Source organism: Thauera sp. ZXT1-4 (genome assembly GCF_052598215.2).
This window is the reverse complement of sequence record NZ_JBQWSN020000001.1, coordinates 169,080-224,935: the sequence shown is the minus strand read 5'-3', so window position 1 is coordinate 224,935 and position 55,856 is coordinate 169,080. Positions and strand designations below refer to the sequence as shown.

Annotated in this window: 54 protein-coding genes and 3 tRNA genes (1 of these 57 only partly in view); 12 read left to right on the top strand and 45 right to left on the bottom strand. The window is 65.1% G+C overall.

The annotated features are described in order from the left end of the window. Window positions 1-99 precede the first annotated feature (99 nt). From ACUH78_RS01130 to rlmD, 4 genes are all read right to left on the bottom strand, one after another. Window positions 100-558: a DUF192 domain-containing protein gene (locus ACUH78_RS01130; RefSeq protein WP_418362979.1), complete on the bottom strand. Its 459-nt coding sequence runs from the start codon at window positions 556-558 to the stop codon at window positions 100-102. Continuing rightward, the gene (locus ACUH78_RS01125; RefSeq protein WP_445332492.1) at window positions 555-1,235 is read right to left on the bottom strand and encodes a pseudouridine synthase; all 681 of its coding nucleotides are present in this window, start codon (window positions 1,233-1,235) and stop codon (window positions 555-557) included. The genes ACUH78_RS01130 and ACUH78_RS01125 overlap by 4 nt, the downstream gene beginning before the upstream one ends. A 55-nt stretch (window positions 1,236-1,290) precedes the next feature. Beyond that, a tRNA-Ser gene (locus tag ACUH78_RS01120) sits at window positions 1,291-1,380 on the bottom strand. Between the two features lie 65 nt (window positions 1,381-1,445). After that, a complete protein-coding gene (rlmD, locus tag ACUH78_RS01115; protein ID WP_445332493.1) occupies window positions 1,446-2,747 on the bottom strand; it encodes a 23S rRNA (uracil(1939)-C(5))-methyltransferase RlmD in 1,302 nt (433 codons plus the stop codon). A 273-nt stretch (window positions 2,748-3,020) separates the two neighbouring features. Here rlmD and ACUH78_RS01110 point away from each other — a divergent pair, with 273 nt between their 5' ends. Continuing rightward, complete coding sequence (locus ACUH78_RS01110; protein ID WP_418362994.1) at window positions 3,021-3,461, top strand: hypothetical protein; 441 nt, start codon at window positions 3,021-3,023, stop codon at window positions 3,459-3,461. A 61-nt stretch (window positions 3,462-3,522) separates the two neighbouring features. Here the strand turns inward: ACUH78_RS01110 and bamC are convergent, their stop codons facing one another. The 3 genes from bamC to ACUH78_RS01095 form a co-directional block, all read right to left on the bottom strand. After that, on the bottom strand, window positions 3,523-4,665 hold the full coding sequence (bamC, locus tag ACUH78_RS01105; protein ID WP_435750333.1) for an NlpB/DapX family lipoprotein: 1,143 nt from the start codon (window positions 4,663-4,665) through the stop codon (window positions 3,523-3,525). 26 nt (window positions 4,666-4,691) lie between these two features. Next, complete coding sequence (dapA, locus tag ACUH78_RS01100; protein ID WP_418362996.1) at window positions 4,692-5,570, bottom strand: 4-hydroxy-tetrahydrodipicolinate synthase; 879 nt, start codon at window positions 5,568-5,570, stop codon at window positions 4,692-4,694. Between the two features lie 127 nt (window positions 5,571-5,697). Then, window positions 5,698-6,624 (bottom strand): histone deacetylase family protein, encoded by a 927-nt coding sequence (locus ACUH78_RS01095; RefSeq protein WP_418362997.1) that lies wholly within the window; start codon window positions 6,622-6,624, stop codon window positions 5,698-5,700. A gap of 155 nt (window positions 6,625-6,779) precedes the next feature. On the opposite strand from ACUH78_RS01095, the gene ACUH78_RS01090 reads away from it, so the two are divergent. The 5 genes from ACUH78_RS01090 to ACUH78_RS01070 are packed head-to-tail and all read left to right on the top strand — an operon-like array spanning window position 6,780 to window position 12,572. Then, a complete protein-coding gene (locus ACUH78_RS01090) occupies window positions 6,780-7,697 on the top strand; it encodes an AAA family ATPase (RefSeq protein ID WP_445332494.1) in 918 nt (305 codons plus the stop codon). Then, entirely contained in the window at window positions 7,697-8,680 is a 984-nt protein-coding gene (locus ACUH78_RS01085) for a DUF58 domain-containing protein (protein WP_418362999.1), read from the top strand. Before ACUH78_RS01090 ends, ACUH78_RS01085 begins: the two co-directional genes overlap by 1 nt. Beyond that, a complete protein-coding gene (locus ACUH78_RS01080) occupies window positions 8,677-10,674 on the top strand; it encodes a transglutaminase TgpA family protein (RefSeq protein ID WP_445332495.1) in 1,998 nt (665 codons plus the stop codon). Before ACUH78_RS01085 ends, ACUH78_RS01080 begins: the two co-directional genes overlap by 4 nt. Continuing rightward, entirely contained in the window at window positions 10,671-11,777 is a 1,107-nt protein-coding gene (mltB, locus tag ACUH78_RS01075; RefSeq protein ID WP_445332496.1) for a lytic murein transglycosylase B, read from the top strand. The genes ACUH78_RS01080 and mltB overlap by 4 nt, the downstream gene beginning before the upstream one ends. A gap of 15 nt (window positions 11,778-11,792) precedes the next feature. After that, window positions 11,793-12,572, top strand: coding sequence for a DUF2189 domain-containing protein (locus ACUH78_RS01070; protein ID WP_445332497.1), 780 nt, complete (start codon window positions 11,793-11,795; stop codon window positions 12,570-12,572). Window positions 12,573-12,619: 47 nt separating this feature from the next. Here the strand turns inward: ACUH78_RS01070 and rpoS are convergent, their stop codons facing one another. The 30 genes from rpoS to gyrA form a co-directional block, all read right to left on the bottom strand. Further along, entirely contained in the window at window positions 12,620-13,555 is a 936-nt protein-coding gene (gene rpoS / locus ACUH78_RS01065) for an RNA polymerase sigma factor RpoS (RefSeq protein WP_418363003.1), read from the bottom strand. Window positions 13,556-13,567: 12 nt separating this feature from the next. Further along, window positions 13,568-14,410: a peptidoglycan DD-metalloendopeptidase family protein gene (locus ACUH78_RS01060; protein WP_418363004.1), complete on the bottom strand. Its 843-nt coding sequence runs from the start codon at window positions 14,408-14,410 to the stop codon at window positions 13,568-13,570. Window positions 14,411-14,426: 16 nt separating this feature from the next. Beyond that, on the bottom strand, window positions 14,427-15,077 hold the full coding sequence (locus ACUH78_RS01055; RefSeq protein WP_418363005.1) for a protein-L-isoaspartate(D-aspartate) O-methyltransferase: 651 nt from the start codon (window positions 15,075-15,077) through the stop codon (window positions 14,427-14,429). Continuing rightward, window positions 15,077-15,820, bottom strand: coding sequence for a 5'/3'-nucleotidase SurE (surE, locus tag ACUH78_RS01050; RefSeq protein ID WP_418363006.1), 744 nt, complete (start codon window positions 15,818-15,820; stop codon window positions 15,077-15,079). Before surE ends, ACUH78_RS01055 begins: the two co-directional genes overlap by 1 nt. 118 nt (window positions 15,821-15,938) lie before the next feature. After that, window positions 15,939-16,015: transfer RNA gene (locus tag ACUH78_RS01045), tRNA-Pro, on the bottom strand. 60 nt (window positions 16,016-16,075) lie between these two features. Continuing rightward, the gene (locus ACUH78_RS01040) at window positions 16,076-16,456 is read right to left on the bottom strand and encodes a MerR family transcriptional regulator (protein WP_418363007.1); all 381 of its coding nucleotides are present in this window, start codon (window positions 16,454-16,456) and stop codon (window positions 16,076-16,078) included. Then, window positions 16,437-16,742: an integration host factor subunit alpha gene (locus ACUH78_RS01035; RefSeq protein ID WP_418363008.1), complete on the bottom strand. Its 306-nt coding sequence runs from the start codon at window positions 16,740-16,742 to the stop codon at window positions 16,437-16,439. Before ACUH78_RS01035 ends, ACUH78_RS01040 begins: the two co-directional genes overlap by 20 nt. Before the next feature lies 1 nt (window position 16,743). Further along, on the bottom strand, window positions 16,744-19,134 hold the full coding sequence (gene pheT, locus ACUH78_RS01030) for a phenylalanine--tRNA ligase subunit beta (protein WP_418363009.1): 2,391 nt from the start codon (window positions 19,132-19,134) through the stop codon (window positions 16,744-16,746). A gap of 50 nt (window positions 19,135-19,184) precedes the next feature. Continuing rightward, window positions 19,185-20,216 carry a phenylalanine--tRNA ligase subunit alpha gene (pheS, locus tag ACUH78_RS01025; RefSeq protein ID WP_418363010.1) on the bottom strand — a complete coding sequence of 344 codons (1,032 nt, stop codon included), beginning with the start codon at window positions 20,214-20,216 and terminating at the stop codon, window positions 19,185-19,187. A gap of 134 nt (window positions 20,217-20,350) precedes the next feature. After that, window positions 20,351-20,710 carry a 50S ribosomal protein L20 gene (gene rplT, locus ACUH78_RS01020; protein WP_320364630.1) on the bottom strand — a complete coding sequence of 120 codons (360 nt, stop codon included), beginning with the start codon at window positions 20,708-20,710 and terminating at the stop codon, window positions 20,351-20,353. A gap of 12 nt (window positions 20,711-20,722) precedes the next feature. Beyond that, entirely contained in the window at window positions 20,723-20,920 is a 198-nt protein-coding gene (rpmI, locus tag ACUH78_RS01015; protein ID WP_004299086.1) for a 50S ribosomal protein L35, read from the bottom strand. Window positions 20,921-21,060: 140 nt separating this feature from the next. Next, a complete protein-coding gene (infC, locus tag ACUH78_RS01010) occupies window positions 21,061-21,582 on the bottom strand; it encodes a translation initiation factor IF-3 (RefSeq protein ID WP_418363350.1) in 522 nt (173 codons plus the stop codon). A 28-nt stretch (window positions 21,583-21,610) separates the two neighbouring features. Further along, window positions 21,611-23,530 (bottom strand): threonine--tRNA ligase, encoded by a 1,920-nt coding sequence (gene thrS / locus ACUH78_RS01005; protein ID WP_418363011.1) that lies wholly within the window; start codon window positions 23,528-23,530, stop codon window positions 21,611-21,613. A 182-nt stretch (window positions 23,531-23,712) separates the two neighbouring features. Next, window positions 23,713-23,789 (bottom strand) — tRNA-Val (locus ACUH78_RS01000). Between the two features lie 67 nt (window positions 23,790-23,856). Continuing rightward, on the bottom strand, window positions 23,857-24,099 hold the full coding sequence (locus ACUH78_RS00995; RefSeq protein WP_418363012.1) for a GlsB/YeaQ/YmgE family stress response membrane protein: 243 nt from the start codon (window positions 24,097-24,099) through the stop codon (window positions 23,857-23,859). Window positions 24,100-24,124: 25 nt separating this feature from the next. Further along, complete coding sequence (locus tag ACUH78_RS00990) at window positions 24,125-24,931, bottom strand: 3'-5' exonuclease (RefSeq protein ID WP_435750347.1); 807 nt, start codon at window positions 24,929-24,931, stop codon at window positions 24,125-24,127. After that, window positions 24,931-25,359, bottom strand: a complete 429-nt coding sequence (locus ACUH78_RS00985; protein ID WP_418363014.1) for a YdbL family probable chaperone protein — start codon at window positions 25,357-25,359, stop codon at window positions 24,931-24,933. Before ACUH78_RS00985 ends, ACUH78_RS00990 begins: the two co-directional genes overlap by 1 nt. Continuing rightward, window positions 25,356-25,550 carry a hypothetical protein gene (locus ACUH78_RS00980; RefSeq protein ID WP_445332498.1) on the bottom strand — a complete coding sequence of 65 codons (195 nt, stop codon included), beginning with the start codon at window positions 25,548-25,550 and terminating at the stop codon, window positions 25,356-25,358. The genes ACUH78_RS00985 and ACUH78_RS00980 overlap by 4 nt, the downstream gene beginning before the upstream one ends. Window positions 25,551-25,573: 23 nt before the next feature. Continuing rightward, window positions 25,574-27,589 (bottom strand): hypothetical protein, encoded by a 2,016-nt coding sequence (locus tag ACUH78_RS00975; RefSeq protein ID WP_445332499.1) that lies wholly within the window; start codon window positions 27,587-27,589, stop codon window positions 25,574-25,576. 25 nt (window positions 27,590-27,614) lie between these two features. Beyond that, complete coding sequence (gene cysM / locus ACUH78_RS00970; protein WP_418363017.1) at window positions 27,615-28,505, bottom strand: cysteine synthase CysM; 891 nt, start codon at window positions 28,503-28,505, stop codon at window positions 27,615-27,617. 67 nt (window positions 28,506-28,572) lie between these two features. After that, window positions 28,573-29,748 carry a lipopolysaccharide assembly protein LapB gene (gene lapB / locus ACUH78_RS00965; RefSeq protein ID WP_435750353.1) on the bottom strand — a complete coding sequence of 392 codons (1,176 nt, stop codon included), beginning with the start codon at window positions 29,746-29,748 and terminating at the stop codon, window positions 28,573-28,575. A gap of 7 nt (window positions 29,749-29,755) precedes the next feature. Then, the gene (locus ACUH78_RS00960) at window positions 29,756-30,064 is read right to left on the bottom strand and encodes a LapA family protein (protein WP_418363019.1); all 309 of its coding nucleotides are present in this window, start codon (window positions 30,062-30,064) and stop codon (window positions 29,756-29,758) included. Between the two features lie 87 nt (window positions 30,065-30,151). Then, window positions 30,152-30,439, bottom strand: coding sequence for an integration host factor subunit beta (locus tag ACUH78_RS00955; protein WP_418363020.1), 288 nt, complete (start codon window positions 30,437-30,439; stop codon window positions 30,152-30,154). Between the two features lie 11 nt (window positions 30,440-30,450). Next, the gene (gene rpsA / locus ACUH78_RS00950; protein WP_418363021.1) at window positions 30,451-32,154 is read right to left on the bottom strand and encodes a 30S ribosomal protein S1; all 1,704 of its coding nucleotides are present in this window, start codon (window positions 32,152-32,154) and stop codon (window positions 30,451-30,453) included. Window positions 32,155-32,257: 103 nt separating this feature from the next. Further along, a complete protein-coding gene (locus tag ACUH78_RS00945; RefSeq protein ID WP_445332500.1) occupies window positions 32,258-34,207 on the bottom strand; it encodes a bifunctional 3-phosphoshikimate 1-carboxyvinyltransferase/cytidylate kinase in 1,950 nt (649 codons plus the stop codon). A 52-nt stretch (window positions 34,208-34,259) separates the two neighbouring features. Beyond that, window positions 34,260-35,147 (bottom strand): prephenate dehydrogenase, encoded by an 888-nt coding sequence (locus ACUH78_RS00940; protein WP_445332501.1) that lies wholly within the window; start codon window positions 35,145-35,147, stop codon window positions 34,260-34,262. Between the two features lie 11 nt (window positions 35,148-35,158). Continuing rightward, a complete protein-coding gene (gene hisC / locus ACUH78_RS00935; RefSeq protein WP_418363024.1) occupies window positions 35,159-36,256 on the bottom strand; it encodes a histidinol-phosphate transaminase in 1,098 nt (365 codons plus the stop codon). A 99-nt stretch (window positions 36,257-36,355) separates the two neighbouring features. Further along, the gene (gene pheA / locus ACUH78_RS00930) at window positions 36,356-37,423 is read right to left on the bottom strand and encodes a prephenate dehydratase (RefSeq protein ID WP_435750356.1); all 1,068 of its coding nucleotides are present in this window, start codon (window positions 37,421-37,423) and stop codon (window positions 36,356-36,358) included. A gap of 79 nt (window positions 37,424-37,502) precedes the next feature. Then, window positions 37,503-38,600, bottom strand: coding sequence for a 3-phosphoserine/phosphohydroxythreonine transaminase (gene serC, locus ACUH78_RS00925; protein WP_418363026.1), 1,098 nt, complete (start codon window positions 38,598-38,600; stop codon window positions 37,503-37,505). Next, window positions 38,600-41,260: a DNA gyrase subunit A gene (gene gyrA, locus ACUH78_RS00920; protein ID WP_418363027.1), complete on the bottom strand. Its 2,661-nt coding sequence runs from the start codon at window positions 41,258-41,260 to the stop codon at window positions 38,600-38,602. The genes serC and gyrA overlap by 1 nt, the downstream gene beginning before the upstream one ends. Before the next feature lie 214 nt (window positions 41,261-41,474). Between gyrA and grpE the strand changes: the two genes are divergently transcribed. From grpE to dnaJ, 3 genes are all read left to right on the top strand, one after another. After that, window positions 41,475-42,074, top strand: a complete 600-nt coding sequence (gene grpE, locus ACUH78_RS00915) for a nucleotide exchange factor GrpE (RefSeq protein WP_418363028.1) — start codon at window positions 41,475-41,477, stop codon at window positions 42,072-42,074. A gap of 125 nt (window positions 42,075-42,199) precedes the next feature. Then, window positions 42,200-44,128, top strand: coding sequence for a molecular chaperone DnaK (gene dnaK / locus ACUH78_RS00910; RefSeq protein WP_418363029.1), 1,929 nt, complete (start codon window positions 42,200-42,202; stop codon window positions 44,126-44,128). A 96-nt stretch (window positions 44,129-44,224) separates the two neighbouring features. Then, window positions 44,225-45,352: a molecular chaperone DnaJ gene (gene dnaJ / locus ACUH78_RS00905; RefSeq protein ID WP_418363030.1), complete on the top strand. Its 1,128-nt coding sequence runs from the start codon at window positions 44,225-44,227 to the stop codon at window positions 45,350-45,352. A gap of 128 nt (window positions 45,353-45,480) precedes the next feature. Here dnaJ and ACUH78_RS00900 read toward each other — a convergent pair whose 3' ends face one another. Together ACUH78_RS00900 and cysS are read right to left on the bottom strand one after the other, a co-directional pair. After that, window positions 45,481-45,906, bottom strand: coding sequence for a ribonucleotide reductase subunit alpha (locus tag ACUH78_RS00900; RefSeq protein WP_418363031.1), 426 nt, complete (start codon window positions 45,904-45,906; stop codon window positions 45,481-45,483). Window positions 45,907-45,976: 70 nt separating this feature from the next. Further along, the gene (gene cysS, locus ACUH78_RS00895; protein ID WP_445332502.1) at window positions 45,977-47,362 is read right to left on the bottom strand and encodes a cysteine--tRNA ligase; all 1,386 of its coding nucleotides are present in this window, start codon (window positions 47,360-47,362) and stop codon (window positions 45,977-45,979) included. Window positions 47,363-47,597: 235 nt separating this feature from the next. Between cysS and ACUH78_RS00890 the strand changes: the two genes are divergently transcribed. From ACUH78_RS00890 to ACUH78_RS00880, 3 genes are all read left to right on the top strand, one after another. Next, entirely contained in the window at window positions 47,598-48,185 is a 588-nt protein-coding gene (locus ACUH78_RS00890; protein ID WP_418363033.1) for a peptidylprolyl isomerase, read from the top strand. A gap of 72 nt (window positions 48,186-48,257) precedes the next feature. Beyond that, window positions 48,258-48,752 (top strand): peptidylprolyl isomerase, encoded by a 495-nt coding sequence (locus ACUH78_RS00885; RefSeq protein WP_418363034.1) that lies wholly within the window; start codon window positions 48,258-48,260, stop codon window positions 48,750-48,752. A 62-nt stretch (window positions 48,753-48,814) separates the two neighbouring features. After that, entirely contained in the window at window positions 48,815-49,579 is a 765-nt protein-coding gene (locus ACUH78_RS00880) for a UDP-2,3-diacylglucosamine diphosphatase (protein WP_445332503.1), read from the top strand. Here ACUH78_RS00880 and ACUH78_RS00875 read toward each other — a convergent pair. From ACUH78_RS00875 to folC, 6 genes are all read right to left on the bottom strand, one after another. Beyond that, the gene (locus tag ACUH78_RS00875; RefSeq protein WP_445332504.1) at window positions 49,534-51,120 is read right to left on the bottom strand and encodes a sulfatase-like hydrolase/transferase; all 1,587 of its coding nucleotides are present in this window, start codon (window positions 51,118-51,120) and stop codon (window positions 49,534-49,536) included. The genes ACUH78_RS00880 and ACUH78_RS00875 overlap by 46 nt on opposite strands. A 137-nt stretch (window positions 51,121-51,257) precedes the next feature. Next, the gene (locus tag ACUH78_RS00870; RefSeq protein WP_445332505.1) at window positions 51,258-52,442 is read right to left on the bottom strand and encodes an O-succinylhomoserine sulfhydrylase; all 1,185 of its coding nucleotides are present in this window, start codon (window positions 52,440-52,442) and stop codon (window positions 51,258-51,260) included. A 29-nt stretch (window positions 52,443-52,471) separates the two neighbouring features. Beyond that, window positions 52,472-54,010: an amidophosphoribosyltransferase gene (gene purF / locus ACUH78_RS00865; protein WP_418363038.1), complete on the bottom strand. Its 1,539-nt coding sequence runs from the start codon at window positions 54,008-54,010 to the stop codon at window positions 52,472-52,474. Window positions 54,011-54,021: 11 nt separating this feature from the next. Beyond that, window positions 54,022-54,513 (bottom strand): CvpA family protein, encoded by a 492-nt coding sequence (locus ACUH78_RS00860; protein WP_418363039.1) that lies wholly within the window; start codon window positions 54,511-54,513, stop codon window positions 54,022-54,024. A gap of 10 nt (window positions 54,514-54,523) precedes the next feature. Then, the gene (locus ACUH78_RS00855) at window positions 54,524-55,186 is read right to left on the bottom strand and encodes an SPOR domain-containing protein (RefSeq protein ID WP_418363040.1); all 663 of its coding nucleotides are present in this window, start codon (window positions 55,184-55,186) and stop codon (window positions 54,524-54,526) included. Window positions 55,187-55,194: 8 nt separating this feature from the next. Beyond that, window positions 55,195-55,856 carry the 3' portion of a bifunctional tetrahydrofolate synthase/dihydrofolate synthase gene (gene folC / locus ACUH78_RS00850; protein ID WP_445332506.1) on the bottom strand. 661 nt of this gene lie beyond the right edge of the window, so 662 of the gene's 1,323 nt are visible here — the last part of the coding sequence; its start codon lies beyond the right edge, outside the window — the gene reads right to left on this strand; it ends in the stop codon at window positions 55,195-55,197.

Genomic DNA, 55,856 nt, shown 5'->3' with positions numbered 1-55,856 from the left:
GGACGCGAAGCGACGTGTGCGGATTATCGGCCCGGACGCGCAAGCGCCGTGGCGGGATAAACGCGGATAAAGCGGCGCAATTCGCGCCTTGTGGCCGGGTTACTGCGGCGCCGGCAGCTTGTCGATACCGCGCAGGCGGTCGCCGGGCCGCACTCCACGCTCGGCGAACCAGCCCAGATTCATCTCCAGCGCAAACCGGGCCGGCCCCGCCGCACAGTGATTGTCGGTGGTCTGCGGCTGCATGTCCTCGATGTTGAGCACGCGGCCCTCGGCGTCGAGAAAGGCGACCGAGAGCGGAATCAGGGTGTTCTTCATCCACATGCAGTGCGCCCGCTCCTCGGGGAACACGAAGACCATACCGCGATGCAGCGGCATGGCGACCCGGTTCATGAGCCCGGTGATGCGTGCTTCGGCGGTATGCGCCACCTCCGCCTCGATGCGCGCCATGCCCGCGCCAAGCTCTGCAATCGGCAGCGTACCCTGTGCGTGTGCGGAAACGGAGAGAAGAAGGCCGGCGGCGACACCGCAAAGCCTTACCTGTGCGTTCGGAGAGATCATGATCGGTCGTTCCGTGTGGTTTTCCTGCTGGCGCGCATCTTACCCGCCCCCCTGCCCGGCTGACGAGCACCACCCGCGCCCAACAGGACTGTGAAGCCACTTCCACCCCATCGCGGAGACGAAGATTCCGGCAGCGCAGCTTGGACCTCACGCCACTGCCCGGGCAGCAACCCGTCCAGGCGCCAAGGTCCGATCGCGATGCGGATCAGGCGCAAGGTCGGATGACCGACACGCGCCGTCATCCTGCGCACCTGCCTGTTCTTTCCCTCGCGCAGCACGATCTCGAGCCAGGCCGTCGGCACCGTCTTGCGAAAGCGTACCGCAGGGATTCGCTGCCACAGCCACTGCGGCTCGGGCACACGTCGCGCCTCGCAGGGCCGCGTGTGAAAGTCGCCGAGGTCAACTCCCGCGCGCAAGCCGGACAAGGCAGCGTCGTCGGGCTCGCCTTCCACCTGAATAAGGTAGGTCTTCGGCAGTTTATGACGCGGGTCGGTGATGCGATGCTGGAGCGCACCATCGTCGGTGAGCAGCAACAGCCCTTCACTGTCAGTGTCCAGGCGCCCCGCAGCATAGACGCCGGGCACATCGACCCAGTCTGCGAGCGTCGGACGGCCACCACCATCGGTGAACTGGCACAGCACTCCGAAAGGCTTGTTGAGCAAGATGAGGCGCGACACGGAGACTGGCCCCTCTCGAGGAGAATGCCGCCGAGCGGCGGGTCGGGCGCGAGGATGGCGGAGGCGGTGAGATTCGAACTCACGAGGGGCGCAAACCCCTGACGGTTTTCAAGACCGTTGCATTCAACCGCTCTGCCACGCCTCCGCAAGGGCGCGCATTATAGCACCAGCAACCGCGATGCCCACGCCCGGAGCGGCTCGGGCCTGCATTCAGATCCGCTCGAACAGAGCCACCGACTCGACGTGCGAAGTCTGCGGAAACATGTTCGCGATCCCCGCTGCACGCAGGGCATAGCCCTTTTCGTGCACCAGTACGGCGGCATCGCGCGCGAGAGTTGCCGGATTGCAGGAAACGTAAACGATGCGTGCCGGCACCTGAACGCCGATCGCCTTCACTACGGCAATTGCACCCTCACGGGGTGGATCGATCAGCAGCTTATCCAGCGCCCCCAAGGCCGCGAGACTGTCCTCGGTCGCCTCGAAGAGGTTGGCCGCATGAAACTCGGCCAGGGATTCCAGTCCATTGCAGCGTGCGTTCTCGAGTGCGCGCGCAACCAGGGCATCACTACCCTCCACCCCCACGACATACGCCCCGCGCCGTGCGATCGGCAGGCTGAAGTTGCCCAGGCCGCAGAACAGGTCCCCGATGCGCTCCCCCGGCCGGGGATCAAGCAGTTGCATCGAACGCCGGATCAGGAGCCGGTTCACATGCACATTCACCTGGGTGAAATCCGTCGGCCGGAAGTCCATGCGAACGTTGAACTCCGGCAGCGTGTAAGCAAGCGCCGGCGCTTCCAGGGGATGTAGCGGCGTAGCCGTTTCCGGCCCCCCCGGCTGAAACCAGGCCTGGATATCCTCCGCATCGGCAAAGGCTGAGATGCGCTTCTCATCCGCGCGCGAGAGCGGCTGCAGGTTACGGAACACGAACACGGCAACGTCGCCATCGCCGATCGCAATCTCTACTTGCGGCAGCCGGTCGGCGATCGAGAGGCCGGCAAGCATGTCGCGCAGCCGGGGCAGCATCGCCGAAACACGCGCAGGCAGCACCGGACACTCGCGCATATCCACGATGTAGCTCGAACGACGCTCGTGGAAGCCGATGCGCAGCCCGCCCTTGCTGGGGACGACACGAACGCCCAGGCGCGCGCGATAACGATAGCCCCAGGCGGGTCCGTGGATGGCAGGCAGGATCACGCCCGGGCGCAGCTTGCCGAGGTGCCACAGCGCGTCTTCGAGAATGCGCTGCTTGACCGCAGCCTGGGCATCCTCATCCAGATGCTGCATCGAACATCCGCCGCAGACTCCGTAGTGCGGACACCGGGGGGCGACACGCTGGGCGCTGGCCTTGAGCACCCGGACCGTATCGCCCTGCTCGTAGTTCGGCCGCGCACGACGCACCGTGTACTCGACGCGCTCGCCCGGCAGCGCGCCCTCGATGAACACCGCCTTGCCATCGACCCGCGCGATGCCACGGCCTTCGTGATCCAGGGATTGTGTCGTGGCGATGGGCATGATCTTGCTGGGACTTGGAGGGAGGAGCGCGATTCTAACGCGCGCGCTGCCGCCCCTGAAGAGATCGCTGCAAACCCTGCTAAAGCCCGGTGCAACGCTTTCTTACCATTCATCCATGCGCTGGATGCCCGAGGCAGGCCTGGCAGGGCGGGGGGCGCCCAGCGCGCGTGTTAACATGCTTTTCGCAAGCTCCGCTGTCGCGTCGCGTGTCCATTGCCGCGCGGCGCGCTCGGAATGCCGAGCAAACCCCGAAACAGAAGAAAGGACATCCTCATGAAACACCCCCTCCTCGTCGCCGCACTCGTCGCCATTGCCGTTTCGGCGTGCAGCAAGCAGGAAGAGAAGCCCGCCGCGCAAGCGCCGAGCGCACAGGAACAGGCCAAGGAGTCTGCAGCGCAAGCCGTCGAAGCCGCCAAGGATGCAGCCGCTGCCGGCACACAGGCGGTGAAGGAAGAGGCCGCCGCGGCTGCCGAAGCCAGCCGCGAAGCCGCCAGTGACGCCGCGGCCAAGGCAGATGCCGCGGTCGAGGCCGCCAAGGAGAACGGCGCTGCCGTGGTGGATGCGGTCAAGGAAGAGACCGCAGCAGCCGTCGAAGCCGTGAAGGAAGGCGCGGAAGCGCTCAAGGACGAAGCCGCCGACGCCGCGGCAGCCGCCAAGGCTGCAGCCGAGGCCGCCGTTGGCGCCGCCAAGGAGTCTGCGGAAAAGCAGCAGTAGCGTTTCGGCCCGAACAAAAAAGCCGGCGAATGCCGGCTTTTTTGTGTCTGGATCCTGCCGATCAGCGCAACTGCTCGTGCAACAAGCGGAGCATGCGCCGCGCCGTTTCGGAGTCGTCTTCACCCCCCTCGCGCGTGAGCACCTTGACGCGCGCGGTATCGCCCTGCCCTTGAACCTGCAGGCGGTATTCACTGCCCCCGACTGCAGGCTTGTCGTCGCTGCGCCAGAACGCGAGGCGAGACAGGAAACCCTTCTCCGGATTGCGGTTGTCAGCTTCGGGGTCGACATAGCGGACGAAATACAGACCCTCGGTGCGATCACGGTCCTCGACCGTGAAGCCGATCCGATCCAGCGCCAATCCGACACGACGCCAGGCACGATCGAAGGGCTCTTCAATCAAAAGCGCCGCACGACCATCCGGAGCAGTCACGATCTGCGCGCGTTCGGCCGTCTGCGGAGCAGAAAGCTCCGCGACCGCACGCGCCTCTTCTGCGCCGAGGCGGACCATCAACCGGCGCAGCATCTCGGCTTCAAGCTCGGGATCGGCCGGACGGGGTTGCCAAATCGTGCTGTCCTTGGCCTCGGTCGGGTAGATCTCCATCATGCCGCGGTGGCTGATGTACACCTCGACCGTTCCGGGCTCCTTGCCCTGCTCGAGGCGGGTGCGGAACTTGTCGCGCTCGGGCGTGGAGAACAGGCCGTCAAGCACCTTGCCGAGCGTTGAGCGGACGAAATCCTGCGGGATCTTCGCGCGGTCCTCCGCCCAGTCCGTCTCCATGACTCCGATCTCGGGACTGTCGACGTTGAGGATGAAGCCAAGCTCCAGCCAGAAGTCCTTGATCTGCGGCCACAGATCGTCTGGGGTGCCGCTCACAACGAGCCAGCGCTGGCTGCCTGCGCGCTCGATGCGCATCGTTTCGGAGGCGACCAGGACATCACCACCGCCGCTGCTCACCGCAGGCTGACCAGCGCGATCGGCTGCATAGGCCGAATAGGTGGCAACGCCGCGCGGCGCCACGTCGGGGACGGCAAAGCGGTCATCCCGGCGCGGCGCGGTGAGGTCGGGCGGGATCTCGAGCGGACGCTCAAGCTTCCGGGCGCTCTTGTAATCGATACGCTTGGACTCGAGCAGTGAGCCGGAACAACCACCGAGCGCCAGGGACAACGCGATCAGTGACAGGGAGGTGCGCGTGGAACGGTTCATGGAATACCTGGGCGAAGAGTTTCGGGTCAGACCTGGATGCCAGCCTTGCGCATGGCCTTGAGCACGCGCTCGTGGTACGCGTCGGAGAGCTGGGTGAGCGGCAACCGGATGCCGTCGCCGATCAGGCCCATGCGGGCCACGGCCCACTTGACCGGGATCGGGTTGGCCTCGCAGAAAAGGTCCCGATGCAGACCGGTCAGCGTGGCGTTGGTTTCACGCAGGGTACGCATGTCCCCGGCAGCCGCTGCGGCGCACAGCGCATGCATTGCGCGCGGGGCGACGTTGGCCGTCACCGAGATCACGCCATGCCCGCCGAGCATCAGGAAGGCCGCCGAGCTCATGTCGTCGCCACTGTACAGTCCGAAGCCCGCGGGAACACGCTCGACCAGATCGCATGCGCGGTCCAGGCTGCCCGTAGCATCCTTCAAGCCAACGATGTTGGGGATCTCCGCCAGGCGCAGCACGGTGTCGTTGCCAAGATCGGCAACGGTGCGGCCAGGCACGTTGTAGAGGATGAGCGGCAGATCCACCGCCTCTGCGATCGTACGGTAGTGACGATACAGGCCTTCCTGCGTCGGCTTGTTGTAATACGGCACGACCGACAGGTGTGCGTCGGCGCCTGCCTGACTTGCGAAGCGGGCCAGTTCGACCGCCTCCGCAGTGGAGTTGGCGCCGGTCCCGGCGATCACCGGCACGCGGCCGGCGACATGCTCGACGGCGACGCGGATGAGCTCGCAGTGCTCATCGACATCGACGGTGGGTGACTCGCCGGTGGTGCCGACGATGACGATGCCGTCCGTCCCTTCGGCGACGTGCCAGTCGATGAGGCTGCGCAGGCGGGGAAAATCCAGGCTGCCGTCGTCCTGCATGGGGGTGACGATGGCGACAAGCGATCCGGTAATCATGGCGTCGGGCTGTTGGGTAAAGTTCGGATTCTAACCGATCGCGTACGCGCGGCCAGTAGTGAGGCCTGTGCGGGCGCGATTTCTCGCGCCCGCACAGGCAGGCAAACAGTTCGCCGGATAGGGCGCCTCAAAGGTCGGCAAGCGCCTTGACGTGCGCCACGACCGAGCGCGCGAGCGAGGACAGGGAGTAGCCGCCCTCCAGGATCGACACGATGCGCTTGTGGCTGCAGTCGGCGGCCACGTCCTTGATCTGCTCGGTGGCCCAGACGTAGTCGGCCTCGAGCAGGCCAAGCGAGCCCATGTCGTCCTCGTAATGTGCATCGAACCCCGCGGAGATGAAGATCATCTGCGGGTTGTGCGCGCGTAGCGCCGGGATGACGATGTCTCCGAAGACCTGCCGGAAGGCGTCACCCCGTGTGCCCGCGGGCAAAGGCACGTTGCACATGTGCGGCGGCGGGTTGTCCGTTCCGCAGTATGGATAGAACGGGTGCTGGAAGATGCCGGCCATCATCACGCGCGGATCGTCGCGGAAGATGTCTTCGGTTCCATTGCCATGGTGAACGTCGAAATCGACGACCGCCACGCGTTCCAGCCCATGGGCCTCGAGCGCGTGGCGCGCCGCGATGGCGACGTTGTTCATGAAACAGAAACCCATCGCCTTCGAACGCTCGGCATGGTGACCGGGGGGACGCACCGCGCAGAAAGCGTTCTCGATCTCGCCCTTCATGACGAGGTCGGTGGCATGAACGCCCGCGCCCGCTGAACGCAGCGCGGCCTTCATGGTGCCGGGGCTCATCGCCGTATCGGGGTCCAGATGGCGGATACCGTGTTCGGGCACGTTGTCGAAAAGGTTGTCGACATAGTCCTTCGGATGAACGCGCTCGATGTGTTCGCGCTGCGCTTCGGGCGCGTCATAGAAGGAGATGTACATGTCCAGCCCGGAGGCGATGAGGCGATCATTGATCGCCGAAAGCCGGTCTGGGCACTCCGGGTGCATCGATCCCATGTCGTGCAGCCAGCAATCGCGGTGCGTGATGAATGCCGTCGTGGTCATACTTCTCCCTCTCCCCTCGCAAATGGTCGACATCGCCTCTTGCGGGCGTGCCTGCGACCTTTTCCGAACCGGTCGGCGTGACGTGCATCATCCGGCCCGGCAACCTTTGTGATCTATTATCACCGCTTCCAAGCCAATTTCACAGTGCGCCCGAGATGCCCGTTCATCATGCAAACCGCCTCCTGGAAGCTGCAGGAAGGATCATTCTCGGCAAGCAGCGCGAACTGCGCCTTGCCCTCACCTGCCTGATCGCACGCGGACACCTGCTGATCGAGGACGTCCCGGGCGTCGGCAAGACCACCCTCGCCCAGGTGCTCGCGCGCCTGATGGGGCTGCAGTTCCAGCGCATCCAGTTCACCAGCGACCTGCTGCCGGCGGACATCCTCGGCGTATCCATCTTCGATCGCGAAACGAGTGCGTTCCGCTTTCACCCCGGCCCGGTGTTCGCCCAACTGATCCTCGCCGACGAGATCAACCGCGCCACCCCCAAGACCCAGAGCGCACTGCTCGAGGCAATGGAGGAGCGCCAGGTGACCGCCGACGGCGAGACATTCCCGCTCTCCGAACCCTTCTTCGTCATTGCGACACAGAACCCCGCTCACCAGATCGGCACTTTCCCGCTTCCCGAGAGCCAGCTCGACCGTTTCCTGCTGCGCATGCACCTCGGCTACCCTGACCGCAAGGCAGAGCGTGCGTTGCTGCAGGGCGAGGATCGCCGCATCCTGCTCGAGCGCCAGGCGCCTGTGTCCCGCCCCGAGGAAATCCTCGAACTTCAGATGGCAGCGCAGGAGATCCACGTCGCCGACGCACTGATCGACTATCTCCAGGCCCTGCTCGGCGCCACCCGAAGCAACCCCGAGCTTGCGGCCGGACTGAGCCCCCGCGCCGGGCTCGGACTGCTCGCCGCCGCGCGAGCCTGGGCGCTGCTGGATGGGCGCGACCATGTCCTGCCCGAGGACGTGCAGACCCTGTTCCCGCATGTCGCCGCGCACCGTCTGCATCTCGCCGCCGACGGCCGCCCCATTCCGCCCGCCGCCCTCGCCAGGCTGATGCAATCCGTCACCCTGCGCTGATGAATCCCGCTGCACTCTGGCGCCGTCTGCGCAAGACGGCCGAACGCTGGCTGTTCCGCATCGACGGCCCGGAGCCTGCGCCGATCCGGCTTGTGCAGCGGCGCATCTTCGTCTTCCCGGCGCGTGCCGGGTTCGCGTTCGCTACAGCCCTGCTGGTGATGCTCATCGCATCGATCAACTACAACCTCAGCCTCGGCTACGGGCTCGTGTTCCTGCTCGGTGGCGCAGCGGCAGCGAGCATCCTGCATGCGTTCCGGAATCTGTTCGGCCTCTCGATACGCCCCGCCCGAAACGAACCGGTGTTCTGCGGCGACACAGCGGTGTTCCGCCTGCTGGTGACCAACGAGCGGCCCCGCCGACGCCCCGCACTACGACTGCTTGCTCGGGGCCAGGCAACGCAGTTCGCGCTCGGAGCGGAGACCGAGGACAAAGTCGACCTGCCCTGCCCGACCACGCACCGGGGCTGGCTGGCGATCGGGCGCACCGTACTCGACACTCACTGGCCGCTCGGTCTGATCCGGGCCTGGAGCGTGTTCGTCCCCGAGGCCCGCTGCCTGGTGTTCCCTGCCCCCGAGCCCGATCCGCCGGAACTTCCCGGATCCGGAGAGGCACTCGACGGTGGCCGCCCTTCCCTTGCCGAAGGTGACGACGATTTCGCCGGTCTGCGTGCTCACCGCAGCGCGGACTCGCCACGGCATGTTGCCTGGAAGGTGCTCGCACGCGGCGGGCCGATGCTCACCAAGCAGTACGCAGCCGCCTCGGGTCGCGACCTCGTGCTCGACTGGGATGCCACCGGCACCGGGCTCGATGTCGAGCAGCGCTTGTCGCGCCTGTGCGCCTGGATCCTGCAGGCTGAAGCGGACGGACGGCGTTACGCACTCGTGCTGCCCGGCTTGCGTACCGGATGCGAGCGGGGACGCGCGCATCGGGACCGTTGCCTCGAACAACTCGCCACGTTCGGCCATGAAGGAGGTGGTGCATGATCAGCCTGCCATGGCGCAAGGGACGGCAGCAGGCCGGCAACGATAACGAACGCCTGCTGCCGGCGCTGGACCGCCGCCAGGGCACCTGGCTGCTGGCTGCAGCCGCCCTTACAGCCGCCCCGCACGCGATGTGGCTGCCCGGCTGGGTCAGTGCGCTGTGTATGCTGCTGCTGGCCTGGCGCGGCCTGCTGTTGTGGCGGGGCAGCCGCCCCCCTCACCGTCTGCTGCTGCTGTGCATCACCCTCGCCGTGGCGGTTGGCGTGCGCACCGAGTTCGGACAGTTCTTCGGCAAAGACCCAGGCGTCGCCCTGCTCGCCCTGCTCCTCGGCCTCAAACTGCTCGAAACACGAGCGGCGCGCGATATCCGCTCCGCGGTTCTGCTCTGCCTCTTTCTTCAGCTTTCGATCTTCCTCGAAGACCAGTCCCTTCCCATCGCGACACTGGCGCTATGCGGAACACTGCTCACCCTCGGCGCCCTGGTGGCACTGAGCGACCCGGCCGGGCGCTTCGGCAGCCAACTGCGCACGGCAGCCACCCTGCTGATGCAGGGCATCCCGTTCATGCTGGCGCTGTTCCTTCTCTTTCCTCGCATTCAGGGGCCGCTGTGGGGCCTGCCGGCCGACGCCTTCAGTGCGCGCACCGGGCTGTCGGACACCATGACGCCAGGCTCGATCAGCGAACTGGGGCTGTCATCGGCAATTGCGTTTCGCGCCCGGTTCGAGGGGGACGCTCCACTGCAAGGGCAGCGCTACTGGCGCGGTCCGGTACTCACGGACTTCGATGGACGTACCTGGCGTGCCCGTCCATTCCGTGAATCCGATACCCCTTTCTACACGGTGACCGGACCGCGCATCGACTACGAACTCACGCTCGAAGCGCACAACCGGCGCTGGCTGCTCGCACTCGACTACCCGGGACCGGCAAGCCCCGCGATCCGACATGCGAGCGACCATCACGCCTTGGCGCTGCGGCCCATACAGACCCGCAGTCGTTTCAACCTGAGCGCTTGGCCGGAATCGAAGATCGGGCTTGACGAGAACGCCACCACCCTCGCTGCCGCAATCCAGCTCCCCCCCGCAAGCAACCCGCGCACAACCACGCTGGCCCGCGAACTGGCCGACGGTGCGCGATCGCACGCAGAGATCCTGGATCGCGTCACCGCATACCTGCGCGCGCAACAGTACCGCTACACCCTGCGCCCGCCGCCTCTCGGAGAGCACCCCAACGACGAATTCCTGTTCGACACCCGGCGCGGCTTCTGCGAACACTTCGCCTCCGCCTTCGTGGTGATGATGCGTGCCGCCGGCGTTCCTGCCCGCGTCGTCACCGGCTACCAAGGGGGAGAGCTCAACCCGATCGACGGCTATCTGGTCGTACGCCAGTCCGACGCACATGCCTGGGCCGAGGTCTGGCTCGCTGACCGGGGCTGGCTACGGGTCGACCCCACGGCCCTCGCCGCCCCGGAGCGGATTGAGGACGGACTGGCGGAGGCCCTCGCCCAGGACGCGGACCTGCCCCTGCTGATGCGGGCCAACATGCACTGGCTGCGCGACCTGCGCCATCAGTGGGAGGCGCTCTCGAATGCGTGGAACCAGCGCGTTCTTGGATACAATCCGGAACGCCAGCGTGCGCTCCTGGAACGGCTCGGGCTCGCGGGAAACGGTATAGCCAGCCTCATCGCCCTGCTTGCCGGCGCCGGCCTCGCCATCTTCATCGGGCTCTATCTCTGGGCGAAACGGTCGAACCAGCCCAAGGACCCTCTGCTCATCGCCTGGGACCGCTTCAGCGCACGACTCGCACGCGCTGATCTGGCTCGCCACCCCTGGGAAGGCCCGGAGGCATACGGCAGACGGCTGGCCGAGGCCTTGCCAGATCAGGCCCCGGCGCTTCTGGCCATCTGCAGCAGCTATGCGGAACTGCGCTACGGGCGGCGCCGTCCGGATGCGGAGATCCGGGCCCTGAACAAACGTATCGACGGAATACAGATCCAATGAACGCTCATCCCGCTCATCCCGCTCACGCCGCCTCTTGCGCACTGCGCTCTGCTGCTGCCACACGCGCATCCTGGTCCGGGCGACTCTGCAGGTTGCTAGCGGGGATCTGCGCGGGGCTGACGCTCACGGTCCTTGCAGCACCCGCCCATGCCTCCTACGCAGACCATGACGATGCCCGCGCCTTCATCGCAGACATGGCCGAGCGTCACGCCTTCGATCCGGCAGAGCTCCTGCGCAGCCTCCAGAACGCGCGGCACGACGCAACCGTGATCCGACTCATCACCCCGCCCACACGCAAGGGCGCGCGCTCCTGGCAGAACTATCGCGCCCGCTTTCTGGACCCGGCACGCATCGACGGCGGCATGCGCTTCTGGCACGAACATGCGGTCGAACTCGAACGCGCCGAGCAGGCGTATGGCGTTCCAGCCGAAGTCATCGCGGCAATCATCGGTGTGGAGACCCTCTACGGCCGCAATACCGGCAATTTCGAAACCCTGTCCGCACTTGCAACGCTCGCGTTCGACTACCCGCCCCGCGCCGAGCTTTTCCGCCGCGAGCTCGAGGCACTTTTCCTGCTCGCCCGCGAGCAGGGTCGCGACCCGTCGAGCTACACCGGATCCTTCGCGGGCGCACTCGGTTTCCCACAGTTTTTGCCCAGCAGCATACGGGCGTATGCGGTGGACTTCGACGCCAACGGGCGCATCGACTTCGAGTCCGATGCGATCGACGCGATCGGCAGCGTCGCCCATTACCTGCATGTTCACGGCTGGCAAGCGGGCGCCCCTGTAGCCGAGCGCGCTGAGGTACCTGCCACAGCCGATGCCGCCACGCTGGTGGCTGCCGGAATCGAACCTGCGCTCGCACCGGACGTCCTTCTCGGGCAAGGCATCCGCGCCCTGAGCGGCGAGGCGCCCGCCGCAGTCGCCACGCTGGTCGACCTCGCGACGCCGGGCGAGGATACGGAGTACTGGCTCGGCTACCGCAACTTTTACGTCATCACACGCTACAATCGCAGCAGTTTCTACGCCATGTCGGTGTTCGAGCTTGCGGAAGCACTGCGCCTGCGCAAGCGGGTCGAGGCCATACGCGCCGAACGCCGCTGAAGGACGATCCCAGCCATGTCCGGCCCCCAACACAGCTCCGAACTGCGCGACGCCGACCTGCGCCCTGCCCCGATCTCGCTCTCCGACATCGGTGCCGCGTTACGCTTCGGCTTCGATCAGTTCCGCAGCATTCCCTTGCTGAGCATGGGCTTCGCCCTGCTCTTCGTCGCCATTGGTCTTGCGCTGTTCACGGCTCTTGAGTTCGGAGAGATCGCGCCGATGAGCCTCTCGCTCGCAGGCGGCTTCATGCTCGTCGGACCGATCCTGCTCGCCGGCTTCTTCGCGGTTTCGGACAAGTTGCGCCACGGCAGGCACGCAGTGTTCAGCGACATCTGGGAGGGTTTTCGGCGCATGCCACGGGGGGGCTGGGTCGTGTCCTTCGTGTGCGGGCTGCTATTCCTGATCTGGATCACCGACGCAGGCATCCTGTACGGCTTCATGGTGGGGAGCGAGCCGATCGGATTTCTGCGCCTGCTGAACATCGAAGCCATGGTGGTCAATTACGCTGCCTGGAGTGCGATCATGGGTGCGGTGCTCGCGTTCATCCTGTTCACGGTTTCGGCATTCTCGATCCCGCTGATCTACGATGGCCGGGCGCAACTGGTTTCGGGCGTGGTGGCAAGCGCACGCGCGGTGTTCGGGCGTTTCGGGGTCGTCATGTGCTGGGCGTTAGTGCTCGCCGGGGTGATCATGCTCAGCGTGCTGGTGTTACCGCTGCTGCTGGCGACCCTGCCTGTGATGGCCTACGCGAGCAGGGAATTCTACTTCCGCGTGTTCCCGCTGGAGCGCAGCTGAGCGCTAACGGGGCAGCCGGACGACACCGTCGGCGCAGCCCTGCGCCCCTACAGCAGCGCGTCACGTGAGATGCCGTGGCGCTTGAGGATGCGCCGTAACTGACCAAGCGCCTCGAGCTGGATCTGTCGCACGCGCTCGCGCGTGAGTTCCAGGCGCGAGGCGAGCTCCTCCAGTGTCAGCAACTCGCACTCGTCGATCCCGTAGCGGTGACGAATGACCATGCGCTGCTTCTCGCTCAGCATGCCGAGCCATTCGCGCACGAGCTTGCCGAGCTCCGCGTTCTGGATCTGGGTATCGGCCGGGAGCTGATGGTCGTCGGCGAGCGACTCGCCGATGGAAAGGCTCGGGTCGATATCCAGTGGCGCATCGAGCGAGGCCGTGTGTTCGCTCAGCGCGAGAAGCCTGCGCACATCCTCGACCGGGCGACCGAGTTCCCTCGCGACAGTCTCGAGCGTCGAATCACTCCCCACGCAGGCCTCGAGGTTGCGCTGTGCCCGCAGTACCTGGTTGAGCTCCTTCACCACATGCACCGGAAGCCGGATCGTGCGCGACTGGTTCATGATCGCGCGCTCGATGTTCTGGCGGATCCACCACGTGGCATACGTGGAGAAACGGAAGCCGCGCTCGGGGTCGAACTTCTCCAGCGCATGCATCAGGCCAAGATTACCCTCCTCGACCAGATCGAGAAGCGGTATGCCGCGATTGAGGTAGTGCTTGGCGATATTGACGACCAGGCGCAGGTTGCGCTCGATCATCGTCTGCCGGGCCTCGAAGTCGCCCGCGCTTACACGGCGGGCGATGGCAAGCTCTTCCTCTGCAGTCAGCAGCGGGTTTGCACCGATCTCGTTGAGGTAGAGCTGGGTGACGTCGCTGAAGAAATCATTCTCGACGACCGGCTGGGGCTGCGCGGCGAAAACCTCGACTTCAGGAGGAAGGTCCGGTTCCTGTATCTCAAGTTCATCGAGATTTCCCGCTTCTTCCATGCCCCTGCTCCGTCATCGTGCCGGCAAGTACCCCGACGGGTCGACCGCCTTGCCTTGCTTGCGGATCTCGAAATGCAGCTTGGGACGGTCCGCTTCCGAACTGCCAAGCTCTGCGATCTTCTGCCCCTGCTCGACCTGGTCGTCTTCCTTCACGAGCAATTTGTCATTGTGCGCGTAAACGGAGTTGTACTCCTGATTATGCTTGATCACAATCAGCTTTCCGTAGCCGCGAAGTCCGCTGCCTGCATAGACGACCTTGCCGGGCGCAGCTGCATAGACCGGATCCCCGACCTGCCCACCGATGTCCAGCCCCTTGTTCGAGGCTTCGTTGAATCCGGCGATTACGGCGCCCCCCGAAGGCCACTTCCACTGCCCGCTGGGTGCGGCCGTCTGCGGCGTTGCAGGCGCTGTGGGCACAGGCACCGGGGCCATCGGCTCGGTCAGCGGCGCGCGCCCTCCCAAAGGCTCGCGCACGATCGGCACCGCTGCTGACTCACCGCCGGGCACAGGAACGGGCGTGGTTTGCACCGCGCCGCCCGGCGCAGCAATTGCGACCGTCGCAGTTCCCGGGGGCGCGACGCGGATCATCTGCCCAACCTGGATCTGGTTCGGATCGGTAACGCCGTTCCAGGCGACCAGGTCGGGCAGGGTCACGCCGTACTGCCGGGCGATACCCAGCAGGGTGTCGCCCTGGCGAACCGCATGATAGCCGGTCACAGGCACCGGCGAAGAGGCAGGCCCCGTTGCGGAAGGCAGGCCACTGCTGTCGCGCACCGGCGCGGTCACCTGCGAGGCGCACCCCGCGCCGAGCAGTGTGACCATAGAGAGAATCAAGTAGCTTGCACGTATCTGCATCAGTTAATACCGTCGTTCATTCCGTACCACCGAGCAGCGGCACGAAGCGGACCGCTTCGAACCAGCTTTCCCGGAACACATTCCCCTGTCTTTCGACCAGCAGCAGGCGCTGATCGGCGCCACCGACCGGAACGATCAGCCGTCCGCCGGGCGCAAGCTGTTGCTTTAGCGCGGGCGGCAGGCCCGCCGCACCAGCGGCCACGATGATGCTGTCGAACGGAGCCGCTTCCGGAAGACCGAGGTTACCGTCGGCAAGTTTCAGCCGTACATTGGGCAAGCGCAATGGACGTAGGTTCGAACGCGCCCGGTCGAGCAGCCCGCGAATACGTTCGACGGCATAGACTTCGGTCGCCAGCAGCGACAGCACGGCAGCTTGGTAGCCGCAGCCCGCGCCGACCTCCAGCGTGCGGCCCAGCTCGCGACCCGCACGCAGCAACTCGATCATGCGGGCCACGACATAGGGCTGAGAGATCGTCTGCTGGAATCCGATCGGCAAGGGCGTATCGTCATAAGCGCTGAACCCCAGCCCCTCGTCGACGAAGGCGTGCCGGGGCACCGCCTGCATGGCGGACAGCACCCGCTCGTCGCGGATGCCCTGAGTGCGCAAGCGCTCGACCATGCGTGCGCGGGCGCGCGAGGCCTGACCGGCGTCTGCAGTCCTGTTCATCAGAGCTTGAGCCAGTCGAAGACCGGCGCGACCAGGCCGGTATGGGTGAGATCGATCTGCAGCGGCGTCACCGAAACAGCGCCGTTGGCGACCGCGTGAAAGTCGGTGCCCTCTCCCGCATCGGCGGCCTCACCCGCTGCGCCGATCCAGTAAACCGTCTCGCCGCGCGGGGTCTGGCTACGCACTACGGGCTCGGCCTTGTGCCGTTTGCCCAGGCGCGTCACCCGCACGCCACGCAGGCGCTCGTACGCCACATCGGGCACGTTCACATTCAGCAGAACCGGCTGCGGAAAGGGATTGCGCATGAAGCGTTCGGCAAGGTCGCGTGCCACGCGTGCGGCGGCCGTGAAATCGGTTGCCGACTTGCTCACCAGGGAAACCGCGATCGAAGGCACTCCGAGCAGAAAGCCCTCCGTGGCCGCGGCCACGGTGCCCGAATAGACGGTGTCGTCACCCATGTTCGCGCCGTGATTGATTCCCGAAACCACCATGTCGGGCAGGTGGTCGAGCATACCGGTGACGGCGAGATGCACGCAGTCGGTGGGCGTGCCGTTCACATGATAGAAACCGTTGGACGTTCGCTTGAGCGACAGCGGACGATCGAGCGTGAGCGAATTGCTCGCGCCGCTGCGATCGCGCTCGGGGGCGACCACGGTCACCTCACCCAGCGTCGACAGCGCTTCGGCGAGCGCCGCGATCCCCGGTGCGAAATAGCCGTCGTCGTTGCTGACCAGGATACGCATTCGAGATCCATGCGGGGGCCGTTACACGGCCGGAAGCGGGATGTTAGCACACCGTCTTGAGGGTGCCTGACACGCAGCAGAAAACAAAAAACCGGCCGGAGCCGGTTTTTTTGTCGATTGGTCGGGGCGGCGGGATTCGAACTCGCGACCCCTTGCACCCCATGCAAGTGCGCTACCAGGCTGCGCTACGCCCCGACACAAGCCGCCATTATAGCAGCGGTTTCCAGATTTACCAGTTCTACGTGAAAAAACGCTTCAGTTACGCAAGCGGTCGAGCGTCTGCACGATTTCAACCCGCAAATCCCGCACCAAAGCCTTGTAACGCTCGAGCTCAAGCTCGCTTTCCTGAGCGTGAATCGCCGATTCGCCGAGGCGGTTGCGTGCACCAGAGATCGTGAAGCCTTCCTGGTACAGCAGGTGGCGGATACGCCGGATCAGCAGCACCTCGTGATGCTGGTAGTAGCGCCGGTTGCCACCGCGCTTAACGGGCTTCAGCTGGGTGAATTCCTGCTCCCAGTAACGCAGCACATGGGGCTTCACGCAGCACAGATCGCTCACCTCTCCGATCGTGAAATAGCGCTTTGCCGGAATCGGCGGCAGTTCCTGATCCTGAATTTCAGGGCTGCTTGCTTGCATCGCTGAGTCGCTCCACCGCGGCCTTGAGTTTCTGGCTGGCATGGAAAGTGACCACACGCCGCGCGGTGATCGGAATTTCCTCGCCCGTCTTGGGATTGCGCCCGGGGCGCTGAGGCTTGTCGCGCAACTGGAAGTTGCCGAAGCCCGACAGCTTGACGCTGTCGCCGCGCTCCAGAGCAGTCCGGATTTCCTCGAAGAAGCCCTCGACCATGTCCTTGGCCTCACGCTTGTTCAGGCCGACCTGTTCGAACAGCAGATCGGCGAGTTCCGCCTTGGTCAGGGTCATGTCACCCCCCCGTGCCACGCAGGCGGGCGCCAAGCTGTGCCTCGGCCTGCCTGACGAGCGAATCGATGGCCGAATCCACTTCGGCGTCTTCGAGCGTGCGATGAGTATCTTGCATCGATATCCGGAAGGCAAGGCTCTTCTTGTCCGGATCGATGCCCTTGCCATGATAGACGTCGAACAGGGCGATCTCGCGGACCTGCTCGGGCGCAGCGGCACGCAACACCTCGAGCACCCGCTCGACCGGAACCTCGACCCCGATCACGAGGGCGAGATCCCTGCGTACTGCAGGCATGCGGGAAACCTCTGCATAGGCCGGCACACGGCCGGCGAGCACGGCATCCAGTTCGATCTCGAAGACCACTGGCGCACTGCCCAGTTCGTAGCGCTGCACCCACACCGGGTGGATTTCACCAACCACACCGACCACATGACCGTCGAGCCACACCGTGGCTGCACGCCCGGGGTGAAGAGCCGGATGCGAGACAGGCGTGAAGCTCGGCACGCGCGGCGCGAGCAAGGCCTCGAGGTCGCCCTTGATGTCATAGAAATCGACGCTGCGGGCACGCTCGCCCCACTGTTCGGGCAACGCCGGACCCGCAGCCAGCGCGGAAACCTTCATCCGCTGCTGGAAACCGCTCACGGGCTCGCCATCGGCCTTGCGCTCGAACACGCGCGCCACCTCGAACACACGTACACGGTCGATCTGGCGCTTGCGGTTGGTCACAAGGCTTCCCACCAGCCCGGGGATCAGGCTCGAACGCATCACACTGAGCTGGCTTGCGATCGGGTTTGCAAGGCGGATGGGGTCCTGGTTGGCGCAGAAGTCGCGCTCCCAGGCCTCCTCGACGAAGGCGAAGTTGACGACCTCCTGGTAGCCTCGCGCGGCAAGCAAGCGCCGCACCGCCCACACCGGGCGGGCGCGCTCGGTGCTGGGCAGCATCATCAGGCTGCCCTGGGGCGCCACCGCCGGGATGTTGTCATAGCCGTAGAGGCGGGCGATCTCCTCGACCAGGTCTTCCTCGATCTCGATGTCGAAACGCCACGATGGCGGAGTCACCACGAAATCGTCGCCTTCGCGCTCGACCCGCAGGTGCACGCGCTGCAGCAGCGCGAGCATCGCGTCATCTTCGAGCCCAATGCCGAGCACGCGTCGCGCGCGCGCCGGACGCAGCCGCACCGGCCTGCGCTGCGGCAGATCCTGCGCGGCGACCGCCTCCACCACCGGCCCGGCGTCACCCCCGCAGATGTCGAGCACCAGGCGCGTGGCGCGCTCAAGCGCGGTGCGGGCGAGTTCAGGGTCCACCCCGCGCTCGAAACGGTGAGAAGCATCCGAGGAAAAGCCGTAGCTGCGCGCACGACCGGCGATCGCGTCGGGCGCGAAGAAGGCGCTCTCCAGGAAAATCTCGGTGGTCTCCGGCGTCACTCCACTGTCTTCACCACCCATGATCCCGGCAAGCGCCAGGGCGCGCGCCTCGTCAGCGATCAGCAGCGTGTCGGCGGTCGGGGTCACGCTCTGCTCGTTGAGCAGCAGCACCTGTTCTCCGCTTCGCGGCAGGCGGACGTGGATGGCGCCGTGCAGTTTCGTGTTGTCGAAGGCGTGCAGGGGCTGGCCAAGCTCGAGCATGACGTAGTTGGTGATGTCGACCAGCGCGCTGATCGAGCGGATGCCGCTGCGCACCAGCCGGCGCACCATCCATTCGGGCGTGGGCGCCTCGGCGTTCACCCCGGACAGCACACGGCCGCAATAACGCGGGCAGGCCTGCGGGGCGTCGAGCACGATGGCGCGCGTCGCTTCGCCGCGCGCCGGAACAGCCTCGACAGGCTCCAGCCGGAGCGCACTGCCGGTGATCGCCGCGACTTCGCGCGCGACCCCGGTGAGACTCAGGCAATCCGCACGGTTGGGCGTGAGCTTGATCGTGAACAGGGTGTCGTTCAAGCCGAGGTATTCGCGAATGTCGGTACCGATCGGCGCATCTTCGGGCAAGACGTGCAAGCCGCCGTGATCTTCCGAAAGGCCGAGTTCGCGTGCGGAGCACAGCATGCCGAAGGACTCGACGCCGCGCAGCTTGGCCTTCTTGATCTCGAAATCGCCGGGGAGCGTCGCGCCGACCACGGCGCAAGGCACCTTCATTCCGACCGCGGCATTGGGTGCGCCGCAGACGATCTGCAGCAACTCGCCGCTGCCCGCATCCACCTTGCAGAGCTTGAGCTTGTCGGCGTTGGGGTGCTTATCCGCTTCGACGATCTGCGCGACCACCACCCCGCTGAAGGCAGGTGCGGCAGGGTCGGCTTCTTCCACCTCGAGACCAGCCATGGTCAGCAGATGGCCGAGTCCGGCACTGTCCAGTTGCGGATCGACGAAGGTCCGCAGCCACTGTTCTGAGAATTGCATGATTCGATTACCCGGATTGCGTGGGGGGGGCGAGGTGTGAGCACCCGTACTCAGCGGAACTGGCTCAGGAAGCGCAGATCACCTTCAAAGAACAGGCGCAGGTCGTTCACGCCATACCGCAGCATGGTGAGGCGGTCCGGCCCCATGCCGAAAGCGAAGCCGGTATAGCGCTCGGGGTCGATGCCACCGAAACGCAGCACGTTCGGATGAACGACGCCACAGCCGGCGATCTCGAGCCAGCGCCCCTTGAGCGCGCCGCTCATGAAGGCCACGTCGATCTCGGCCGAAGGCTCCGTGAACGGGAAGAAGGAGGGACGGAAGCGGACCTGCAGGTCATCGGTCTCGAAGAAACGACGCAGGAAATCGGCGATCACCCCCTTTAGGTCGGCAAAGCTGACCGTCTCGCCAACCCACAGGCCTTCAACCTGATGGAACATCGGCGAATGGGTGGCATCGGAGTCGACCCGGAATACGCGCCCCGGAGCAATGATGCGCAGATCCGGCATGGCGTCGGAAGCGCGGTGGCGCTCGACATGGGCCAGCATCGCGCGCACCTGCACGGGGCTGGTGTGGGTGCGCAGCAGCACATCCTCACGCCCTTCGAGGTAGAAGGTGTCGTGCATCGAGCGCGCGGGGTGATTCTCCGGCGTATTGAGTGCGGTGAAGTTGTGCCAGTCGGTTTCGATCTCGGGGCCATCCGCAACGACGAAGCCGATCGAGCCGAAAAGCTGCTCGATCCGCTCAAGCGTGCGGCTGACCGGATGCAGGCCGCCCTGTACCCCGCCTCGTCCGGGAAGCGTGACGTCGAGCGCCTCGGCGGCGAGCTGCGCATGCAGCGATGCCTCACGCAGGGCATTTCGCCGCGCCTCCAGTTCGGCCTCCACCGCCGTCTTGGCGGCATTGATGGCGGCACCGGCTTCACGGCGCGCGTCCGGCTCGAGTTTTCCGAGCGATTTCAGGCGTTCGGTGAGCGCCCCGGCCTTGCCCAGGTAGCGCGCCTTCGCCTGTTCGAGCTGCGCGCTGTCGGCGGCAGCGGCAAAATCGGCTGCGGCCTGTCGTACCAGTTGATCGAGCTGTTCCATGTCCCTGCCCTGGCGGAGTACGGTGTTGCGGATGGGGCCAAGCTGCGGCCACGCATCGGGAATTCGGTGGTTCGAAAGACAACGGCTCAGAAAAAAAAAGGAGGCCAGGCCTCCTTTTTTCGAGCTGCGAAGACTTACGCAGCGAGTTTGGCCCGGGCCTGCTCGGCAATTGCGGCAAAAGCCGGCTTGTCGAACACGGCCAGGTCGGCCAGCACCTTGCGGTCGATCTCGATCGCAGCCTTCTTCAGGCCGTTCATGAAGGTGCTATAGGTCAGCCCCAGTTCGCGCGCGGCGGCGTTGATACGCGCAATCCACAGGGTACGGAACTGGCGCTTGCGCTGACGGCGGTCGCGGTAGGCATATTGACCCGCCTTCATCACCGCCTGCTTGGCGATGCGATAGACGTTCTTGCGACGGCCGCGATACCCCTTGGCCTGGGAAAGGACTTTCTTGTGACGAGCGCGGGCGGTTACACCACGTTTAACGCGAGGCATTGCGGTCTCCTATCAAGCGTACGGAAGCATGGCGCGGATCAGCTTTTCATCTGCCGCATGCACTTCGGTCATGCCGCGCAGGTGACGCTTCACCTTCGTCGTCTTCTTGGTCAGGATGTGGCGCTTGAACGCCTGGGACCGCTTGATCCCGCCGCTGGAGCGGACCTTGAAGCGCTTCTTCGCTCCGCTCTTGGTCTTCATCTTGGGCATTACGGATACTCCAATGTTTTTGGATGACACCAGGTAGCGCCGACATCCGGCGCATTTTGTTACCCGGCACCACTTGTTTTCCGCCCGGCAGCTCACGCCACCCGACGGTCTTGCCCCTTTCGAGGCAAATTCTGTACAGCTCAGATCTTCTTCTTCGGCGCGATGACCATGATCATCTGACGCCCTTCCATCTTGGGCATCTGTTCGACCTGACCGAGTTCTTCCAGGTCGGCCTTCACACGCTCCAGCTGACGCAGACCGAACTCCTGGTGTGCCATCTCACGTCCGCGGAAGCGCAAGGTGACCTTGCACTTGTCGCCTTCTTCCAGGAAGCGCTTGAGGTTGCGCAGCTTGATCTGGTAGTCGTTCTCGTCGGTACCCGGGCGGAGCTTGACCTCCTTCACCTGCACCTGTTTCTGCTTGAGTCGGGCTTCGTGGGCCTTCTTCTGTTCCTGATACTTGAACTTGCCGAAATCCATCAGCTTGGCGACCGGCGGTGCAGCCATCGGAGCGATTTCGACCAGATCCAGCCCAGCCTCTTCGGCCATGTTCAGGGCTGCGTTCAGGGACACGATTCCGAGCTGCTCGCCTTCTTCGCCAACCAGCCGGAGCTCGGGCGCGTTGATCTCCCTATTTACGCGCTGTTTTTTTTCTTGAGCGATGGTTCAACTCTCCACGAAAACCACAAAATCAGACCGAACCGGCCTTCGCTTCTTCTTCGCGACGCCAGCGTTCGATCAGCGAATCGAGGGACATTTGGCCAAGATCCTGGCCACCTCGGGCACGCACGGCCACCAGGCCCGCCGCCTTTTCCTTCTCACCAATCACGAGCAGGTAAGGCAGCTTCTGCACGCTATGTTCGCGGATTTTATAGTTAATCTTCTCGTTGCGCAAATCAGCCTCGACACGAAAACCCGCCTTCTTCAGCTTGGTCGCCACTTCCGCAGCATAGTCCGCCTGCCCCTCCGAGATGTTCATCACCGCAGCATGCTGCGGCGCGAGCCACATCGGCATCGCGCCCGCGTAATGTTCGATCAAAATGCCGGTGAAGCGCTCCAGCGAACCGAACAAGGCGCGATGCAGCATGACCGGGCGCTTGCGCGCGTTATCCTCGGCCACGTAAGAGATGTCGAAGCGCTCGGGCAGATTCATGTCGACCTGCAGCGTGCCGCACTGCCAGTCACGGCCGATCGTGTCGCGCAGCACGAACTCGAGCTTGGGACCATAGAAGGCGCCCTCGCCCGGGAACAGCTCGTAGGCCATGTCCATGTGTTCGAGCGCCGATGCCAGCGCACCTTCGAGCTTGTCCCAGGTCTCGTCCGTGCCGATCCGGTTCTCCGGGCGTGTAGACAGCTTGATGCGCACGTTGTCGAAGCCGAAGTCCTTGTAGATGTCGAGGATCAGGCGCACGACATCCTTGCACTCCTGCTCCATCTGCGCCTCGGTACAGAAGATGTGCGCGTCGTCCTGAGTGAAGTGGCGCACGCGCAGCAGGCCGTGCAGCGCGCCCGAAGGCTCGTAGCGGTGCACCTTGCCGAATTCGGCCATGCGCAGCGGCAGGTCGCGGTAGCTCTTCAGCCCCTGAGCGAACATCGACACCGCACCGGGACAGTTCATCGGTTTCAGCGCGAAGACCCGCTCGTCCTCGGTCGTGGTGGTGAACATGTTCTGGCGGTAGTTCTGCCAGTGGCCGGAGGTTTCCCACAGCGCACGGTCCATCACGTCCGGCGTATTGACCTCGACGTAGCCCGCCTCTTCCTGACGGTCCCGCATGTAGTCGATCAGCGTGTTGAACAGGCGCCAGCCCTTCGGATGCCAGAACACTGCGCCCGGCGCCTCGTCCTGGAAGTGGAAGAAGTCGAGCTGCTGACCCAGCTTGCGGTGGTCACGCTTCTCGGCTTCCTCGAGCATGTGCAGGTAGCCGTCGAGCTCGTCCTTCTTCGCCCACGCCGTGCCATAGATGCGCTGCAGCATCTCGTTCTTGGAGTCACCACGCCAGTAGGCGCCGGCGAGCTTGGTGAGCTTGAACACCTTGAGCTTGCCGGTCGAGGGTACGTGCGGACCGCGACAAAGGTCGATGAAGTCCCCCTGACGGTAGAGCGAAACGTCTTCGCCAGCCGGGATCGACGCGATGATCTCGGCCTTGTAATGCTCCCCGATGTCCTTGAAGAATGCGACCGCCTTGTCGCGCGGCCAGACCTCGCGATGCACCGTGATCTCGCGCTTCGCAATCTCAGCCATGCGTGCCTCGATTGCTGCGAGGTCGTCGGGCGTGAAGGGGCGTTTGTAGGAAAAATCGTAGTAGAAGCCGTTCTCGATCACTGGCCCGATCGTCACCTGTGCATCGGGGAACAGTTCCTTGACCGCATGCGCGAGCAGATGCGCCGTCGAGTGCCGGATGATCTCGAGCCCCTCGGGTGTCTTGTCGGTAACGATGGCGAGATCTGCATCGGTCTCGAGCCGATGGGAAAGATCGACGAGCCGGTCGCCAACGCGACCAGCCAGGGCGGCCTTGGCCAGGCCGGCACCGATCGAGGCCGCGACCTCGGCCACGGTAACCGCATGATCGAAGCTACGCACGGAACCGTCGGGGAGCGTGATGTTGGGCATGACTATGGCCTCGGGCTGATGACGTCCTGCGCGCGCGGCGCGCAGGACGGGCATAAAAAACGTGGACGAAAAAAAAGCGCGGTCTGGCGCGCTTTTTTCTCTTTTAGCAGACAAGCGGAGCCGACCTGTTCAGTATCCCGCCGAAGTGGTAGTTCGGAACATATTGATCAACTCCTGAATCTTGGTAGGCGCGATTGGATTCGAACCAACGACCCCCACCATGTCAAGGTGGTGCTCTAACCAACTGAGCTACGCGCCTGCTGAAGTCCCGCATTATAGGCACTGCAAAAATCTTGTCAAAGACTTTTTGCAGTGCACCGCACGTTTCATTTCTTCAGGCGCGTCACCGCAAACAGAATCACGAACGCGCCGACGACAGCACCAATGAAGCCGGCACCTTCGCCGGCATGGTAGATGCCCAGGGCCTGACCGCCATAGGTCGCCACAAGCGAACCGGCAATGCCGAGCAAGGCGGTCATGATGAGCCCCAGCCCATCCTTGCCCGGATGCAGCAGGCGTGCGACCAAGCCAACGATGAGACCGATGAGGATGGTATAGAGGATGCCCATGAGATTTTCTCCTTCTTGACTCGATCTACGCTGCGCCGGCCGCATCTTCGGCCGGCCAGGCTTCCAGGAACGCCTTCCAGTGGGGCGCTTCCAGCCGGCTCAACGCCTCTCGCACAACCCGCTTTTCCGCCGCCCAGGATGGGGCATCGAGGTGCCCGCGCATGCGCTCGAAGCGCAGGTATACCAGATAAGTATTGACCACGTCGGTTTCACAGTAGTCGCGGATCTCCGCGATCCGCCCCTCCTGCCACGCCTGCCAAACCGCTGAGCCGTCCATGCCGAGCTTGCCAGGGTAGCCCATGAGCTTGGCGAGGTCGTCGAGGGGCGCGTTCGCGCGCGGCTGATACATCGCCAGCAGGTCCATCAGGTCGAGATGACGGCTGTGATAGCGGCTGATGTAGTTGTTCCACTTGAAATCGCGTGAGTCGTGATAGTCGCCCTCACCCTGATCCCAGTATCGCGGGGCGGACACACCATGCATCATGCCGCGGTAATGCAGCACCGGCAGATCGAAGCCGCCACCGTTCCAGGAAACGATCTGCGGCGAGTATCGTTCGATGCCGTCGAAAAAGCGCTGGATGATCTCGCCTTCGCTGGCATCCGGTTCGGAGAGCGAGAACACACGAAAGTGCTGGGCATCACGCAGCACACACGAGATCGTCACCACCCGTTGCAAGTGGTGCGGCAGGAAGTCGTTGCCATGGCTGGCGCGCCGCTGCTGGAACGCCCATTCGGCGACCTCGTAGTCGGACAGTTCGGCCGGCAGATCCTCCAGCGCCCGAATACCGGCCACATCGGGAATGGTCTCGATGTCGAAGATCAGGACTGGCATTACTTGCGTGCCCACCCGCCGCCGGTCTGCACCCACCAGCCCGCTTGGGCGCGATCGATCCAGCGCTGGGCGAACGTTCGGCGCACATCGGCTTCCCACTCCGGATGGCCGTTGGCGCGCGCGATTTCCCGGTACAGGGCGGACCGGTCCGCATTCTCCGCGGCGATCAGTGCATTCACCTGACCACGCTGCGCCAGCGGAACGCCGCCCGCGTCGCGGAGCGCCACGCTGCCGTCTGCCGCGAGACCAACCGCTCCCGAGGCATACAGCGGCGCAAGGCCCACATGGCGCTGCTGCATCGACTGTTTGAGCGCCGCGATGGCCGGGGTGTTGATTTCCAGATTGCCCTGGGCATGCGCGGCGCCGGCGAGCGACAGCACTGCCATCACGACGAACAGCCAATGCATGAGCACGGATGCGGGTTTCATTTCGTTCCTCCCTGGGTGTCCGGTGCTGCAGGCGCCTCGGGCGCAGCTTCACGCAATTGCCACACCTCGTCGATGATTCGGTCGGCAGCCTTCTCAGCGGCGGCGGCCGGAAAGTAGATGTTGATCGTGACGCAGGCGGACGCAGACAAAGCGACGGCTGCGGCAAAAAGGTAGCGCGATGCGGGGTTCATGTGCTCGTCCTGCAGGTTGCGGGTCAGTGCAGCTCGGGCGAGACGTTTTCGTCGATCACCCGCTGCAGACGATCGACCAACTCGTTCCAGTCCACGCGCCGATTGTAGCCGATGACATCCAGCGCCGGGACGCCCCCTCCGCGCACGATCACAAAGCCACCGTCGCTGCGCTGCACGCCCTCCACGCCGTCCATGGCGCAAACCCCGTCGCGCAGCACACAGCGCAGACCGAGTTCGCGGTAACCGAAGCTGTCGAAGAATCCGATCAATCCCCGCTGCAGCGCAGCCAGCGCGCCGGCACCGCCCAGCGCGCTGATATTCTCGACCGCACGCTGGCTGATGCGGCGTCGATACTCGCCCGGACTGCTGGCTATGCGCGCGTCGAAGGCCACCGGACGCCAACGCGCCAGCTCGAGGCCACGCACATCCGCGTCAACGAAGCCTGTGATGTTGCCGAAGCTGAAGGTTTCGGTGAGCTGATGCAGATCCAGATGGCGGGCCTCGATATCAGCGCTCAGGTGCGAAGCCACGCCAAAGGGCTCGAGCAGACGCAGACCGGTCGCCTGCAGGTAGCCATCGAACACGGAAACCACCAATGCCCCATCGAGCGCGATCTCCCCGGGATTCGCCCGCACCCCCGGCAGCGATGCCGAGAGCACGCCCGACATTTCCGGCAGGTCGAGCGCTGCGGTAAGCGCGCGCATCGAAACCGGCTCGATGACGACGCTCGCGCGACCTTCCCAGTGCCCGCCCCCGCGCTTGAGCCCGAACTCGTCGATGACCAGCGCGCCACCCAGGAGGGGGATCTCCATGCGAGCGAAGGATGCGTGTTCGGGCGCCAGATGCGCCTCGATAGAGAAGGCGCCGAGTGCGAGCTTCTCCCAATACCCGCCGCCGACCGCCACCCGCATCTCCGTGGGCTGCGTTCGCGACCAGGAACCACCGCCAACCAGCGGCCCAAGCCCCACACCTTCGCCGCCTGCGGCGCCGCGAAGCCCGAGCACCGCCTCATCGAGCTGCAGCGTCAGCCCCTCCACAACACCTGCGCGCATCTCGAGCCTGACATCTGCACGCCCACTGAAGCGCAACCTGTCCACCTGCGCGGGAAACAGCAGGGGCGCCAGCCAGCGCTTCCCCGCCCGGTCGAGGTCGATGCCCTGCAAGGAAAACTCCAGTCGCTCAAGCCCAGGTGGATCCAACACAAATGCAGACTCGGCACGCACACGCTCCACGCCGTCGACCGCGAGCACCGCCTCATGGACCCGCAATCTCCCTGCGTGCAGCGTGCCGCGAGCCTCCAGTGCGGGTCCGGACTCCAGGTACAGAGGATGCACGTAGGCTGCGCCAGCCACCCAGCGCGCACCGACCGACCAGGACCAGGCGCTGCCCTGCTCCGTTGCATCCAGGTGCACCGCAAACGCGAGCGCCTCCGCGGCAAGGAGCCCATCCGCGGATGCGAAGCCGCCCTCCTCCAGTTGTGCATTCAGCGTCAGCCGCCTTCGTGCGGGATCCCAGGCCACCGCGCCATTCAGCTTCGCAACCGGATTCAGTCCCTTCAACTGCACCGGGAGTGCTCCAGCGAAAGGTGCAGCCACGGCAAGCAGTGCATCCAACTCCACACCAGAGAAAAGCACGCTTGTCGCACCCGTGCGGTCGAGCGCTGCTTCGATCAGACCGTCACCGAGCCGGGCGACCACACGGACATCACCACGCTCGAAGGCTGCCTCGACCGCAAACCGGAGCGGTAGCACCTTTCCATCGAGCTGAAGTCGTCCCTCGTCGCAGCGAAAACCCTGCACATCCAGGCGGGCGCTGGCGCAGCGCAACGTTGGCGCCGACCACTCACGGCCCGCAAACCGCGCGCTGCGCGCCCTCAGCAGCAGCGTGCCATCGGCCTCGAAGCGCAGTTGCAGACCACCCATCGTGGCGACCGGATGCCGGATCTCACCGATCTCCAGCGCAATGCGCTGCACACCCCAAACGCCGCCGGCCCACAACACGCAGGCGAGCAGCGCGAGCCAACCCCACGTGCCGCGCACAGGCACGCGCCCGCTCTGCGCTCGCTCAGGCCGGAAAGACACCTGTGGACAGATAGCGGTCGCCGCGGTCGCACACTATGGACACGATCACCGCGTTCTCGACCTCGGCGGCGAGGCGAAGCGCCACATGCATCGCACCACCGGAAGAAATGCCGGCAAAGATGCCTTCCTCACGCGCGAGTCGTCGCGTCATATCCTCCGCATCGGCCTGACTCACCGGCTCGAAGCGATCGACCCGCGGACGCTCGAAGATCTTCGGCAAGTAGGCCTCGGGCCACTTCCGGATGCCCGGTATCTGCGAGCCTGGCTCAGGCTCGCAGCCCACGATGCAGATCTCCGGATTCCGTTCCTTCAGGAAACGCGAAGTCCCCATGATGGTGCCCGTCGTCCCCATGGAGCTGATGAAGTGCGTGATCCGCCCACCCGTCTGCTCCCAGATCTCGGGGCCGGTGCCTTCGTAATGCGCGATCGGGTTGTCCGCATTGGCGAACTGATCAAGGATGATGCCACGCCCCTCGTCACGCATCCTCTCGGCGATGTCGCGCGCCATTTCCATGCCACCCGAGGCCGGAACCAGCACGAGTTCCGCACCGAAGGCGCGCATCGTCTGGCGGCGCTCGATGCTCTGATTCTCCGGCATGACCAGAATCATGCGATAGCCACGCATGGCCGCTGCCATCGCGAGGGCGATGCCGGTGTTGCCGCTCGTCGCTTCGATCAGGGTATCGCCGGGCTTGATCACCCCGCGCGCTTCCGCACGCATCACCATGGAAAGTGCGGGGCGATCCTTGACCGAGCCGGCAGGGTTGTTTCCTTCCAGCTTGGCCAGGATCACATTGTTGCGTCCTGCGTTGATGCGCTTGAGACGCACCAGCGGCGTGTGCCCGACGTAATCTTCCAGCGTCCTGAATTCCATTTTTGCCCTGTCGAGTGGAGTTCGTCGGCGCGAGATCGCCCGACAGGCCCACCGGGTTCGCCGCGCTTCAAGGCGTCAGGTCGAACTCTTCGGTGCGCCGGGGTGGATAGGTTTCCCAGCCACCGCAGGCTGGGCATCGCCAATGGAACTGGCGCGCCTTGAAACCGCAAGCGTCGCAGCAATAGCGTGCGACCCGGCGGGTGTGGCCATGGATGAGTTGCTTGACGAGTTCGATGTCGCTGCGCTGCTCGGCAGGTGCCGCAAGGACCGCCGCCTCAAGCAGCTTGTCGAGCCCGAGCAGGGTCGGGTTGCGGCGCAATTCCTCGCGCACGAGTTCATACGCCGCCCTGGGCCCTTCACGCTCCAGTTCCCAATGGAAAAGCTCGTCGAGCAGATCGAGCGAGGGGTGCGCGGCAAGCCAGGCGCGCAGAAGCTGATGACCCTCGCCTAACCGCCCCAGCCTGCCGTAGGCGTCCATGATGCGCTCGGCAACCAGCGAGAGGTAGACGGGGCTCTGATTCTCGATACGCTTCCAGGCCTCGAGCGCCTCCGCATCCCGCCCCTGCGCCGCGTGGAGGTCGCCGAGCAGAATGCTCGCGCGCACGCTCTGTCGATTGACGGCGAAGGCGTCCTCGAGGTGGCGCCGAGCGTCCTCGAAACGCGAATTCGCCATGGCGTTTGCGGCGAGCTCGCAGTGGAAGTTCGCCATTTCGCTGCGCCACATCACGCCTTCATGCTCGGGCAGGGCCCGCGCGACTTCGATCGCTTTTGCCCAGTCCTTCTCCTGCTGGTAGATCTCGAGCAGGTAGCGCAGGGCGACGTCGTTTGCACGCGTCTCGCGCAGGCGCAAAAAGGCCGCTTCCGCACGATCGAGCAGACCGGCCTTGAGGAAGTCCTGGCCGAGTTCGCCAAGCGCCTGCAGGCGGTGCTCCTCGCTGATGTCCTCGCGATCCACAAGCAACTGGTGGATGCGTATCGCGCGGTCAGTCTCCCCTCGGCGGCGAAAGAGGCTACCGAGAGCGAAGTGGAGCTCGACCGTCTGCGGGTCGATGCGGACCGCCTCGACGAAGGCGTCGATCGCCTTGTCCGGCTGCTCGTTGAGCAAGAAGTTCAGCCCGCTTAGATAGGAGCGCGGTAGCGCTCGGGACTCCTGCACCACCTGGCGGATGTCGATCCGTGCCGCGAGCCAGCCGAGACCGAAGAACAGCGGCAGCGCAAGCAACCACCAGAGTTCGATTTCCATGCTGCGATCAGGGCACCGGTGTCTGGGCTTGTGCGCCGGAGACAACGACCTCGGTGGAAGCCTTCGAGCGCTCCGCCAGTTCGAGTTGGCGGCGCAGCCGGGAAATCTCGCGGCGCTGGCGCACGAGCGATGCAAGCGTTGCCGTCACACCCATCAAGGCGCCGGCCGCAAAGCTCACCAGAATCACGAATACGAGAGGCAACTGCCACTGGTTGCCGAAGAAGAAGTTCAGCGTGACCAGATGGTCGTTCTTGATCGCGAACCCGAACAGCAGAAAGAACAGCAGCAGGCGGATGAACCAGATGATTGCGCGCATGGCCGGCATTATCCCCGAGCGATGAACAAAAAAGAAGGCGACCTCGGTCGCCCCTCATTATTGCCTGTAAAACCGATCGCCGCGCGGTCAATTTCCGCCGACGTCCACCCTTTCGCGCAATTCCTTGCCCGCCTTGAAGTGCGGAACGTATTTTTCCGGCACATGGACCTTCTCGCCGGATTTCGGATTGCGCCCCGTACGGGGCGGACGATAGTTCAGCGCAAAGCTACCAAACCCGCGGATTTCGATGCGATCACCGCGCGCAAGCGCATCGGTCATCGCATCGAGAATCATCTTGACCGCGTAATCGGCGTCCTTGGCGACCAGTTGGGGAAAACGCTCCGCCAGCCGGACGATCAGCTCCGATTTGGTCATGACCGGTCGGATTACTGCTTCTGCTCGTTCAGCTTGGCCTTGAGCAGAGCGCCCAGGTTGGTCGTACCCGCCGAAGCAGCACTCTCCGAAGCAAGCTTGTTCATGGCCTCGGACTGCTCCGCCTGATCCTTGGCGCGGATCGACAGGCTGATCGAGCGGCTCTTGCGATCGACGTTGATCACAAGGGCCTCGACCTCGTCACCTTCCTTAAGCATGGTGGTCAGGTCATCGACGCGGTGCGGAGCGGCTTCCGAAGCGCGCAGATAGCCCTCGACTTCGTCGCCCAGCGAGATCACGGCACCACGCGCCTCGACCGACTTCACCGTGCCGCGGACGAGGCTGTTCTTCTCGTGGGTGGCGATGAAGTTGGTGTAGGGGTCACCCTCGAGCTGCTTGATGCCGAGCGAGATGCGCTCGCGCTCGACGTCGATCGCCAGCACCACGGCCTCGACCTCGTCGCCCTTCTTGAACCTGCGCACGGCGTCTTCGCCGGACTCACTCCAGGACAGGTCGGACAGGTGCACCAGACCATCGATGCCGCCTTCCAGGCCGATGAACACGCCGAAGTCGGTGATCGACTTGATCTGGCCGCGGACCTTGTCGCCCTTCTTGTGGTTGATGGCGAAATCGTCCCACGGGTTGGACATGCACTGCTTCATGCCCAGCGAGATGCGGCGGCGGTCCTCGTCGATCTCGAGGATCATCACCTCGACTTCGTCGCCCAGCTGGACGACCTTGGTCGGGTGGATGTTCTTGTTGGTCCAGTCCATTTCGGACACGTGGACCAAGCCCTCGATGCCCTGCTCGACTTCAACGAACGCGCCGTAGTCGGTGATGTTCGTGACCTTGCCGAACAGGCGGGTGCCCTGCGGGTAACGACGCGAGATGCCGACCCACGGGTCTTCGCCCAGTTGCTTGAGACCCAGCGAGACGCGGTTCTTCTCCTGGTCGAACTTGAGCACCTTGGCTTCGATCTCATCGCCGACCGACAGCACTTCGGACGGGTGACGGACACGGCGCCAGGCCAGGTCGGTGATGTGCAGCAGACCATCGATGCCGCCCAGGTCGACGAACGCACCGTAGTCGGTGATGTTCTTGACGATACCCTTGATAACGGTGCCTTCCTTGAGGGTGGAGAGCAGCTTCTCGCGCTCTTCGCCCATCGACTCTTCCAGCACGGCGCGGCGCGAAACGACCACGTTGTTGCGCTTGCGGTCGAGCTTGATGACCTTGAATTCGTATTCCTTGCCTTCGTACGGCGTGGTGTCCTTGACCGGACGCATGTCGACCAGCGAACCCGGCAGGAAGGCGCGGATGCTGTTGGTCATGACGGTCAAACCACCCTTGACGCGACCGGTGATGACGCCCTTGACCAGCGTGCCGTCGTTGAGCGCCTTCTCGAGATCGTTCCAGGCGGCGATGCGCTTGGCCTTGTCACGCGACAGGCGGGTTTCACCGAAACCATCTTCCAGAGCATCGATGGCGACGTGGACGAAATCACCGACGTTGGCCTCGAGTTCGCCGCGGTCGTTGCGGAACTCCTCGATGGGCACGTAGCTTTCGGACTTCAGACCGGCGTTGACGACGACGAAGTTCTGATCGATGCGCACGACTTCGGCGGTGATGACTTCACCGGCGCGCATTTCCTGGGTGGCAAGGCTTTCCTCGAAGAGGGCGGCAAAACTTTCTTCGAAGGCGGGGGTGGCGTTGGACATAAAGGGATGATTTCCGGCACCGCCGTGGGACGGCAAACATGGTTGGTTCAAGAAAAAAAGCGCCGGAGCCCACGCTCCCGCGCGTTTTCGTTCAACCGGCGGCCTATGCTTTCTCGGCGACGAGATCGAGCACGAAACCGACCGCTTGCTCGACATTCCGTTCGGTGGTGTCAAGCAGCACGGCATCCGGCAGCTTCATCAGGGGCGCGACAGGCCGGGTGGCGTCACGCGCGTCCCGTTCCTGCAGGTCCTTCAGAAGACTTTGCATATTAGCAGGCAATCCCTTTTCGATCAACTGCTTATAACGACGTTCGGCGCGTGCCTCGGCAGAAGCCGTCAGGAAGACCTTGAGACCGGCATCGGGGAAGATCACCGAGCCCATGTCGCGCCCTTCGGCGACCAGGCCAGGGGCCACGCGGTAGTCCCGCTGGCGGTCGAAGAGGGCTGCACGCACGGCGGGTAACGCAGCCACCCGGGAGGCCCCGACCGAGCAGGTTTCGGAGCGGATCGCATCGGTGACATCGCAGTCCGTCCCCTCGCCGAGCAACACCCGCCCTCCTTCGAAGCGCGCGGGCAGTCCCGCCGCAATCGAGGCCACTGCGGCTTCGTCCTCCAGCGCAACGCCTGTGCGCAGCGCGGCCAGCGCAACGAGGCGGTAGAGCGAGCCGCTGTCGAGGTAGTGCCAGCCGAGCGCTTCCGCCACCCGCGCCGCGACCGTACCCTTGCCCGATGCCGAAGGGCCGTCGATGGCCAGCACCGGCACCGGCCGGGCGACCTGCGCGAAGGCGTCGAAATAGCCCGGAAAGGTCTTGTTCACGCACTTCGGGTCGTTGATCCGCACCCGGCACCCGCCCAGGCTCACCAGCGAGAAGCACATCGCCATGCGGTGGTCGTCATAGGTGTCGATCGCTGCTGGCTGCACGCGCTGCGGGCGTTTCACCACCAGATGGTCGGGGCCCTCCTCCACCTCCGCACCCAGCTTGCGCAGCTCGGTCGCCATCGCGGCGATACGGTCGGTCTCCTTGACCCGCCAGCTGGCAATGTTGCGCAGCCGGCAAGGCCCGTCGGCAAACAGCGCAGCAACCGCCAGCGTCATCGCTGCGTCGGGGATATGGTTGAGGTCGAGGTCGAAGGCATTCAACTTGCCTCCCTCGGGGGCCGCGGCCTCGATCCAGTTCTCGCCAAGGGTGATGCGCGCGCCGAGTTGCTCCAGCGCCTCGGCAAAACGCACGTCGCCCTGGATGCTGGACCGGCCCACGCCCTCGACCCGCACGGGCCCGCCACCGATGGCACCCGCGGCGAGGAAGTAGGACGCAGACGAGGCATCTCCTTCCACGAACACCGTACCCGGACTGCGGTAGCGCGCTCCGCCTGGCACCATGAAGCGCACCCAGCCTTGCTGCTCCACCTGCACACCGAAGCGCGCCATCAGCTCCAGCGTAATACGGATATAGGGTTTCGAGATCAACTCCCCGACCACCTCGATTGTGGTCTCGACGCCCGTGAGCGGCAGCGCCATCAGCAGGGCGGTCAGGAACTGGCTGGACACATCGCCCCGCACCTTCACCACGCCGCCGGGGCAGATCTCCGCCGGCTTCAGATGCAGGGGTGGATAGCCTTCATTCGCAGTGCACTCGATGTCGGCGCCAAGTTGACGCAGCGCATCGACCAGGTCGCCGATCGGCCGTTCGTGCATGCGCGGCACCCCGGACAGGCGGTACTCGCCACCGGAGAGCGCCAACGCGGCCGTCAGCGGCCGGAAGGCCGTGCCCGCATTGCCGAGAAAGAGGTCGCAACGCTTGGCCGGAAAAGCCCCGCCCGCCCCGCATACGCGATAGTTCAGGCTGTCACCGTCGCGCTGCCATTCGACCCCAAGGGCGCGCAGCGCTTCAAGCATGCGCTCCACGTCATCGGACAGCAGCAGATCGCGAATGTCCGTCTCACCTTCGGCGAGCGCAGCGAGCAGCAGCACACGGTTGGAGATACTCTTCGAGCCGGGCAGGCGAACCGTGCCTGCGGCACCCAGCATCGGGGGCAGATCGAGAAATTCCATCTTTACCTCAACAAGAAATCCTGCGTGCCTGCAATTCGGAGCACTCACACCCTCATTCGGCGTTGCGCACCGGTAGACCTTCGGCCCAGGCATTGCGAGCCGTGCGTGCCCGCTCGAATACCGCCTCCAGCGCGTCGCCATCGGACTCGACCAGCATCATGCGCAGGCGCCCAAGCTCGGCCAGGTAGGCATCGAGTTCCCCCAGCAGTGCAACACGGTTGGCGATGCAGATGTCCCGCCACATCTCCGGATGACTGCCGGCTATACGGGTGAAATCGCGAAAACCGCTGGCCGCATGAGAGAACAGCAGCGGCGCGTTGCTACGCCCCGCGAGATCGTCGACCAGCCCGAAGGCCAGCAGGTGTGGCAGATGGCTGACCGCGGCAAAAACGCGATCGTGCTCCTGCGGCGTCATGCCGACGACCATCGCGCCACACGCCTCCCAGGCAGCGCGGACCTTCTCCACCGCGGCGGGCCGGCTCTCGGGCAGCGGCGTCAGCACGACCTTGCGCCCCATGTAGAGTTCTGCAAAGGCCGCTTCGACACCGCTCTTTTCCGCCCCTGCGATCGGGTGTGCCGGCACCACGTCGGGCAAGGCATCGCCCAGATGGCGCTCGATTGCAGCGACGACGTCACGCTTGGTGCTGCCGGCGTCAGTGACGATGGTGCCGGGTCGCAGATGCGGTGCCATCGCCGCCATCACACCATCCATCTGGCCGACCGGCGCAGCCAGCAGCACGATGTCCGCACCATCGAGCGCGCTCGCCCAGTCGTCGGCGATTTCGTCGATCACGCCCAGCGCCCGCGCACGCTCCAGAGGCTCCCGCCGTCGACCGATGCCGACGATGCGCTCGACCGCCTGCGCCCGCCTCAATGCAAGCGCAAAAGATCCGCCAATGAGGCCGACGCCGCAGACGACGAGCTTGCCGATCAGAGCCATTCCGCCTCCGGTCAGGCGAGCGCCTGCTTGAGCGCCGCGATGAAGCGGGCGTTCTCTTCAGCCAGGCCGACCGAGACACGCAGCCACTGCGGCATGCCATAGGCGGCGATCGGCCGCACGATCACGCCCTGACGCAGCAGCGCCTGATTAACGCCCACCGCGTCGCCGACCTTGAAGGTGACGAAGTTGCCCGCCGAGGGGATCCACTCGAGCCCCAACTCGCCGAACGCCGCGGTGAGTTGCGTCATGCCGCGGCGATTGACTTCGGCCGTGCGGGCGATGAACTCCTCATCGCCAAGCGCCGCCTCGGCCGCCGCCAGGCCCACCGACGACACGTTGAAAGGCTGGCGCACCCGGTTCATCAGATCGGCCACCGCGGGATGCGTCACGCCATAACCGACACGCAGGCCCGCCAGCCCGTATGCCTTGGAGAAGGTGCGCGACACGAGCAGATTGGGGAAGCGCGCCAGCCAGGCGATCGAGTCGTAGCGCTGTTCGGGCGCAAGATATTCGGTGTAGGCCTCATCCAGCACGACGAGCACGTGACGCGGGACGCCCTCGAGGAAGGCCTCGAGTTCAGCGCCGCCGAGGAAGGTGCCGGTGGGGTTGTTCGGGTTGGCGACGAAGACCACCCGGGTCTCGGGGCGGATCGCTGCGGCCATGGCGTCGAGGTCATGACCGAAATTCTTCGCCGCCACCTCGATGCCGCGCGCACCGCGCGCATTCGTGGCAAGCGGATACACGGCGAAGGCATGACGCGAATAGACCGCCGACAGCCCCGGCGCGAGAAAGGCCTGCGAAACGAGCTCGAGAATGTCGTTCGAACCGTTGCCGACCACCAGTTGCTCGGGCTGCACACCGAGCGTGCGGCACAGCGCATTCTTGAGTGCGAAGGCGCCCCCGTCCGGGTAGCGTGCCACATCGGATACGGCGGCAATCGCGGCTTCGCGCGCCCTCGGGCTCATGCCGAGCGGGTTCTCATTGGAGGCGAGCTTGACGATGTCCGACTCGGCGATGCCCATCTCACGGGCAAGCTCCGAGATCGGCTTGCCGGGTTGATAGGCCATGATTGCACGGACATAGTCGGGGGCAAGGCTGGCAACGCTCATTGTCTTCTCCTGCTGAGGTTCGCGCGCTGGTCGCGAACCGGGTGGTGTCCGGATCCGGGTCGACTGCAGCGCCGGGGACGGCGACGCCCCCGGGCAGGCTCAGATCGCCGCGACCGGGTAGGAACCGATGACCTTCACGAACGCGGCGCGTTCACCGAGTTCACTCAGTGCTGCAGCGACCGCAGGATCCTCGCGGTGGCCGTTGATGTCGGCGTAGAACACGTACTCCCACAGCCCGGAGCGCGCCGGGCGCGACTGCAGCTTGGTCATGTCCACTCCGTGACGTGCCATCGGCTCGAGCAAGCCGTGAATGGCCCCGGGGCGATTGGGCGACGAGAACACCAGCGATGTCCGGTCATGACCCGAAGGCCCTGCATCGTGATCTGCGATGACCAGGAAACGCGTGGTGTTGTTGGGGTCATCCTCGATATTGGGCGCGAGAATGTTGAGCCCATACAGCTGTGCCGCCGCTTCGCCGGCGATGGCGCAGGACTCGGAGTCCTCGGCGGCCATGCGCGCCGCCTCGGCGTTGCTCGCAACAGGAATGCGCGGGAGGTGCGGCAGGTTGCGGTTGAGCCACTCATGGCACTGCGCCAGCGACTGCGCGTGCGAATAGATGCGCCGCGCGGCGCCGATGCCGTCCGCGCGCGACATCAGCTGCTGGTGGATGCGCAGGCGCACCTCGCCGCAGACCTTGAGCGGATTGGCAAGCAGCAGGTCGAGCGTGCCACCGACGGCGCCCTCGGTGGAATTCTCCACCGGCACCACCCCGTAGTCGGCATTGCCGGCCTCGACCGCGCGGAAGACATCATCAATCGCCGCCATCGGCATGAAGTTGGGTGCGGAGCCGAAATGCTTGCGGCTCGCGCTCTCCGAGAACGTGCCGGCGGGGCCAAGGTAGGCCACGCGCAGCGGCTGCTCGAGCCCGAGGCACGCCGACATCACCTCGCGGAAGATGGTCTTCACCGCATCCGCGGACAGCGGACCGGGGTTGAGCTCGGCCAGGCGGCGCAACACCTGGGCCTCGCGCTCGGGGCGGTAGTACATCACCCCGCGCTTGATCTCGCCCACGCGCTGCGCGCAGCGCGCGCGCTCGGCGAGGCGGGCGAGGATCTCCTCGTCGATGCGGTCGATCTCGTTGCGCAGTTTCAGCAGTTCGTCGCTCATGCTCGGCCCGTGGCCCCTCCGGCTTGCATCCTGTTTTCGTTCCGTATTTCCGTGCGGCCCTGCCTGTGCCCACCCGACTTCAACCGCGGCGGGCGGCGAAATCGTGCATGAAGCGCACCAGGGCCTGCACGCCCTCGAGCGGCATCGCGTTGTAGATCGACGCGCGCATGCCGCCGACCGACTTGTGTCCCTTCAGCTGCACCAGCCCGGCGGCCTTCGATTCGGCGAGGAAGGCTTCGTTGAGCGCCTCGTCCTTCAGGAAGAAGGGCACGTTCATGCGCGAGCGGCAGGCCGGGTCGATGCGATTCTCGTAGAAATCGCTGGCGTCGAGGAAGTCGTACAGCAGCCTTGCCTTGGCGACGTTCTGTGCCTCGATCGCAGCCACCCCGCCCTGGCGCTTGAGCCACTGGAAGACAAGGCCGGCGATGTAGATACCGTAGGTGGGTGGAGTGTTGTACATCGAGCCGTTGTCCGCCACGGTCTTGAAGTCGAAGGCGGTGGGACAGTGCGGCATCGCCCGCCCGAGCAGGTCCTCGCGCACGATCACGATGGTCAGCCCCGCGGGGCCGATGTTCTTCTGCGCCCCACCGAAGATCAGGCCGTACTTCGACACGTCGATCACGCGCGACAGGATGTGCGAGGACATGTCCGCCACCACCGGCACCTCGCCGCGGCCGACCTGTGCGAGGTCGGGCTCGAAGGGATACTCGAGGCCACCGATGGTCTCGTTGGTGCAAGTGAACACGTAGGCGGGATCGGCGGAAAGCTTCCACTCCGCTATCGCGGGCACGGTCGTGAAGCCACCCGCCTCAGACGACGCGGCGATGTTCACCTCTGCGTACTTGCGCGCCTCCTTCTGCGACTTCTGCGACCACGCGCCGGTGACCACGTAATCGGCCACGCGCTTGTCGCCCATCAGGTTCATCGGGATGATCGCGTTCTCCGCGATCGCCCCGCCCTGCATGAAGAGGACACGGTAGTTGGCCGGCACCGCAAGCAGCTCGCGCAGGTCGGCCTCCGCCTGCGCAGCAATGGCGGTGAACTCCTTGCCGCGATGGCTCATCTCCATCACGCCCATGCCGGCGCCATGCCAGTCCAGCATCTCTGCGGCGGCCTGACGCAACACTTCTTCAGGCAGCGCCGCAGGGCCGGCGCTGAAGTTCCACACGCGGCTCATCAGGCCTCTCCTTCGTCTCCGGCCGCCGGGGATCCACCCTCGCCCGACGCGGGGTTCGAACCCGCGTCACCTGCAGCCTCGTCATCCTCTTCGGCGCCGTCACCGTTGACACGCATGCTCTCGTCGGACTCCGACTCGGCCACCTTCTCCACGCTCGCGAGGTACGTGCCGTCGTCGAGGTTGATCAGCGTCACGCCCTGGGTCGAGCGCCCCATCTCACGGATGCTCTCCACGCCTGTGCGAATCAGCACTCCACCGGTGGAGATCAGCATGATCTCGTCGCTTGGCTCGACCAGCACCGCAGCGACCAGCTTGCCATTGCGATCACTGGTCTGGATCGCGATCATGCCCTTGGTGCCACGGCCGTGGCGGGTATACTCGGCGACCGGCGTGCGCTTGCCGAAACCGTTCTCGGTCGCGGTCAGCACCGACTGCGACTCATCCTTGGCCACCAGCATGGCGATCACGGCCTGGCCGTCCTCGAGCATCATGCCGCGTACGCCGCGTGCCTCGCGTCCCATCGGGCGCACGTCGGTCTCTGCGAAGCGCACGGCCTTGCCGGCGTCGGAGAAGAGCATCACGTCGCACTGGCCGTCGGTGATGGCCACGCCAATCAGGTGGTCGCCGTCATCCAGGTTGACCGCGATGATTCCGGCCTTGCGCGGGTTGGAGAACGCGGTCAGTGCGGTTTTCTTGACCGTACCTTCCGAAGTCGCCATGAACACGAAGTGCTCTTCGTCGAACTCCTTGATCGGCAGCACCGCGGTGATCTTCTCACCTTCGAGCAGCGGGAAGAGGTTCACGATGGGCTTGCCACGCGAGTTGCGCGTGCCCTCGGGCACCTCGTATACCTTGAGCCAGTAGCAACGGCCGCGGCTGGAGAAGCAAAGCACGGTGTCGTGCGTGTTGGCGACGAAGAGGTGGTCGATGAAGTCCTCGTCCTTCATCGAGGTGGCCTGCTTGCCGCGGCCGCCACGGCGCTGGGCGCGGTAGTCGGCGAGCGGCTGGCGCTTGAAGTACCCGGTGTGCGACAGGGTGACGACCATGTCTTCCGGCGTGATCAGATCCTCGATGTTGATCTCGGCGGTGTTCATCACCAGCTCGGAGCGGCGAGGATCGCCAAACTGGTTGCGCACCGCGGTGAGCTCCTCGACGATGATCGCGGTGATGCGCTCAGGGCGGGCGAGGATATCGAGCAGGTCGGTGATGACGTCCATGACCTCGCGGTATTCGCCGACGATCTTGTCCTGCTCGAGGCCGGTGAGGCGCTGCAGGCGCAGCTCGAGGATGGCCTGGGCCTGGGTCTCGGACAGGCGATAGCCCTGTGCCTGCAGCCCGTATTGCGGATCGAGCCCTTCCGGGCGGTAGCTGTCGGCGAGCGCGCGCGACAGCATCTCTTCGACCAGCGCCGAGCGCCACTCGCGCGCCATCAGCCCGCGCTTGGCGTCCGCGGGCGTGGGTGCGGCCTTGATGAGAGCGATGATCTCGTCGACGTTGGACAGCGCCACCGCAAGGCCTTCGAGGACGTGACCCCGGTCGCGCGCCTTCTTCAGCTCGAAGATGGTGCGGCGGGTGACGACCTCGCGCCGGTGCTCGAGGAAGCACACCAGCATCTGCTTGAGGTTCAGCAGGCGCGGCTTGCCGTCAACCAGCGCCACCATGTTCATGCCGAAGCTGTCCTGCAGCTGGGTGTGCTTGAAGAGCTTATTGAGCACCACCTCGGGCATCTCGCCGCGCTTCAACTCGATGACGAGGCGCATGCCCGACTTGTCGGACTCGTCGCGGATCTCGCTGATGCCCTCGATCTTCTTCTCGTTGACCAGCTCGGCCATGCGCTCCTGCAGGGTGCGCTTGTTCACCTGGTAAGGCAGCTCGTCGACGATGATCGCCTGGCGATCGGTCTTGCCGATCGGCTCGAAGTGGGTACGGGCACGCATGATCACGCGCCCACGGCCAGTGCGGTAGCCCTCGCGCACGCCATGCAGGCCATAGATCAGACCGGCGGTCGGAAAGTCCGGCGCCTGGATGATGTCGATCAGCGCCTCGATGTCTGTGTCGGGCTCGGCGAGCAGCTTCAGGCAGGCCTCGACCACCTCGCCCAGGTTGTGCGGCGGAATGTTGGTCGCCATGCCCACCGCGATTCCGCTCGAACCATTGATGAGCAGATTGGGGATGCGGGTGGGCAGAACCAGCGGCTCCCTCTCGGAACCATCGTAGTTCGGGCCGAAGTCGACCGTTTCCTTTTCGATGTCGGCCAGCAGCTCGTGACCGATGCGCGCCATGCGGATTTCGGTGTAACGCATCGCCGCCGCGTTGTCGCCATCGACGGAGCCGAAGTTGCCCTGACCATCGACCAGCATGTAGCGCAGCGAAAAGTCCTGCGCCATGCGCACGATGGTGTCGTACACCGCGGTGTCGCCGTGCGGGTGGTACTTACCGATGACGTCGCCGACGATACGCGCAGACTTCTTGTACGCGCGATTCCAGTCGTTGGACAACTCGTGCATTGCGAACAGCACGCGCCGATGCACCGGCTTGAGGCCATCGCGCGCATCGGGCAGCGCACGCCCCACGATCACGCTCATCGCGTAATCGAGATAGGAGTGGCGCATCTCCTCTTCGAGGCTGATCGGCAGGGTTTCCTTGGCGAACTGGGTCATGCTTGCAGGCGGACGAGCCGCGAAAACCAAAACACGTGATCTTACCACGCACGGAGGGCATCAGCCGCCCTGCCCTGGCGCGGCAGAAGCGCCCTCCGGATGGCACACGGCAGCCCAAAGCTTCGGCCACCGATTTCTTGCTGGCAGCTCTTGAAATCCAGCGCGTCATCCCCAGCTACCGGACTGTTTCGGATCAACAGGGAGCACGACCGACATGCAGGACCCCAATCAGGCCAGCCCGAACACGACCGAGCACGAGCTCGCCCAGACCCAGGACACCCATGCCCAGTCAGGAGTGGAAGCTGGCCATGCCACACAGGACGCTTCCCCGGAACGCGGCATCGACAGCATGCCCGGCATCGAGGAAGCGCTGCGCCAAGCTGAACTGAAGGCTGCGGAGCACCACGACGCCTGGCTGCGCGCCAAGGCCGAGACCGAGAACGTGCGCCGCCGCGCGCAGGAGGACATCGTCAAGGCGGGCAAGTTCGCAGCCGAGAAGTTCGCCACCGCGATGCTGCCGGTCAAGGATAGCCTGGAGGCTGCGCTCGCCACGGAGAACCAGACCGTCGAAACCCTGCGTGAAGGCGTCGAGCTCACCCTGAAGCAACTGGTCGCGGCATTCGAGAGCGCCAGCCTTGCCGAGGAGAACCCCCTCGGCCAGAGGTTCGACCCGAACAAGCACCAGGCAATCAGCATGGTCGAGGCCGACGCCGAGGCCAACACGGTGGTGACTGTGCTGCAGAAGGGCTATCTACTCAGCGAGCGCGTGATCCGTCCCGCCATGGTGATGGTCTCGAAGGGCAAGAGCCAGTAGGCCTCGTCAGGTTTTTCGTGCGGCGCGCTTGAAAGCCGGGCAAGCCGCCCCATATTCGAAGCAGACTGGCGCACCCACCGCTGCGCGCCCCAGATACAGACTGAACAGACTAAAGAGGAACACTCATGGGCAAGATCATCGGCATCGACCTCGGCACCACCAACAGCTGCGTCTCCGTGATGGAAGGCGGCAAGCCGAAGGTCATCGAGAACTCCGAAGGCGCACGCACCACGCCTTCCATCGTCGCCTACGCAGAAGACGGCGAGATCCTGGTGGGCGCGCCGGCCAAGCGCCAGGCAGTCACCAACGCCAAGAACACCCTGTTCGCGATCAAGCGCCTCATCGGCCGTCGCTTCGAGGAGAAGGAAGTGCAGAAGGACATCGCGATGATGCCCTTCACGATCTCCAAGGCCGACAACGGCGACGCCTGGGTGGAAGTGCGCGGCAAGAAGATCGCGCCGCCGCAGGTGTCCGCCGAGATCCTGCGCAAGATGAAGAAGACCGCCGAGGACTACCTCGGCGAGGAAGTCACCGAGGCGGTCATCACCGTGCCGGCCTACTTCAACGACAGCCAGCGCCAGGCCACCAAGGACGCCGGCCGCATCGCCGGTCTGGAAGTCAAACGCATCATCAACGAGCCCACCGCCGCCGCGCTCGCCTTCGGCATGGACAAGAAGCCGGGCGACTCCAAGATCGCAGTGTATGACCTCGGCGGCGGCACCTTCGACATCTCGATCATCGAGATCGCCGATCTCGACGGCGAGCACCAGTTCGAAGTGCTGGCCACCAACGGCGACACCTTCCTGGGTGGCGAGGACTTCGACCAGCGCATCATCGACTACATCGTCACCGAGTTCAAAAAGGAACAGGGCGTCGATCTCAAGAACGACGTGCTCGCGCTGCAGCGCCTGAAGGAAGCCGCCGAGAAGGCCAAGATCGAGCTGTCCTCGGGCCAGCAGACCGAGATCAACCTGCCGTACATCACCGCCGACGCCTCGGGCCCCAAGCACCTCGCGATCAAGATCACCCGCGCCAAGTTCGAGTCGCTGGTGGAAGAGCTGATCGAGCGCTCGATCGAGCCCTGCCGCATCGCGCTGAAGGACGCCGGCCTCAAGGTGTCCGACATCGACGACGTGATCCTCGTCGGTGGCCAGACCCGCATGCCCAAGGTCATCGACAAGGTGAAGGAATTCTTCGGCAAGGAGCCGCGCCGTGACGTGAACCCGGACGAAGCCGTGGCAGTGGGCGCCTCCATCCAGGGCGGCGTGCTGCAGGGCGAAGTCAAGGATGTGCTGCTGCTAGACGTGACCCCGCTGTCGCTCGGCATCGAAACCCTGGGCGGCGTGATGACCAAGCTGATCCAGAAGAACACCACGATTCCGACCAAGGCCTCGCAGGTGTTCTCGACCGCCGACGACAACCAGTCGGCCGTGACCATCCACGTGCTGCAGGGCGAGCGCGAGATGGCCTCGGGCAACAAGAGCCTGGGCCAGTTCAACCTGTCGGACATCCCGCCGGCGCCGCGCGGCATGCCGCAGATCGAGGTCACCTTCGACATCGACGCCAACGGCATCCTGCACGTGTCGGCAAAGGACAAGGCCACCGGCAAGGAGAACAAGATCAAGATCCAGGCCAACTCCGGCCTGTCGGACGACGAGGTCGAGCGCATGGTACGCGACGCCGAAGCGCACGCCGAGGAAGACAAGAAGGCGCACGAGTTGGTCGACGCTCGCAACCAGTGCGACGCGCTGGTGCACTCGACCCGCAAGGCGCTGACCGAGTACGGCGACAAGCTCTCCGAGGACGAGAAGTCCAAGATCGAGGCCGCGATGAAGGACGCCGAAGAGGCGATCAAGAGCGGTGACAAGGACAGCATCGAGGCCAAGAGCCAGGCCTTGGCGATGGCCGCGCAGAAGCTCGGCGAGCAGATGTACGCCCAGGCCGAAGGCGGCGCCCAGCCGGGTGCCGGCGCAGGCGGCCAGCAGGCCGGCGGCAAGGCCGACGATGCCGATGTAGTGGATGCCGAATTCACCGAAGTGAAGGACAAGAAGTAATCGTCACTCTGGCGAATCCTTCGCGGCCGAGCCCCGCCGGAGCCCTGCTCCGGTGCCGGCTCGGCCTTTGCTTGAGACCAGACTGAGCGAAGCACCATGTCCAAAAGGGATTACTACGAAGTCCTCGGCGTCAACCGCGACGCGGGCGACGACGAGATCAAGAAGGCCTACCGCAAGCTGGCCATGAAGTACCACCCGGACCGCAATCCGGACAACAAGGAGGCGGAGGAGAAGTTCAAGGAGGCCAAGGAGGCCTACGAGATGCTCTCCGACCCGCAGAAGAAGGCCGCCTACGACCGCTACGGCCACGCCGGCGTGGATCCGTCCATGGGCGCGGGCCCCGGCGCACAGGGCTTCGAGGGTGGGTTTGCCGACGCCTTCGGCGACATCTTCGGCGACCTGTTCGGTGGCGGCGGACGCGGCGGGCGCTCGAACGTCTATCGCGGCGCCGACCTGCGCTACAACCTTGAGATCACGCTCGAAGAAGCCGCGCGCGGCGCCGAGAAGACGATCCGCATCCCCACCGTCGAGGAGTGCGGCACCTGCCACGGCAGCGGCGCCAAGCCCGGCACCCAGCCCAAGCCCTGCCCCACCTGCAACGGCCACGGCCAGGTTCGCGTGCAGCAGGGCTTCTTCTCGATCCAGCAAACCTGTCCGAAGTGCCACGGCAGCGGCAAGATCATCCCTGACCCCTGCCGCGACTGCGGCGGCGCCGGCCGAGTGAAGAAGCAGAAGACGCTAGAGGTGAAGATCCCCGCAGGCATCGACGAAGGCATGCGCCTGCGACACGCCGGGCATGGCGAGCCGGGCGTCAATGGTGGACCACCGGGCGATCTCTACGTCGAGATTCACATCCGCAAGCATGCCGTTTTCGAGCGCGACCATGACGATCTGCACTGCGAGATGCCGATCAGCATCAGCACTGCGGCGCTCGGCGGCGAGATCGAGATCCCCACGCTGGACGGCATGGCACGGCTCAAGATTCCGGCCGAGACGCAGAGCGGCAAAGTATTCCGCCTGCGCGGCAAGGGCATCAAGAACGTGCGTAGCCACGTGCATGGCGACCTGATGTGCCATGTCGTGGTCGAGACCCCGGTGAACCTGACCGAACGCCAGAAGGAGTTGCTGCGGGAGTTCGAAGAGATCTCCAGCGGCAATGCCGACCGCCACAACCCGAAGGCCAAGGGTTGGATGGACAAGGTGCGCGACTTCTTCGGCACCTGAGCGTCGGCACGCAAAACCGCCCCTGTCCACCGGGGCGGATGAAAGACGAGCGGCCCGCGATTCACACCGAATCGCGGGCCGCTTTCATTGCGCGTGGCCGGCGGAACGCTCCGGCCGCAGGAAGACGATCAGGCCAGGCCTTCCGCCTGGTCGGGCAGCCAAACCTGTTCACCGTTCGGGCGGTAGGCCAGCAGGTGGGCGACGATGCCACCCTGGATCGACATGAGCATGGTTTCGAGCGCCTTTTGCACCGTGTCGTCGCTCGGCTCGCGCCCCGCCTGGCCGCTCAGGCAGCCGACGAACATCATGTCCCAGCTCTGACCGGTGTGGCGCGACTCCTCGACCAGCTCCTCGAAGCTCTGCAGTTCTTCCGGACGCTTGTCGACATACATCACCGGCACCAGCGCACCACCCTCGCCCTGCTCAAAGCTGGCGCGCTGCTCGGGCGTGGCGTTCTCGGGGAGTTCGGCGCGCGTGAACACCAGCAGCAGGCGCTGCGGCTCGGGTTGCTTGCGGGCGGCGTCGAGCAGGCTCTGGAAGCCGGTGATGATCATGTGCAGGTTCCTTATGCAGTGCGTGTGCGGTGCGGTTTGTGCAGATGCGTTGCGGCGCTGGAACGCCGCCTCAGGCGCGGCGCCAGGTGGTTCCGCCGGGGCCATCCTCAAGGATGACGCCTGCCTCGGTCAGCGCAGCACGGATGCGGTCGGCCTCGGCAAAGTTCTTCGCCTTCTTGGCGGCGGTGCGCTCGGCGATCCTGACCTCGATCGCTTCGGCATCCAACCCGCCCGCGTCCGGCGCCCCCGCCTGAAGGAAAGCCTGCGGCGCGCGGCCGAGCAGGCCGAGCACGCCCGCAAGCGCCTTCAGCTGTACCGCAAGCGCCGGCGAGGCGCCACGGTTAAGCTCGTTGGCAAGCTCGAACAACACGGCCACAGCCTCGGCAGTGTTGAAATCGTCGTCCATCGCAGCGCGGAAGCGCTTGGCGTGCGGCTCGTTCCAGTCGACCACGGCATCACCGTGCGCCGGCACGTTCTTCAAGGCGGTGTACAGGCGGGTGAGCGCGTTGCGGGCGTCTTCCAGGTGGGCGTCGGAATAGTTGAGCGCACTGCGATAGTGCGCCCGCAGGATGAAGAAGCGCACCACCTCGGGGTCGTACTTCTGCAGCACCTCGCGGATGGTGAAGAAGTTGCCGAGCGACTTCGACATCTTCTCGTCGTCGACGCGTACGAAGCCGTTGTGCATCCAGTAATTGACGAAGGCGTGACCATGCGCGCCTTCCGACTGTGCGATTTCGTTCTCATGGTGGGGAAACTGCAGGTCCATGCCGCCACCATGGATGTCGAAGTGGTCGCCGAGCAGGTCCGAGCTCATCGCCGAGCACTCGATGTGCCAGCCGGGGCGCCCCTCGCCCCAGGGCGAAGCCCACTTTACCTCCCCCGGCTCCTCGGTCTTGGCATGCTTCCACAACACGAAATCGAGTGGATCATTCTTGTCCTGCGCCACGTCCACGCGCTCGCCGGCGCGCAGCTCGTCGAGCGACTTGCCCGACAGCTTGCCGTAGCCGTCGAATTTGCGCACCGCGTAGCACACGTCGCGGTTCGCCGCGACGTAGGCGAGGCCCTTCTGCTCCAGGCGCGAGATCAGCGACTGCATCTGCGCAACGTAGTCCGTGGCGCGCGGCTCGTGCTCGGGGCGCAGAACGCCGAGCGCGTCTGCATCTTCATGCATTGCGGCGATGAAGCGGTCGGTGAGCTGGCGGATGCTCTCGCCGTTCTCCTGCGCGCGGCGGATGATCTTGTCGTCGATGTCGGTGATGTTGCGCACGTAAGTGACGTCCAGGCCGCTTGCCCGCAGCCAGCGTGCCACCATGTCGAACACCACCATCACCCGCGCATGGCCGAGGTGACAGAAGTCATACACCGTCATGCCGCACACGTACATGCGGACCTTTCCGGGTTCGATGGGCTTGAAGACTTCCTTACTGCGCGAGAGCGTGTTGTAGATCGAGAGCATCGGTCCGGACGACAGAAGAGTACGGTGGTCGGAAGGTCGGGTACCAGCGCGGCGCCCCGCTGCGTGAGGGGCGCGCGATTGTGGGGGTGTGGGCTTGTTGCTAGAATTCCGCCTCGTTCCCGAACGCGGCCCCACCCTGGCAAGCGCGCGAGTATAGCACGCACGCAAAAGCCTTCTCCTCACGCCGCAAGGGCGCAGCATCCGGTGCATGCGCCCTCCAGCCCCCGGAGGTTCCATGAAGAAATACCTGTTCGCCCTCGCCGCTTCCGCCACCCTGACCATGCCCGCCCTTGCGGCCAACCCGATGGTCGAGATGAAGACCAATCAGGGCGAAATCGTCGTCGAACTCTACGCGGACAAGGCGCCGAAATCCGCCGAGAACTTCGTGCAGTACGTGAAGGACGGCTTCTACGACGGCACCGTCTTCCACCGCGTGATCGACGGCTTCATGATCCAGGGCGGCGGGTTCGACGCACAGATGAACCAGAAGGCCACCCGCGCTCCGATCGAGAACGAGGCGAAGAACGGCCTGCGCAACGAACCCGGCACGCTGGCGATGGCGCGCACCTCCGACCCGCACTCGGCCACCGCGCAGTTCTTCATCAACCTCAAGCCCAACACCTTCCTCGACTACCCGTCCCGAGACGGCTGGGGATATGCCGTGTTTGGCAAGGTCGTCCGCGGCATGGACGTGGTGGAGAAGATCGGCAAACTGGCCACCGGCAACCTCGGCATGCACCAGAACGTGCCGCTCGAGCCGGTAGTCGTGGAGAGCGCCCGCCTGCTCGAAACCCCCGCCCCGGCCAGCAAGGCCAGCAAGTAGGCATCGACCTGCCCCGACGCCCGGCACACAGGGTGCCGGGACGACACGCGAATCACCCCAGGAGAGCATCACATGGCAGTCAAACTGCACACCAACCATGGCGTCATCACCCTCGAACTCGACGCTGAGAAAGCCCCGGCTACCGTGGCCAACTTCCTCGCCTACGTCGAATCCGGCCACTACGACAACACGATCTTCCACCGCGTCATCGACGGCTTCATGATCCAGGGCGGCGGCTTCGAGCCGGGCATGACCCAGAAGCCCACCGGCGAACAGATCAAGAATGAGGCCGACAACGGCCTCAAGAACGAGCGCGGCACGATCGCGATGGCGCGCACACAGGCCCCGCACTCGGCCACGGCACAGTTCTTCATCAACGTCGCCGACAACGAATTCCTCAACTACCGCTCGCCCGACCTGCAAGGCTGGGGTTACTGCGTGTTCGGCCGTGTCACCGAAGGGCTGGACGTGGTGGACGCCATCCGCAAGGTCAAGACCGGCTCGAGCGGCTTCCACCAGGACGTGCCGAAAGAGGACGTGGTCATCGAGCGCGCCGAAGTCGTCTGATCGTGCCCACCCGCGAACGCGCACCCGGCACCCCCTCCCAAAAGGACGGGGGTACCGCAGCAATGCCGGAAGCCGCCCGCGCGGCACTTCCGGCATTGTTCATTTCCGACCTGCACCTGAACGAGGACGAACCGGCCAACGTCTCCGCCTTCCTCTCTTTCCTGCAGGGGCCAGCGCGCGAGGCCGCTAGCCTCTTCATCCTCGGCGACCTGTTCGAATACTGGGCGGGCGACGACGACCTAGAGACCCCTTTCAACGCCCGCATCGCCGCAGCGGTCCGGGCACTCGTCGACCGGGGAACTGCGGTCTTCTTCATGACCGGCAATCGCGATCTCCTCGCGGGCCCGAGGTTCGCCGCCGCGATCGGCGCCACCCTGCTCACCGACCCTGCCCCTGTGCGCTTCGGGACCGGAGCGCAAGCCCCGACGCTGCTGCTCGCCCACGGAGACGCGCTGTGCACGGACGATCTAGCCTACCAGGCCTTCCGCAAGCAGGTGCGCGACCCTGGGTGGCAAGCTGGCTTTCTCGCTCAGCCGCTGGCTGCGCGCAAGACCTTCATCGCCGGTCTGCGGCAGAAGAGCGAGGCGGCGAAGGCTGACAAGTCCTTGGAGATCATGGACGTCAATGCGGACGCCGTCGCGGCCTTGCTGCGCCAACACGGGTTCCCGGTGCTGGTGCACGGCCATACCCACCGCCCCGACACCCACCGCTTCACGCTCGACGGACATCCCTGCGAGCGGCGGGTGCTCCCCGACTGGCGCGGCGAGGCCTGCTGGCTGCGCTACGACGGCAGTTCGTTCACCGCAGCATCGACCACTGCCGGCTGAGGCGGCGCCGGGCGAGGCTGCTCGGCCAGATGCTCGGGCGGCTCCCACAGCGAGCGATAGGTGGCACTGTAATCGAGCACTTTCTCGGACATGCTGGCAACGTGGTTGGGTGGCCGTGGCGCCCGCACCGGTCCGATCGCCGAGTAGCCCAGCCCGGCACGCCCGTCTTTCACCTGCAACCCTACCAGATCCAGGATGGTCGGCAGCATGTCGAAGTGGGTGACTTCCCGGGTATTCGCCGCAAGCTTGGCATCGTTCGAGATCAGCAGGTTGAACACACGGCGTTCGGGATTGCGCACCAGCTTCTGATACGAGGAATTGCCCATCGCCAGGTGGTCGCCCTGCACCACGATCGCGACGCGATCAAGCCAGCCACGGGCAATGATGTACTCCACGAACTCGGCCACCAGATCCGCGGTGCACTCAACGACCCCTTCGAAGCCCTCGTGGCCGCGGCGCGCGCATTCCGGCGACAGGTGACCATAGGGGTGATGAGTATCGATGGTCAGCACGGTGAGATTGAAGGGCTGCTTCGACTTCATCAGCTGCCCGAGTTCCGCGCGGGCACGGCGGAACAACGCATCGTCCCGCAGCCCCCAACCGCTCATCCCGGCCGGCGGCTCGCCCGCCTCGATCCACTCCTCCCGTCCCATCACGCGGTGGTAGCGATGGTCGTGAAAAAACTTGCCGACCCCCGCGAAGGCTAGGCTAGAGCCATTCAGGAACACGTTGCGGTAGCCCTCTGCGGCAAGGAGATCGCCCAGGCAGCGCGCACGCGGCAGGTAGCGCTCCACCTTCTCGCCCTGAACGTTGCCGCCGAACATCGCGATCGATTTCAGGGGAACGCCGCACTGGGTAGAGACGAGGCTGGCGATCGTGAAGTGCGCTCCCATCAACTCGCGATAGCTGTCGAAGGAGACCACGCCCGGTCGGGACTTCAGCGCATTCAGTCGGTGCAGCAGGTCGTGGCCGAACAGGGCCGGATCGGAATAGCTCGTCTCCAGGCTTTCGACATAGATCAGCACCAGGCTCTTGGGCTGCTTGCCCACCCGCTGCAGCGTTGCACGGCCAGGATCCACATAGGCTTCGGCGAAGTAATCATCCCCGAAGTAGCCGCGCACATAGCGCGCTACCGAGAAACTGTCCACGAAGAAGGCAACCCCCACACCCAGCACCATCAGCGGGACGATGCGCGGCGCGGTGTGGTGCGCTGCCCACCTCAAGGCCACCGCAAGCGCCCGGCCGGCACGACGCAGCCAGGGCCGCGGCCAGGCATCGGGATGCCTGCGCAGATGACGCAGCCAACCGTCCACGCCCCACAGCAGCACTGCGAGCGCGGCCGGCAAGGCCAACGCCCGCCACAGGAAGCGGCGAATGAGCTCGGGATCGCTGCTCAGCACGCCTTCGGACCCGAAGCGGAGGTGATACAGGATCTGGTCGATGCTGACGCGACCGAACTCGTCCGTCAGCCATCTCGGCACCGCATAGAGCATACATCCAGCCAGAATGGCCAGAAACCTGAGCAGTCTTCCAACGCGCATGCCGACACCGCCATTGCGAATCCCGGCGTACGCGGAACGGTACGCTCGTCACGGGGACGCAATGGTAATGCAACTTCACCGCAACAAAACAGTAACCTTTCGCTGAAGCGTCTCCGTTTGTTGCATGCAGGGCGTTCTCAACGCTTCAGGCCGCGCGCGAGGTCTTCCTTCAGGTCATCCACGTCCTCGAGACCGACCGCCACCCGCAGCAGCCCGTCGCCAATCCCCGACGCGGCGCGTGCCTCGGACGAGATCCGCCCATGCGTGGTCGTCGCGGGATGGGTGATCGTGGTCTTGGTGTCGCCGAGGTTGGCCGTAATGGAGATCAAGCGGGTGTTGTCGATGACGCGCCAGGCGGCTTCGCGCCCACCCGCCACCTCGAAACTGACGACCGCCCCGCCCGCCTTCTGCTGTCGCATCGCGAGCGCATGCTGCGGATGGGACGGCAGACCCGGATAGAAGACGCGGGTCACGCCGGGCTGCGCCTCGAGCCAGCCCGCAAGCTCCAGCGCGCTCGCGCACTGCGCCTGCATGCGGATGCGCAGCGTCTCCAGTCCTTTCAGAATCACCCAGGCATTGAACGGCGACAGCGTCGGCCCGGCAGTGCGCAGAAATTTGAACACTTCATCGGTGACCGTCTTGCGTCCCACGACCGCCCCGCCCAGCACCCTGCCCTGCCCGTCCAGGTATTTGGTGGCCGAGTGCACGACGACATCGGCGCCCAGCGCCAGCGGACGCTGCAGCACCGGCGTGCAGAAGCAGTTATCCACGGCGAGCAGCGCCCCGGCCTCATGCGCCACGCCCGCGACCGCAGCGATGTCCACCACCTCGGTAAGCGGATTCGATGGGGTTTCGACGAAGAACAGCTTCGTCCGCGGGCGCACCGCATCCCGATAGGCCTGCAGGTCCGTGGCCGGCACGAAGCTGGTTTCGATGCCGAACCTGGACAGGATGTTGCCGAACAACTGCTGCGTGGCGCCGAAGAGTCCATTCGACGCCACGATGTGGTCACCCGCCTGCAACAGCGCCATCACCAGCGACATGATCGCCGACATGCCCGACGCGGTGGCGACGCAGGCTTCCGCACCTTCCAGCGCGGCAAGCCGGGTCTGCATCGCAGTTACGGTCGGGTTGGAGAAGCGCGCATAGACGTAGCCCTCCTCCGCGCCGGAGAAGCAGGCTGCCGCCTGCTCCGCGCTCTCGAACACGAAGCTGGAGGTCAGGTACATCGCCTCGCCATGCTCGCGGAACTGCGTGCGCTCGATGCCGGCGCGGACAGCAAGGGTGTCGGGGCGAAGGGATGCGGGATCGAAATTGCTCATCAAGGTCTTCCGTACCATGGGGGGCAGGCTCAGCCCTCATTCTCACCGGCGAGGTTCAGGTCAAGCTGGCCATCGTCCGCATCGTCGTGGCCGTCTTGCTTGGCGGGCTTGAGCTCGCCACGCTGGTTCTCCACCCCGTTCAGGTACTCCGCGGTAATGTCGCCCGTGACGTACTGGCCATCGAAGCACGAAGTCTCGAAGAAGCTGAGCGAGGGGTTCAGCGCACGCACTGACGCCTTCAGATCGTCCAGATCCTGGTAGATCAGCCCGTCCGCACCGATCTCGCGGCAGATCTCGTCCTCGCTGCGATCACTGGCAATCAACTCGCCCCGCGTCGGCATGTCAATGCCATAGACGTTCGCGTGCCGCACCGGGGGCGCGGCGGAGGCGAGGTATACCTTTGTCGCACCGGCCTCGCGCGCCATATTCACGATTTCCTTGCTCGTGGTGCCACGCACGATCGAGTCGTCCACCAGCAGCACGCTCTTACCCCGGAATTCCTGATGGATGGTGTTGAGCTTCTGCCGCACCGATTTCTTGCGCGTGGATTGACCGGGCATGATGAAGGTCCGCCCGATATAGCGGTTCTTGACGAAGCCCTCGCGGAACGGCAGGCCGAGCCGGTGCGCCATCTGCATGGCAGAGGGGCGGCTGGAGTCCGGAATCGGGATGACCACGTCGATGTGAACATTCGGCATCGTGCGCTTCATGCGATCCGCAAGAAACTCGCCCATCTTCATGCGTGATTCATACACCGAGACGCCATCGATGATGGAGTCCGGGCGCGCCAGATAAACGTATTCGAACATGCACGGGGCGTGCACCGTCTTGCTCGCGCACTGGCGGCTGTGGAAATTGCCATCCACATCCACCAGCACCGCCTCCCCCGGCTCCACGTCGCGCAGCAGCTTGAACCCGAGGACGTCGAGGGCGACCGACTCGGATGCCACCAGCCATTCCGCCCCCGCCCCGGTGTCGTTGCGCCCCACCACGAGCGGGCGGATGCCGAAGGGGTCGCGGAAGGCGAGCAGCCCGTAGCCAGCGATCATCACGACCACCGCATAGGCACCGCGACAGCGGCGATGCACGCCCGCCACCGCGCGGAAGATTGCGTCCTCATCGAGCTTGAGGCCGTTGCAGGCTGCCTGCAGCTCATGGGCAAGCACGTTGAGCAGGACCTCGGAATCGCTGCTGGTGTTGATGTGGCGCAGGTCCGACAGGAACATCTCGCGCTTGAGCGATTCCGAATTCGTGAGGTTGCCGTTGTGCGCCAGCAACAGGCCGAAGGGCGAGTTCACGTAGAAGGGCTGGGCTTCTGCTGCGTTGTAGGCCGAGCCGGCAGTCGGGTAGCGCACATGGCCGATGCCCCAGTTGCCCATCAGGTTGCGCATGTTGCGCGTGCGGAACACGTCGCGCACCAGTCCGGACCCCTTGTGCATGTGGAAGCGCCCGCCCTCCGAGGTAGCGATGCCGGCCGCGTCCTGACCGCGGTGCTGGAGAACCTGCAGGCCATCGTAGAGCAGCTGGTTGACGGGGGAGGTGGCAACGACACCGAGAATTCCGCACATGGAAGTAACGCCTATCTGAATCGAATTTTTTCGGCCACCACATCGGGTAGCCAGGGTTTGGTAGCGATCACCACTGACTCCAGCGGCGGCGCAAAGAGCGACTGTGCCCACCAGGGCTCGCGCGACACCCCGGCAAGACCGCCGATCAGGACCACAACGAGGGCGATCGCGAGTCCGCGCGCGATGCCGAACAATGCGCCGAAGAAGCGGTCGGTGGGCCCCAGCCCGGCGGCCCGCAATAGCTCGCGCAACAGGTAACGCAGCAGCGCCACCAGAATCAGCACGCCGACCACGACCAGCGCCCCCCCGGCGACCTGACGCCACATCGGCTCGAGGATGAGACCCTCAAAAACGCTGGCGGCCTGTTCGTTATAGCGCCAGGCGGCAAACAATGCAGCAACCCAGGCCAGCACCGCCATGACCTCGCTGACCAGCCCGCGCCACATTCCGATCGCAGCGGAGAACGCGAGCATGCCCAGGAAGACGTAATCGAATGCCGTCATCGGGTCCCGTTCAGCGCGCCTGCAGCACGGCCTGGTGCCCTGCAGCCTTGAGGCGTCCGACCACCTTGTCCGCGGCTTCACGGCCTGCGACCGGCCCCACGCGCACGCGCGTCACCTGGCCCGCCGGCTCGGTGTAGGCCGAGAAGCCCTTTGCCTTGAGTTCGTCTACGAGCTTCGCAGCCTTGGCCGCATCACTGAAGGCCCCGACCTGGACCACAAAGGATTCGCTGCGCGGGGGTACCGGCTCGCCCGCCAGGATCGCCCGCACACGTGCCTCTTCCTCTGCCGAGCGCGCGGGCGCAGCCAGTCGTGGTGCCTCGGGAACGACCGCAGCCTTCGGCGGCGTCGGCCCTGCGGCAGGAGGCTTCGCAGGCGCGGGCGCCGCAACGGGCGGCGGTGCAGATTCGGCGGTGGCAGCGCCATCATCCTCGGGCACCGGCACGACCGTCGCCACGCCTCCGTCATTTCCCGGTGCGGGCTGCGGTGCCGGCGACGGCAACGCTGCCACCTTGTCCCGGTCGGGGATGGTGATCTGGATGTCCTGCATCGACGGATGCGGCTCCTGATCCATCATCACCGGCAGCACCACGGCAGCAAGCAAGGCGAGCGCGATTGCACCCACCAGCCTGCGCCTCGCCCGCTTCTTGATCTCCAGGTTTTCTGCGTCGCTCACGCCAGCCCTCACGCGCGCCTTGCAGCCTTCAGGGCCGCGAGCGCATCCGCTACCGTCAGGAAGGATCCAAAGACCACGATTCTATCATCGTCGCCAACCTCTCCCTGCGCCGCCGTGAGCGCTTCGATGGGCGAACCATAACAGGCGATATCGCCCTTGCCACCCGCCGCACGCACACGCGCGGCGAGCGCTTCGGCCGACAGCCCGCGCCCCCCGGGCAAGGACGCCAGCCGCCAGTGGTCCACACGCCCGGCCATCAGCGACACGACGCCTTCGACGTCCTTGTCGTTGAGCATCCCGAGCACCGCCCAGGTCTCGGGATAGAAGCCCATGTTGCCGAGATTGTCGGCGAGCACGCCAGCCGCCTGCGGGTTGTGTGCGACATCGAGCACAATGGCGGGCCGACCCGCGAGTACCTGGAAGCGCCCCGGAACGTCGACCAGCATCAGCCCCTGACGAACATGCTGCATGGACACCGGCAGCCGGTCGCGCAGGGTTTCGAGCACGGTCATCACCGCCGCGGCATTGAGCAACTGGTTGGCCCCGCGCAAGGCCGGATAGGCCATACCACCCCGTTTGACGAGCGCACCTTGCGCCGGCGGTTCGGCATAGCGCCAATACCCCCACTGCTGGCGGTCGCCACCGAAACCGAAATCGCGTCCACTGATCC

Excerpts from the sequence above, each read along its gene's own strand:
- ACUH78_RS00885 (WP_418363034.1), top strand. The coding sequence starts at position 48,258 with ATGGCAGTCAAACTGCACACCAACCATGGCGTCATCACCCTCGAACTC.
- ACUH78_RS01055 (WP_418363005.1), bottom strand. The coding sequence starts at position 15,077 with ATGAACAGGACTGCAGACGCCGGTCAGGCCTCGCGCGCCCGCGCACGC.
- ACUH78_RS00880 (WP_445332503.1), top strand. The coding sequence starts at position 48,815 with ATGCCGGAAGCCGCCCGCGCGGCACTTCCGGCATTGTTCATTTCCGAC.
- ACUH78_RS00955 (WP_418363020.1), bottom strand. The coding sequence starts at position 30,439 with ATGACCAAATCGGAGCTGATCGTCCGGCTGGCGGAGCGTTTTCCCCAA.
- grpE (WP_418363028.1), top strand. The coding sequence starts at position 41,475 with ATGCAGGACCCCAATCAGGCCAGCCCGAACACGACCGAGCACGAGCTC.
- ACUH78_RS01035 (WP_418363008.1), bottom strand. The coding sequence starts at position 16,742 with ATGACCCTGACCAAGGCGGAACTCGCCGATCTGCTGTTCGAACAGGTC.
- dapA (WP_418362996.1), bottom strand. The coding sequence starts at position 5,570 with ATGATTACCGGATCGCTTGTCGCCATCGTCACCCCCATGCAGGACGAC.
- ACUH78_RS00890 (WP_418363033.1), top strand. The coding sequence starts at position 47,598 with ATGAAGAAATACCTGTTCGCCCTCGCCGCTTCCGCCACCCTGACCATG.
- ACUH78_RS00860 (WP_418363039.1), bottom strand. The coding sequence starts at position 54,513 with ATGACGGCATTCGATTACGTCTTCCTGGGCATGCTCGCGTTCTCCGCT.
- ACUH78_RS01070 (WP_445332497.1), top strand. The coding sequence starts at position 11,793 with ATGTCCGGCCCCCAACACAGCTCCGAACTGCGCGACGCCGACCTGCGC.
- hisC (WP_418363024.1), bottom strand. The coding sequence starts at position 36,256 with ATGAGCGTTGCCAGCCTTGCCCCCGACTATGTCCGTGCAATCATGGCC.
- ACUH78_RS01080 (WP_445332495.1), top strand. The coding sequence starts at position 8,677 with ATGATCAGCCTGCCATGGCGCAAGGGACGGCAGCAGGCCGGCAACGAT.
- ACUH78_RS00870 (WP_445332505.1), bottom strand. The coding sequence starts at position 52,442 with ATGAGCAATTTCGATCCCGCATCCCTTCGCCCCGACACCCTTGCTGTC.
- lapB (WP_435750353.1), bottom strand. The coding sequence starts at position 29,748 with ATGGAAATCGAACTCTGGTGGTTGCTTGCGCTGCCGCTGTTCTTCGGT.
- dnaJ (WP_418363030.1), top strand. The coding sequence starts at position 44,225 with ATGTCCAAAAGGGATTACTACGAAGTCCTCGGCGTCAACCGCGACGCG.
- ACUH78_RS00995 (WP_418363012.1), bottom strand. The coding sequence starts at position 24,099 with ATGGGCATCCTCTATACCATCCTCATCGGTCTCATCGTTGGCTTGGTC.
- ACUH78_RS01110 (WP_418362994.1), top strand. The coding sequence starts at position 3,021 with ATGAAACACCCCCTCCTCGTCGCCGCACTCGTCGCCATTGCCGTTTCG.
- ACUH78_RS01060 (WP_418363004.1), bottom strand. The coding sequence starts at position 14,410 with ATGCAGATACGTGCAAGCTACTTGATTCTCTCTATGGTCACACTGCTC.
- rpoS (WP_418363003.1), bottom strand. The coding sequence starts at position 13,555 with ATGGAAGAAGCGGGAAATCTCGATGAACTTGAGATACAGGAACCGGAC.
- cysS (WP_445332502.1), bottom strand. The coding sequence starts at position 47,362 with ATGCTCTCGATCTACAACACGCTCTCGCGCAGTAAGGAAGTCTTCAAG.
- ACUH78_RS00990 (WP_435750347.1), bottom strand. The coding sequence starts at position 24,931 with ATGCCAGTCCTGATCTTCGACATCGAGACCATTCCCGATGTGGCCGGT.
- ACUH78_RS00980 (WP_445332498.1), bottom strand. The coding sequence starts at position 25,550 with ATGAACCCCGCATCGCGCTACCTTTTTGCCGCAGCCGTCGCTTTGTCT.
- thrS (WP_418363011.1), bottom strand. The coding sequence starts at position 23,530 with ATGCCCAACATCACGCTCCCCGACGGTTCCGTGCGTAGCTTCGATCAT.
- gyrA (WP_418363027.1), bottom strand. The coding sequence starts at position 41,260 with ATGACCCAGTTCGCCAAGGAAACCCTGCCGATCAGCCTCGAAGAGGAG.
- ACUH78_RS00940 (WP_445332501.1), bottom strand. The coding sequence starts at position 35,147 with ATGGCTCTGATCGGCAAGCTCGTCGTCTGCGGCGTCGGCCTCATTGGC.
- serC (WP_418363026.1), bottom strand. The coding sequence starts at position 38,600 with ATGAGCCGCGTGTGGAACTTCAGCGCCGGCCCTGCGGCGCTGCCTGAA.
- ACUH78_RS01130 (WP_418362979.1), bottom strand. The coding sequence starts at position 558 with ATGATCTCTCCGAACGCACAGGTAAGGCTTTGCGGTGTCGCCGCCGGC.
- bamC (WP_435750333.1), bottom strand. The coding sequence starts at position 4,665 with ATGAACCGTTCCACGCGCACCTCCCTGTCACTGATCGCGTTGTCCCTG.
- purF (WP_418363038.1), bottom strand. The coding sequence starts at position 54,010 with ATGTGCGGAATTCTCGGTGTCGTTGCCACCTCCCCCGTCAACCAGCTG.
- rpmI (WP_004299086.1), bottom strand. The coding sequence starts at position 20,920 with ATGCCCAAGATGAAGACCAAGAGCGGAGCGAAGAAGCGCTTCAAGGTC.
- ACUH78_RS01090 (WP_445332494.1), top strand. The coding sequence starts at position 6,780 with ATGCCCGTTCATCATGCAAACCGCCTCCTGGAAGCTGCAGGAAGGATC.
- ACUH78_RS00960 (WP_418363019.1), bottom strand. The coding sequence starts at position 30,064 with ATGCGCGCAATCATCTGGTTCATCCGCCTGCTGCTGTTCTTTCTGCTG.
- pheA (WP_435750356.1), bottom strand. The coding sequence starts at position 37,423 with ATGAGCGACGAACTGCTGAAACTGCGCAACGAGATCGACCGCATCGAC.
- cysM (WP_418363017.1), bottom strand. The coding sequence starts at position 28,505 with ATGGAATTCAGGACGCTGGAAGATTACGTCGGGCACACGCCGCTGGTG.
- rplT (WP_320364630.1), bottom strand. The coding sequence starts at position 20,710 with ATGCCTCGCGTTAAACGTGGTGTAACCGCCCGCGCTCGTCACAAGAAA.
- ACUH78_RS00985 (WP_418363014.1), bottom strand. The coding sequence starts at position 25,359 with ATGAAACCCGCATCCGTGCTCATGCATTGGCTGTTCGTCGTGATGGCA.
- ACUH78_RS01085 (WP_418362999.1), top strand. The coding sequence starts at position 7,697 with ATGAATCCCGCTGCACTCTGGCGCCGTCTGCGCAAGACGGCCGAACGC.
- surE (WP_418363006.1), bottom strand. The coding sequence starts at position 15,820 with ATGCGTATCCTGGTCAGCAACGACGACGGCTATTTCGCACCGGGGATC.
- ACUH78_RS00945 (WP_445332500.1), bottom strand. The coding sequence starts at position 34,207 with ATGGAATTTCTCGATCTGCCCCCGATGCTGGGTGCCGCAGGCACGGTT.
- mltB (WP_445332496.1), top strand. The coding sequence starts at position 10,671 with ATGAACGCTCATCCCGCTCATCCCGCTCACGCCGCCTCTTGCGCACTG.
- pheS (WP_418363010.1), bottom strand. The coding sequence starts at position 20,216 with ATGGAACAGCTCGATCAACTGGTACGACAGGCCGCAGCCGATTTTGCC.
- rlmD (WP_445332493.1), bottom strand. The coding sequence starts at position 2,747 with ATGCCCATCGCCACGACACAATCCCTGGATCACGAAGGCCGTGGCATC.
- rpsA (WP_418363021.1), bottom strand. The coding sequence starts at position 32,154 with ATGTCCAACGCCACCCCCGCCTTCGAAGAAAGTTTTGCCGCCCTCTTC.
- ACUH78_RS00875 (WP_445332504.1), bottom strand. The coding sequence starts at position 51,120 with ATGCGCGTTGGAAGACTGCTCAGGTTTCTGGCCATTCTGGCTGGATGT.
- dnaK (WP_418363029.1), top strand. The coding sequence starts at position 42,200 with ATGGGCAAGATCATCGGCATCGACCTCGGCACCACCAACAGCTGCGTC.
- ACUH78_RS01095 (WP_418362997.1), bottom strand. The coding sequence starts at position 6,624 with ATGACCACGACGGCATTCATCACGCACCGCGATTGCTGGCTGCACGAC.
- ACUH78_RS01040 (WP_418363007.1), bottom strand. The coding sequence starts at position 16,456 with ATGCAAGCAAGCAGCCCTGAAATTCAGGATCAGGAACTGCCGCCGATT.
- pheT (WP_418363009.1), bottom strand. The coding sequence starts at position 19,134 with ATGCAATTCTCAGAACAGTGGCTGCGGACCTTCGTCGATCCGCAACTG.
- ACUH78_RS00900 (WP_418363031.1), bottom strand. The coding sequence starts at position 45,906 with ATGATCATCACCGGCTTCCAGAGCCTGCTCGACGCCGCCCGCAAGCAA.